Raw genomic sequence first — 53,823 nt, 5'->3', positions numbered from 1 at the left:
CGTCTTTGAAATCGAGACCCATTTCGCCGTAGCGCTCGGCCTCTTCCAGCCAGTTCGGGCGCACTTTGACTTGCAAAAACAAATGCACCTTGCGACCCAGAAACTCCGCCAATTCCTCACGCGCGGCGCGTGAAATGCGTTTGATCGTTTCGCCACGCTTACCGAGAATGATGCCCTTGTGACCGTCACGCGACACGTAGATCACCTGATCGACGCGGGCGGAACCGTCCTTGCGCTCCTCCCATTGCTCGGTCTCGACGGTGAGCTGATAGGGCAGTTCCTGATGCAGGTTGAGGGTCAGCTTCTCGCGCGTGATCTCGGCGGCGATCATCCGCATCGGCAGATCGGCGATCTGATCCTCGGGATAGAGCCACGGCCCCTCCGGCAACTCGCGGGCGAGCCATTTGCGCAGATCGTCGACACCTTTGCCCTTCTCGGCGGAGATCATGAAAGTCTCCACGAAGCTGCGGCGTTCGTTCATGTCCTTGGCCAGGGCGAGGAGTTTCTCCACGTCCACCATGTCGATCTTATTGATCGCCAAGGCGATTTTCTGTTTCGGGTTCGAATGCTCGTCGAGCGCGGCCAGAATGGCCTCGACGCCTTCGGTGATGCCTTTGTGCGCCTCGATCAGCAACACGACGACATCGGCATCCGCAGCGCCGCCCCAGGCGGCAGAGACCATGGCGCGGTCCAGCCGACGTTTGGGTTTGAAAATCCCCGGCGTGTCGACGAAGACGATCTGGCTGTCGCCTTCCATCGCAACGCCGCGAATGCGGGCGCGTGTGGTCTGCACCTTATGGGTGACAATCGATACCTTGGCCCCGACCATACGGTTCAGAAGGGTGGATTTCCCGGCATTGGGTTCGCCGATCAGGGCAACAAAGCCCGCCCGGGTGGTCTCAGCCATGTGCGGCCTCCAGTTTTTGCAAAAGCGCCTTGGCGGCGGCTTGTTCGGCTTGTCGTTTGGAATTCGCCTCGGAGCGCTCCGCCTCGCCGCTTTCCAACGTCACCTCGATGGTGAACACCGGCGCATGATCCGGGCCCTTGCGGGAGACCTCGGTGTATTTCGGCGGCTTCTGCCCCCGAGCCTGCGCCCATTCCTGAAGCGCGGTTTTCGGATCGCGGGCGTCATCCTCGACCCGGTCGATGCGTTTGCCCCAAAGCCTGCGCACCAGAGCCTTCGCCACATCGAACCCGGCATCGCGGTAGACTGCGGCGATCACCGCCTCCATGGCGTCGGCGAGCAACGCCTCTTTGCGGCGCCCGCCCGACATCATCTCGGACCGGCCCAGCTTCAACACGGCGCCAAGGTCGATCTGGCGGGCCACGTCGGCACAGGTTTCCTTGCGCACCAGCGCGTTGAACCGGGGCGCGAGCTGACCTTCGGAGGCGGATTTGTCGGCCTCGAACAAAGCCTCCGCCATGGTCAGGCCCAGAACACGGTCGCCCAGGAATTCGAGACGCTGGTTGTCGGGACGGGTCGGCGAGGAGATCGAGCTGTGGGTGAGTGCGCGCAGAAGCAGTTCGGGCTGAGAGAACTCATGCCCGAGCCGCGCCTGGAACGCCTGGATATCGGCGGAGATCTTCACTGCAGCGCCTTGAAGAAACGGTCTTTGCGCCAGGTCCAGAAATAGACCAGACGTTTACCGGCTGCGGAGAACATCACGCGGTTGACCTTGCCCAGGAGGTATTCTTCGGGGACGAAACCGACACCGCGCGCCGATGGGGCCAGACGGCTGTCGGCGGAGTTGTCACGGTTGTCGCCCATGAAGAAGTAATTGCCTGCGGGCACGGTGTAGACCGCCGTGTTGTCGAGCGAGATGTCGCGGATGTTCAGGACCGAATGCTGACGCCCGCCGGGCAGTGTTTCGATGTATTTTTCCTTGATGCAATCGCCGCCTTCGCCGGGCGTGTTTGCACAGGCCGGGAAATGACCCGCGGCCCCCTGTCTTTCATAGGTCTCGACGAACACACCATCGGGCGTCTGCGGCACTTCCTCGCCATTGAGGAAGATCACCCCATCACGAAGCTGCACCTGATCGCCCGGCAGGCCGATCAGGCGTTTGACGAAGGTGCGGTGCTCGGTCGGATGTTCGAAGACGACGATGTCGCCGCGCTCAGGCTCGGAGCCGAGGATGCGGCCGGAAATCGGGCAGAGGAAATTCACGATCTTCGGACAGGACCATTGCGAATAGCCGTAGCTCATCTTGTTGACGAAGAGGAAATCCCCGATCAACAGCGTGTCCTTCATCGAAGACGAGGGAATAAAGAAGGGCTGAAAGAAGAAGGTGCGGAAAATCCCCGCGATCAACAGCGCATAGACCACTGTTTTGACGGTTTCGGTCAGGCTGTCCTTGGCGCTGCTCATCTGCTCTTCCTTTGGGGAACGGTTTTACCTTCTGCGGGATATGAAAGGCGCACGGAGGGGAGTCAAGGCAAACGCCCGTGAAGGCGGGGTTTTCGGGGTTATTCCGCGATCGGACGGGCCTCGATCACCACAAACGCCTGCGCCCAGGGGTGATCGTCGGTGAGCGTGACATGGATGATCGCCTCGTGCCCCGGCGGCGTCATCTCGTCGAGACGCTCTTTCGCCCAGCCCGTGACCTCCATCACCGGCTGCCCGGTACGCAGGTTCTTGACCGCCATGTCCTTCCACGAGATGCCCATGGCCAGTCCGGTGCCCAGCGCCTTGGAACAGGCTTCCTTGGCGGCCCAGCGCTTGGCATAGGTGCCCGCGACATCGCGGCGGCGTTCGGCCTTGGCCTGTTCGATCTCGGTGAACACACGGTTCTTGAAGCGCTCGCCAAAGCGGTCGAGCGTCGCGGAAATGCGGTCGATATTGGCGAGATCGGAGCCGATGCCGAGGATCATTCGACGCGAACCTCTTCGGAGACGAGAAGATCGGGCGCGCTTTGATCAATCCGCACGGTGAGGGTCACGGGCAGGGCCTCCTCCCCTTCATAGCGTTCCCCCGGCAGGTCCAGCGTCAGGCCCGTCGCGGGATCGTAATGCGCATTCAGCCCCGCGAAATCGAGCGAGAGATAGCCCATGTCTTGCGCCGCAGAGATCACATGGCACTGACGTTCGCCCAGCGCCGTGTAAGGCGGGGTCAGGATCAGGAGATGAAACGCGGCGGCTGCCGGTTCGACCGTGTCGAGCAGGGCCACGCGGATCGCGCCATTGGCGAAACTGCGGCTGTTGTCTTCCCAGGGCTCGACAAGAGCCGCGCTTGAGGCGCGCCAGTCGCAAGGCGCGATCTCCGCGGCAAAGGCGGGAGAGGCGACAAGGGGAAGGAGCAGAGCGAGCCGTTTCATACCGGTCAACCTATCCTGATGGAAACGCCAGACAAACGGCAAACTCAACCCTGCGACTTTGCGCGTTTCTTCGCGTCCGCCTTGAGCCAGTTCTTAGCGCTTTGGGCAAAGAACCAACCGCTGGCATAATAGACCACAAGAAGAAGCAGGACCGACAGAACGACCAGAGGCACAATCGCCATCGGATTGCGCAACTCCGGAATCGTGAATAACAAGCCCAGAAAGACAAGCGCACCAAACGCCAGATTGACCAGCGTCGCCATCCGGGCAAAGGCACGTTTCTCTGCTTTCTCAGGCACATGCCCCTCTTTCCTGGCGAAGAAATTCCCCTCGAAAGAGGCTGCCCCGATGACGGCGGCAATCCCGGCGGCGGTGCCGCCATTGAGCCCCAGCAGGTTCTCCAGAAGCGCAAGAACAATTCCGACCAGGATGGAGAGGCCAATCAGGATTCCCGTATAACGCAACACTTTCATCTCTTTACCCTTTCGACTTAACCCGCGCGCACCTCGTCCATCAGGCGCCGCATTTCCTGAATCGCCGGGATGATACCGCGGAAAATCGCCTCGCCAATGAGGAAATGGCCGATGTTCAGTTCGGCGATTTCCGGCAGGGCAGCAATGGGTTGCACGGTGTCATAGGTCAGACCGTGACCGGCATGGACCTCAAGCCCCAGCGAATGCGCAAAGGCCGCCATGTCCGTCAGGCGCTTGAGTTCGTCGTCTCGCTCGGCAAATTTGCCCTCCGCATGAAGATCGCAATAGGCGCCGGTGTGCAGTTCGACGACGGCGGCGCCGATGCGATGCGCGGCTTCGATCTGTGGCTGGTCAGCGGCGATGAAGATCGACACGCGAGAGCCCGCATCGCGCAGAGGCGCAATGAAATGCGCCAGCCGGTTTTCCTCGCGTGCCACTTCAAGCCCGCCTTCGGTGGTGCGCTCCTCGCGCTTCTCGGGCACGAGACAGATCGCATGCGGTTTGTGACGCAGGGCAATTTTCTGCATCTCGTCGGTGGCAGCCATCTCGAGGTTCAAGGGCACCGACAGGTTCGACACCAGCGCCTCAATGTCGGTATCGGTGATGTGGCGGCGGTCTTCGCGCAAATGGGCGGTGATGCCATCGGCCCCCGCCTCTTCGGCAAGTTTCGCGGCACGCACCGGGTCCGGGTAGGCCGAGCCGCGCGCATTGCGCACGGTGGCGACGTGGTCGATGTTCATGCCAAGACGGAGTTTCCCACTCATGATCCTATTCCCAGACGGTTTGCGTGTGGCCGGACCATAGCGCGCGGGCCGGGAAAGAAAACCGACAAATGCGAATGGCTTCGATCAAGGCTTGTGCGCGGTTTTCCTGGCCTGCTTCTTGCGGCGCAGCTCTTCGAGCTTGGCCTTGAGCTTGCCGCGACGCCGCGCCTGATAGGCGGTGATCATCGGCAGGGTGACATAATAGGCCGCAAGCCCCGCAATGAGACCGGGAATGATGCCGCCCACGAGATAGGGAAAGAAGATCTCGTGCAGAAAACGGATCAGCGCGTCCCAGTTGCTGTCACGATCGGTGAAAAGCGCGAGGAAATTGCGCCAGAAATCGTCGGCGGCATCAAAAAACTTGCCGATGAAACTGCGCTCGTGATGCGGATCGAACCGGGTGCCCAAGAGGAAATGCCCCATCTTGAGCGAGATCACCCCGATCGGCACATAGGTCAGCGGGTTGCCGACGAAGGTCGCGAGCAAGGCGGCGATCACATTGCCGCGCATCAGCTTGGCCAGAAGCGCCGCGATGATGAAATGCAGACCGAAGAACGGGGTGAAGACGGTAAAGACGCCAGCGAAAACGCCCCGGGCGATTTTGTGTGGCGTGTCGGGAAGACGGTGCAGCCGGTGTTTCATGTATTGCACGGCCCGCCCCCAGCCGCGCTTCGGCCAGAGGGCTTGCGCCAGCCATTGCTGCGGCGTCAGCTTATCCCGGCGTTTGAAAACCAACGTCTCTCCCGTGGCCGCTCAGGGCCGCCTGTCCAAGTTCCTGTACCGGCGCACCCGTGCCACATCACTTTCCGCCTCGAGCGCCAGCATCACCGCATGGAGATGCTCGACGTCCCGCAGGTCCACATCGACAATCAGCCGGTAGAAATCGGGCTTGCGATCCTCGAAGCGCAGGTCCGAGATATTTGCCTTTTGCTCGCCGATCAGCGTACAGATCCGCCCGAGCACCCCGGTGTCGTTCGAGATCGTGATGTCGAGCGAAACGGTATACTCCGGCGCATGCGGCCCGGAATGCCATTGCAGGTCGATCCAGCGGTTGGTCTCGGTCTCAAGCTCCTCGAGCGAGGGGCAGTCGATGGCGTGGATCACCACGCCCTTGCCGCGATAGGTGATACCGACGATGCGTTCGCCCGGAACCGGTTGGCAACATTGCGCACGGTTGTAGCTTTCGCCCTCGGAGAGGCCCAGAACCGCACGTTTCGAATCGATGGCTGAGCTTTCGCGCACCAGCTCCGGATAGACCGTGCGCACCACGTCGGAGGCGGCAAGCTCGGCAGACCCGAGCCGGGCCAGAAGCTCTTCGGCAGAGCCCAGAGACATCTGTTTCGCAGCCGTCGCCAGAGCCTTCTCGGACGCTTTCTTGCCAACATGCTCAAACGCCACGCGGGCCAGTTCGCGGCCCAGTTTGACGAAGCGTTCGCGGTCCTCTTCGCGCAGGGACTTGCGGATCGCCGCCTTGGCGCGACCGGTCACGACGATGTCAAGCCAGGTGCCCTGCGGACGCTGGCCCTCGGCCGTGAGAATTTCCACCGACTGGCCGTTTTTCAGCCGGGTCCAGAGCGGTACACGGATGCCGTCCACCTTGGCGCCCACGCAACTGTCGCCGATGCGGGTGTGGATCGAATAGGCGTAATCCAGTGGCGTTGCACCTTTCGGCAGGGACACCACCTCGCCCTTCGGCGTGAAGGTGAAGACCTTGTCGGAATACATCTCCAGCTTGACGTGCTCGAGGAATTCGGAGTGATCCTCCGCATTCTCGAAGCGCTCTGTGAGGCTGGCCAGCCATTTCGCCGGATCGACGGCAAAGGGGTTCTGCGCCCGCACACCGTCGCGATAGGACCAGTGCGCGGCCACGCCACTTTCGGCAACTTCGTGCATCTGCCGGGTGCGGATCTGCACCTCGACACGTTTGCCGTCGCGTCCCGACACGGTGGTGTGGATCGACCGGTAACCGTTGGATTTCGGCTGGGAGATGTAATCTTTGAACCGGGTCGGCACGGCGCGCCAGCGCTGGTGGATCACACCGAGGACACGGTAGCAATCCATCTCGGATCGGGTGATGACACGGAAACCGTAAATGTCGGAGAGACGGGAGAAACTCTGTTGCTTCTCCTCCATCTTGCGCCAGATCGAATAGGGTTTCTTGGCCCGTCCGAACACGTCGGCGTCGATGTCCTCGCGCTCCAACTCGGCACGGATGTCATTGGTGATCTTGTGAATCACATCGCCGGTTTCGCGTTGCAGCGTGATGAAGCGGCGGATGATCGAGTTGCGCGCCTCCGGGTTGATGACGCGGAAAGACAGATCCTCCAACTCCTCGCGCATCCATTGCATCCCCATGCGGCCCGCCAGAGGCGCATAGATGTCCATGGTCTCGCGCGCTTTCTGGAGCTGTTTCTCCGGGCGCATCGACTTGATCGTCCGCATGTTGTGCAGACGGTCGGCGAGTTTGACGAGGATCACCCGCAGGTCCTTCGACATCGCCATGAACAGCTTGCGGAAGTTTTCCGCCTGTTTGGTCTCTGTCGAGGAGAGTTGCAGGTTGGTAAGCTTCGTCACCCCATCGACCAGCTCCGCGATCTCTTCACCGAACTTGCGCGCGACCTCCTGATAAGAGGCGCGGGTGTCTTCGATCGTGTCGTGGAGAAGTGCCGTGATGATCGTCGCATCGTCGAGCGATTGCTCGGTCAGGATGGCGGCCACGGCGACGGGATGGGTGAAATAGGGCTCCCCGGAGCGGCGGAACTGCCCCTCATGCATCTCGCGCCCGTAGGCATAGGCCTCGCGGATCAGATCGGCATTTGTCTTGGGGTTGTAGTTGCGGACCAGTGCGATCAGGTCTTCGACGTCGATCATTTTGGTCCGCGAACTCCGTGGATTGGGGCCATAGGGCCCCGCATCTTAGTTTTGACCCTGCGCTTCCATCAGCGCGCGCAGCAGTTTCTCTTCGGACATGTCGTCCTCGACCGGCTTGTCGGCCTCTTGCCCCATGAGAAGCGCCATCTGATCGTCTTCCGGCTCATCGACCTCGATCTGGGTCTGATGGCTTTCGATCATCCGCTCGCGCAGCGCGTCGGCGGATTGGGTTTCCTCGGCGATCTCGCGCAGAGCGACGACCGGGTTCTTGTCGTTGTCGCGATCCACGGTCAGCGAGGAGCCTGCGGCGATTTCGCGGGCACGGTGTGCGGCGAGCATCACGAGCTCGAAGCGGTTCGGAACCTTGTCGACGCAATCTTCAACGGTCACGCGGGCCATGGGATCTCCAATCGTTCAGACGGGGGGTGCAATTCAAAGGCTCTATTTAGGCGCTCCCCCCGCCCTTGACAAGCGCCCTTTCCACTCATTCTACCCCTATTCGGGCAGGATTTCGAGGCCTGCGAGGGGTTTCACCTCGGATTTCTCCACCTCGGGACGGGACGCGAGCATCTCCGCCACGGTTTGTCCGAGGATCGGGTGACGCCAGTCGGGCGCGAGATCGGCGAAGGGAATCAGCATGAAAGCCCGGTCCTGAATGCGCGGATGCGGCAGGATCAGTTGGTCCGGGGCGCGCACGCTCTGCTCGGCCAAAGGCAGTGTGATCCAACTGTTCACAGAAGCGATGTCGGGCAGAACCTCGTCCTCCACCGCCATCAGATCGAGATCGATCGGACGCCCGGCCCAGCGGATCTTGCGCACCCGGCCGAAGGAATGCTCAACCTCATGGAGACGGGCAAGAAGCGCCTCCGGGGCGAGGCTTGTCTCGATCTCGGCGGCGAAATTGATGTAATCCGGCCCAGCCCCTTTCGGGAAACAGGGGGTCTCGTAAATGCCGCTCACCGCCGTGATCGCAAGATCTGCGTCCTTCAAATCGCGCACAGCCGCGCGCAATGTCTCGATCGGCGCGCCGGCGGTCGACGGCAGATTCGCCCCAAACGCAATCCATGCGCGCCTTTTTGCCCAGTTGTCGGTTTGTTTACCCACCTGACCCGTTCGCCCTATATATTTAGACAAGTGTTGATTTGGCCGGTTTCATACTATTTCACTGTGCAGAAAGCCAAGAACAACTGACGTGCCGCGTCCAGCGGTCGTCCAAAAAAGACAAGATAAAAGGACCTTTAGATGTTTTACAAAGATGAACGGCTTGCCTTGTTCATCGATGGTTCGAATCTTTATGCGGCAGCGAAATCGCTTGGATTCGATATCGATTACAAACTTCTCCGACAGGAATTCATGCGTCGCGGCAAACTTCTGCGCGCTTTTTACTACACCGCCCTTCTGGAAAACGACGACTATTCGCCGATCCGTCCGCTGGTCGACTGGCTGAACTACAACGGGTTCACCATGGTCACGAAGCCCGCCAAGGAGTTCACCGACTCGATGGGTCGCCGCAAGATCAAGGGCAACATGGACATCGAGCTCGCGGTGAATGCGATGGAGCTTGCGCCCCATGTCGATCACATCGTGATCTTCTCCGGCGACGGCGATTTCCGCCCGCTGGTCGAAAGCCTGCAACGCCAGGGCGTGCGCGTCTCCGTGGTCTCCACGATCAAGACCCAGCCGCCGATGATCGCCGATGAGCTGCGCCGCCAGGCCGACAATTTCATCGAGCTGAACGATCTCAAGGATGTGATCGGGCGCCCGCCGCGCGAGCCGCGCGACGACGACAGCTACGAGAACTGATCCCGAAAGCCCCCTTCCCCGAGGGGGCTTTTGCTTTCCCGGTCGTTGCACTCGGACACGTTCGCCGCTACCTCTGAAAAAGATCAGGAGCGCGCCATGACCGATACGACCCCCATGACCGAAACCACCCCCAAGCCCCCGTTGACCCTCTACCTCGCCGCCCCGCGCGGGTTCTGCGCCGGTGTCGACCGTGCGATCAAGATCGTCGAAATGGCGATCGAGAAATGGGGTCCGCCGGTCTATGTCCGTCATGAGATCGTCCACAACAAATTCGTTGTCGACGGTCTCAAGGCCAAGGGCGCGATCTTCGTCGAGGAACTGAGCGACTGTCCCGATGACCGCCCGGTGATCTTTTCCGCCCATGGCGTGCCGAAAGCCATACCGGCAGAGGCCGCCAAGCGCGAGATGGTCTATGTCGACGCCACCTGTCCGCTGGTGTCCAAGGTCCACATCGAGGCGGAGCGCCATCACGCCGACGGGCTTCAGATGATCATGATCGGTCATGCCGGCCACCCGGAGACCATCGGCACCATGGGGCAATTGCCCGAGGGCGAGGTTCTTCTGGTCGAAACGCCCGACGATGTGCCGGGGCTTGAGGTGCGTGATCCGGAGCGGATGGCCTTTATCACCCAGACGACATTGTCGGTGGATGATACGGTCGATGTGATCGCAGCGCTACGCGCGCGCTTCCCGAATATTGTCGGCCCACACAAGGAAGACATCTGTTATGCCACAACCAACCGGCAGGCGGCGGTCAAAGCGATTGCCTCACATATCGACGCCCTTCTGGTGATCGGGGCACCCAACAGTTCGAACAGCAAACGTCTGGTCGAAGTGGGCAAGGCCAATGGCTGCGCCTATTCCCAACTTGTGCAACGCGCGCCCGACATCGACTGGCGCGCGCTCGAAGGCATTACTTCTGTCGGCATCACCGCGGGCGCTTCAGCCCCCGAGGTGCTGGTCAACGAGGTGATCGACGCCTTTCGCGACCGGTACGATGTAACTGTCGATCTGGTGGAAACCGCGCAGGAAAACGTCGAATTCAAAGTGCCCCGTGTGCTGCGGGAGCCTGCATGAGCGGGGGCGATCCGACCATTGCGATCTACGATGCCCAGGCCGGGGCCTATGCTGCTCGCAATGCCGAGCTTTTTGAATTGCCGCAGGCGCAAGCCTTCGCAAACAAACTCCCCGAAGCCGCGCGTATTCTCGATTTCGGCTGCGGACCCGGACAATATTCCGGCTGGTTCGCCAACCAGGGATTTCACGTCGATGCCTGGGACGCATCCGCAGAAATGCTGCGCCTTGCTGCACAGCATAAGGGCATTATCACCCGTCTGGCACGGCTCAACGAGCTGTCCGAGACAGGCCGTTTTGATGGCGTCTGGGCCAATTTCAGCCTGCTCCATGCCGAACGCGCCGACCTGCCCGATCTGCTCACCCGCATTCACCATGCCTTGACGCCCAGCGGTGTGTTTCACATTGCAATGAAGCTCGGCACGGGCGCGGGACCGGACAAGATCGGGCGCTATTACACCTATTATGGTGAGGCCGAACTTGAGGACCTGCTCAGTGCAGCGGGCTTCAAGATCATGGAGAAACACCTGTTTGACGGTGTGGGGCTTGACGGCACAGCCGGGCACTATATCACCCTGCTTTGTCATGGCTGAATTCTACGCATATACCGACGGAGCCTGCTCTGGAAATCCCGGCCCGGGGGGCTGGGGGGCCTTGTTGCAGGCAAAGGACGGCGACACGGTCGTCAAGGAACGCGAGCTCAAGGGCGGCGAGGCGGAGACCACGAACAACCGCATGGAGTTGCTCGCGGCGATCTCGGCGCTCGAAACCCTCGGGCGACCGACCGCGATCACCATCGTCACCGACAGCGCCTATGTGAAAAACGGTGTCACCGGCTGGATTCACGGCTGGAAGCGCAACGGTTGGAAGACTGCGGCCAAGAAACCCGTGAAGAATGTCGATCTTTGGCAACGTATTGATGAGGCGCAAAAGCGGCATGATGTGACCTGGGAATGGGTCAAGGGCCACGCCGGGCATCCCGAAAACGAGCGCGCCGATGAGTTGGCCCGCGCGGGTATGGCGCCGTTCAAAAAGGGTGCCACATGACACCTCTGGCGGCCCTCGATTACGCCTCGGTCATCGTCTTTGCGATTTCCGGCGCTTTGGCCGCCTCCCGTGCTCAACTTGATCTCGTCGGATTCGCTTTCGTCGCCTGTCTGACCGCCGTGGGCGGGGGCACATTGCGCGATGTGCTGCTCAACCGAGATGCGGTGTTCTGGATCGCCGATCCGACCTATATCGTCATCGCCTGCCTTGTCGCGGCCGTTGTGTTTTTTACCGCGCACCTCTTTGAGAGCCGACAGAAAGCGCTGCTCTGGGCCGATGCGGTGGCGCTTTCCGTCGCCGTGGTGGCGGGTGCGGGGGTCGCGCTCAAGCTCGGTCAACCACCAGTGATCGTCGCCCTGATGGGGGTTGCGACCGGATGCTTTGGCGGCATGATGCGGGACGTGGTGTGCAATGAAGTGCCGTTGATCCTCAAGCACGGTGAACTTTATGCCTCGGCGGCGCTGGCCGGTCCGCTGGCGCTGCTTCTTGCATCTCATTTTGAGTTATCGCGCTTTTTGGGCTTTGCAATCTGCGCGATTGTGACATTCATTCTGCGCGCGGGCAGCCTCGCCTGGGGCTGGTCCCTGCCCGTCTACAAATCGCGACCACCGAAGAACTGAGGCGTCACACCTTGATGTACCAGGTTGCCGCCACTGCGAGGCAACACGCGACAAGCCAGCCTCCGGGGCGGAACATCAGCCAGAGCGCAAGGCTGAACAGGATGCGCGCAATCATGCCGGGGATGGAGAGAAGCCAGATCATTTCCGGGCACTCAGCGCTTTCCACACCCAGATCAGCAGCATCGCACCCAGGATCGCGCCGACGAAACCGGCAGCCACGCCGGAGAGCATCAACAGGAAACGCAGCACCAGCCCGCCGATCAAGGCACCGAACATACCGATGACCACGGTGGTGACCAGGTCGGTTTTCAGATCCATGATGCGGGTCGCGATAAAGCCCGCAGCGGCCCCGACGATGATCAGAAAGAGAACCGGCATGAGATCAGCGCCTCCGCCAATGGGTCGGCACGATGAGCAGCGCGCCGATTGAGGAGGCGATGGCATTCAGCCCCGGAGAGCCGAATCCGATGCCGAACATCAGCCGGATGAAATAGGCCAGAAACGCGCCACCAACGCAGATGATGATTGAGGGCAGGATGCCGTTGCGGGTGAAGCCGGTCCGCTCGCTGGCATAGCCGACGATGCCCGCGATCACGATGGTGCCGATCATCACTGGAAACATGGCTTTGCCCTCACTCGAACCGGCTACCCTCCGGCAGATCCAGCCCTTTCAAAATCTCCGCCACCGGCATAGCACGTTTGCCCTCGCGCTGCGCGGTGAGAATCTCGACGGCGGCGTCACCGCAAGCGATCGTGAAGGTGCCAATCACCTCGCCGGGAGTACCCTTGCCGTCGACCAGACGCGACATATGGAATTTGATCCGCTCGCCGTTCAGCGTGGCCCATGCGCCCGGAAAGGGCGAGAGGCCACGGATTTGCCGGTCGATTTCAACCGCCGGACGGGTCCAGTCGATCTTGGCCTCGGCTTTGTCAATCTTCTTGGCGTAGGTGACGCCGTCCTCCGGCTGCGGCTCCGGGACGAGTTGAACAAGCGTGTCAAGCGCCACGGTGATCGCATCCGCGCCCATCTCCGACAGGCGGTCATGCAGGATTGCGGTGGTATCCTCCGCCGTGATCTCGGTTTCCTGCCGCAGCAAAACGGGGCCGGTGTCGAGCCCCGCCTCCATCTGCATGATGCAGACGCCGGTCTTGTCGTCGCCTTCGAGGATCGCGCGATGGATCGGTGCGGCGCCCCGCCAACGCGGCAGGAGAGAGGCATGGATGTTGAGACAGCCCCGTTTGGGCGCATCGAGAATGCTCTGCGGCAACAGCAGACCATAGGCCACGACCACGGCAATCTCGGCATTCAGCGCCGCGAAGTCGGCGACATCCGCCGGGTCTTTGAAATTCACCGGATGGCGCACCGGCAGGCCAAGCTCCTCGGCGCGGGCTTGCACCGGGGTCGGGCGATCTTTCTTGCCGCGCCCCGCCGGACGCGGCGGCTGGCAATAGACGCAGGCGATCTCATGGCCCGCCTCGACCAGCGCGTCGAGCACCGGAACCGAAAACTCGGGGCTGCCCATGAAAACGATCTTCATTTCATCGCTCCGGTTTTCTTGGCCTTTTTCAGGAACATCTGACGCTTCACCGGCTTGAGATTGTCGAAATACATCTTGCCGTTCAGGTGGTCGATCTGGTGCTGCACCGAAGTCGCCCAGAGGCCGACGAAATCGCGCTCTTCCACCTCGCCCTCCTCGTTGAGAAACCGCACGGTGACAGCGCGCGGGCGGGAGATCACGGCGGCCATGCCGGGCAGGTTCGGCGAGGCTTCCTCGTGTTCGCGCGGCTGCACGGAGGCATGGAGCACTTCGGGATTGGCAAACTTGATCGCCTTGCCGCGCTCCTCCGAACAATCGACCACGGCCAATTGTTGCATCACGCCGATCTGCGGTCCGGCAAGACCGTAGCCCGGCATCGCGTCCATGGTCTCGACCATATCGGCCCAGATCGCGCGGATCTCGTCGGTGATCGCCTCGACCGGCGGCACCTTGGTTTTCAGGCGCTTGTCGGGATAGGGCACGAAGGGGCGGATGGTCATGCGTAAATCTCCTCGAGACGGGCGCGGGTCTTGGCGTCGAGCCGGTCGAAATGCACAAGTCCGTCGAGATGGTCGTATTCGTGCTGAATAATGCGCGCCTCGGCCCCGCTCATCTCGCGCGTGTGGCGCAAACCGTCGAGATCGGTCCATGAGAGCGTGATGCGCGCGGGGCGGGTGACGGTCGCGGTGATACCGGGGATCGAAAGACAGCCCTCGTCCATTTCGCAAGTGTCCTCAGACAGGTCGGTGATCTCGGGATTGATTGCGGCGAGAGGGGATTTCTCCCCTTCCTTCCACGTCGCATCCATCACGAAAAGCCGCAGCATCGCGCCAACCTGCGGCCCTGCGAGGCCCCGGCCGGGGGCGTTATACATCGTGTCGAACATGTCGGCCACCAAGGCGCGGATGTCCGCAGTGATCTCGGCAACCGGCGCGCAGGACGTGCTCAGCCGCGCATCCGGCCAGAGCAGGATCTCGCGCAGCGCCATCAGAGACGAGCCTTCTCGCGTTTGAACTTCTGCATCTTGCGGGTGATCATCTGACGCTTCAAAGGCTTGAGATAGTCGATGAACAGAACCCCGTCGAGATGGTCGATCTCATGCTGCACACAGGTCGCCCAAAGCTCGTCGAACTCCTGTTCATGCGCCTTGCCTTCAACGTCCTGCCATTTGACGCGCACCATTTTCGGGCGTTCCACCTCGGCATATTGGCCGGGGATGGAGAGACAGCCCTCCTCATAGACGTTCCGCTCGTCGCTTTTCCACGTCACCTCGGGGTTCACCAGAACCATCGGCTCCGGCCCGGCCTTGGTGTCCTTGGCGCAATCCATCACGAGCATACGTTTGATCAGCCCGACCTGCGGCGCGGCCAGACCGATACCGGGCGCATCGTACATGGTCTCGAGCATATCGTCGGCAAACCGTGCGAGATCCTTGTCAAACTCGGTGACGGGATCGCAATGCTTTTTCAGACGCGGGTCGGGGTGAATGAGGATCGGTTTCAGTGTCATGCCCTGCATGTAATCCCTGTGCCGATGCCGCGCAACTGTGCAGCGCCGAAAACGCGCAGCCCCATCTGCAGGATTTTCGGTTTTCCTTCGGCCAAGGGGGCGATTAGGCTCGCGGACAATGATTTCAGGGAGCCTTCCATGACCAATCCGCTGTTCGACCCGATCATCAACCGCTTCGGCACCCATTGCGCCAAATGGGATATGATGGAAAAGATCTATGGCGTCCCCGCCGAGGACGGCATCGCCATGTGGGTCGCGGATATGGATTTCCACCCGCCTGCCGTGGTGCAGAAGGCACTGGAGAACATGACTGCGCATGGGGTCTATGGCTATTTCGGCGATGAGCGCGAGTATCACGCCGCCATTCAATGGTGGATGAAAAATCGCCATGGTTGGGAGATCGACCCGACGTGGATCTTCACCACGCATGGGTTGGTGAACGGCACAGCGCTCTGCATCGACGCGTTTAGCGAGCCCGGCGACGGCATCGTCCTGATGACACCCGTTTATCATGCGTTCAGCCGGGTAATCAAAGCCGCCGGGCGCGAGATCGTCGAATGCCCACTGGCACTTGAGAGCGGCAGATACGTCATGGATTTCGATGCCTGGGATGCGCAGATGACCGGCACGGAAAAGATGCTGATCCTCTGCTCGCCGCACAATCCCGGCGGGCGCGTCTGGACCCGTGTAGAGCTGGAGGGCGTGGCCGCGTTCTGCAAACGCCATGACCTCATTCTGGTCTCCGACGAAATTCACCACGATCTGGTGATGCCCGGTCACACCCACACGCCGATGGCCCTGATCGAGGGCATCGCAGACCGGCTGATCATGATGTCGGCGACGACGAAGACCTTCAACATCGCCGGGACGCATTCGGGCAATGTGATCATCGCCGACGAGACATTGCGGGCAAAATTCGGCTCCCGCATGGCGGCCCTCGGCATTTCCGCGAACTCTTTCGGCCTTGAAATGGCCACCGCCGCCTATAGCCCGGAAGGGGCCGCCTGGGTCGACGAGCTGGTCGCCTATCTCGATGGCAACCGCCAGATTTTCGATGCTGCCATCGCGGACATCCCCGGCCTGACCTCCATGCCTCTGGAAGCCACCTATCTGGCCTGGGTCGATTTTTCCGGCACCGGCATGTCGCGCGAAGAGTTCACCGCGCGGGTCGAGAAAAGCGCGCATATCGCGCCGAACCACGGGCCGACCTTCGGCAAGGGTGGCGAGCTTTACCTGCGGTTCAACCTCGCCACCCCACGCAGCCTTGTCGAGACCGCCTGTTCCCGCCTCAAGGAGGCGTTCAGCGATCTTCAGTGATCAGCGGGGCAAAAGCGCGACCGGCGCGTCATCGGGCCGGTCGTAATCCAGAGGCGGCTTGTCCGTGGCACATGTGGCGCGCTTGAACTCGAAACTCATCTCGTGATCCTCTTCCTTGGAGGCCACGATCAGCGCCTGATAGAGATGTTTCGACCCGTCGAAGACATCGACCAAGCCACGCAAATGATCGGCATTGTCCCGGTCCAGAGCAAAGCCATTGTCCCATGTTCGCAGGATCGGATAGGTCGCATCCCCGACCTTCACCCGGAGCCGCGACCGCTTTTTCAGGTCACGTTTGCGGGCAAGTTCAAGCCCCTCAAGCACCTCTTTCGGCAAAACATCGGTCATGTCATCCTCCGTGACGGTCGTTCTGCGATAAGGATGGCACGGGATTGGTTTGCGTCAAGTTAACGTTAACGGCAGTTTCGTGCCTGAGGGCCAAACGTCACCCGATTGCCGCAGATCACCCTTTCACCCGGGGCCGCAAGACATGCGGCATGGCCGGATCGTAAAGCGCAGAGTCTTTGAACTCCGCCACTTCGCCAAGCGCAGGCCCGACGAGAATCAGCGCCGTGCGCGTGATCTTTGCAGCGCGAACCTTTTCGTGGATGTCCGAAAGCGAGCCCCGGATCAGCACCTGATCCGGCCAGCCGACCCGATACGCCACCGCCACCGGACAGTCCGCACCATAGTAGGGTGCAAGCTGACGCTCGATCTCGCGCAGGTTGCGAATGCCGAGATGAATGGCCAGCGTTGCGCCGGTGCGCGCAAAATTTTCAAGCGTTTCACCTTTTGGCATCGACGTCGACTTCATCGAGACCCGCGTCAGAACGATGCTCTGCGCGATCTCCGGGATGGTTAGTTCCTGCCCCAGCGCCGCCGCCGCCGCGGCATAGGCGGGGACACCGGGAATGATCTCATAGGGAATGCCATCGGCGCGCAAACGGCGGATCTGTTCAGCAATGGCCCCGTACAGGGAAGGATCTCCACTGTGCACACGCGCAACATCAAATCCGTTTTCCTGTGCCATTTTGATTTCAGCGTGGGTTTCATCGAGCGTCATAGGGGCCGTATCAAGCACCCGCGCGCCCTCCGGCGCACAAGCCACGACCTCCAGCGGCACCAGAGACCCGGCGTAAAGACAGACCGGACATTGACCGATGATCCGCTCCGCCTTTTTCGTCAAAAGCTCCGGATCGCCCGGGCCTGCTCCGATGAAATAGACCGTCATTGCATGTCCTCCAGATGGCGGTTGCCGACGCCTTGCAAATCGCCGTCGATGCGGCGGGCATAACCGCGCGGCGTGAACATCCTTGGGCCTTCGCCAAGATGCGCCAAACGTGTGTTGGACGACCCGACCAGCACGACGGTCAGCATGTCCACCTCATCGACCTCAAGCGCATCGAGACGCCGGTAGCGGACATGTTCCGTCGAGCGCCCGAGGTTCGAAGCCAGCATGACGGGCGTGTCCGCCGGGCGGTGTTTCAACAAGATCTCTCGCGCTTCGGCCAGGATCGTGCGGCGCTTTTTCGAGACGGGATTGTAGAAGGCGATGACGAAATCGCCCTCGGCGGCAGCTTTGAGGCGGCGCAGGATGTCGTCGCGCGGGGTCAGCAAGTCCGACAGAGAGATCGCGCAGAAATCATGGCCCAAGGGCGCCCCGGCCCGCGCCGCAGCGCCTTGCAGCGCCGACACGCCCGGCGAACAGATGACCTCGACCCGCCGTGCGGCATCGGAGACACCATGCTCTTCCGGCTTGCGAGCGAGCAATTCGAAGACCAGCGCGCCCATGGCGTAAATCCCCGCATCGCCGGAGCAGACCAGCGCGACATTCTTGCCTTGCGCCGCTTGCTCAAGCGCGTAACGGCAGCGATCCTCTTCGCCGCCCAGCGGAAAATCGCTGCGGATTTTGCCGGCGGCGAGCGAACCCAGAAGATCAATATAAAGGCCATAACCGACCAGTTCTTCGGCTTCCGAGATCAATTTCGACACTTCCGGCGTGCGCCAGCTCGCCTGTCCTGGCCCGATGCCGACGACCGAAAGCCGACCTCTGGCGCGGCCTTTCAGCGTGGTGAGAGGCACCTCCGACCGGGTCAGCGCACAAGTCGTGTTCGCCGTCTTGCGCTTTTCCGCAAACAGCGTTCCACCCGCCGCCAGCGCCGCGCCTTCCGCGACGCCGTGACAGCCGACTTCGGCGAAAACGACCTCCGACGGATTGGCCAGACGGTCGGCTTGCATCTCCAGCTCCGCCGCCGTGAAAAGCCGCAAAGGCACGCCAAGCCGCGTCGCCAAAACATTCATCGCCGGTTCGTCCGCCTTCAGATCAATGGTGTTGACCGAGGCAATCGCCCCAAGCGCAACCTCTTGATCCGAAAGCATATCCGAGACGTTTTGCCAAAGCTCTTCCGGGTCGGCATTGCGCGCGCAGCCGACGCCGAGGGCGTAGCGTTGCGGATGATAGACGAGGCGTTTCGGTCCCGGCACATCCGGGGCCTCGGTCACGGACAACACCACTTTGCCGCCCTGATCTGTCAGCTCAAAAATATTTTCCCCGGAGATAGATACCCCCTCTCCGGCGAGCAGAGCCGCCATGGCAGATTTGGCGTTCTCGGGGTTTGCGAGGCGATAGCCCAAGGGCGGTTCGTCCAGTGCGATGCCAAGTGCTACGTCTCCGGCGGTGGTGATTGCGGCTTTCGCATCAAGGAGTTGCGCGATCTGTTGCGCCAGACGATTGGCTCCGCGATGGCCACCGAGGAGCGGCACGACGACGGAGCCGTCATCGGAGACGGAGATCACCGGAGGCTCGGTTGTCTTGTCGTTCAAAAGCGGCGCGACGGCGCGGATCAGGATGCCGGAAGCGCAAACGCCGATCACCGGAATACCCGCTGCGAAGAGGTCGCGCACATGGTCTAACGCATTGGGAAAGTTGATTTTTGCGCTGGTCCGACCTTCCCGGCCATGCAGCTCGGCGCCGAGAGCGTCGGCAATTTTCGCGGCGGTTGTCTCGCCAGACGCGCTCAGCGCCACGACAACAGGGGTCACAGCCATGGATCGGCCCCTTTCACGATGAGGATCATGGAAAAATACGGTGCCTTTTCAGGCGCTTGAGAGAGCGGCATGACGCATTCATCGGGCGTCGAAGCGCGTTCGATATAGATCGCCTTGTCGATCAGACCCGCCCCCTCTATCGCGGCCCGCACGGCCTTGAGATGACGTCCGAGTTTCATCACCACAAGGGTGTCACAGGGCGGTAGGATTTGCGTCGGATTTGTGTCGGACAAACGTCGGGCAAGTTCCGGCGCGGGGAGGATGGTCACCACCTCGTTGCGCGCGGCAAGCGGCAGGCCCGCGACGGCGGCGCAACTCATGACGGAGCTGACGCCGGGGACCACCTCGACCGGATAATCGGCGCGCAGACGAGCGTAAAGATACATGAAAGAGCCGTAGAAAAACGGATCGCCTTCGCAGAGCACGACCACGTCATGACCGGCCTCCAATTCGGCCCGGATGGCGACGGCCCCGAGATCATAGGCGACCTGCGCCGGAGCGCGGTCGACGGTCATGGGAATGTCCATGACGATCTCGCGCACACCGGGTACGATGTGACCCGCCGCGATGGAGCGGGCGAAAGAGCTGCCGCCCGCGAGCGTCGGATAGGCGATGACTTTCGCGCCTCCAATGAGGCGCGCCGCTTTGAGGGTCATCAACTCGGGATCGCCGGGGCCGAGACCGACGCCGTAGAGTGTTCCGGTCATTTCGTGAGGCTCCATTGCGTGACAGGCATGAAGGGCTTCCAGCCCGAGAGGCAACCGACGGGTTTGGCACGGGACACCGACAGGCGAGAAAGCTCGCCGCCAAGTTCGCTGCGCAGCGCAAGGAGCATGGCCTCACCCTCCAGCGTCACCGCATTGGCGACGAGACGCCCGTGCGGCTTGAGCGCGGCGAAGGCAATCTCGGCCACCTCACGCGTGAGGCCGCCGCCGATGAACACCGCATCGGGAGCGGGCAAATCGGCGAGGCCGTCGGGTGCTTTGGCGTCGATGAGTTTGAGCGCGGGGGCACCAAGCGCCAAGGCGTTCTGTGCCGCCAAAGCGCGACGGTCGGCACGGTGTTCAATACCGATGGCACGGGCATCGCGGGCGGCGCGCATCCATTCGATGGCGACGGAGCCGGAGCCGCAACCGATGTCCCAGAGGAGACCGCCGCGCACCGGGCCGAGTTTGGCGAGGGTCACGGCGCGGACCTCTTGCTTGGTCATGTTGCCGTCTGAGAGAAAGGCATGGTCCGGGAGGCCGAAACGAGGAAGCAGCGTTGCGCCCTCTTCCGCGATCAGATCGACGGCGAGCGTGTGGAACTCCGGCACCTCATGCGACCAGTCGGCGGCAAGGCCGTCAAAGCGCGCCTCCTCTGTTCCGCCCATATGCGCGAGTACCGTCATGCGAGAGGGCGCAAAACCACGGTCACGCAAAATTTGCGCAACTTCTGGTGGGCTTTCTGACCCTTTTGTCAAAATCAGCAATTGCTGCGATGCAGCAAGGAAGGGGATGACCTGCTCCGCCGGGCGGCCGTGAATGGTGAGGGTTTCGCAATCGGCAAGCGACCAGCCCATGCGACAGGCGGCGAGTTGGAAGGCGGAGAGCTGGGGATGATAGAGGATTTCGGAGGGGTCGAGTTCGCGACCGATCCGAGCACCGACCGAGTACCAAAGCGGATCGCCGGTGGCGAGCACGGCGACGCGGCGGCCCCGCAGGGATTTCAGATCGGAGATCAGCGCATCGAAGGGCGAGGGCCAGGCGCGGCGCTCGGCAGTGAGGGGGGCCGTCAGAGCGTGATGACGGTCCGCGCCGAAGATCACTTCGGCATCTTCGAGCACCGTGCGGGTGGCGGGGGCGAGGCTGTCGAGACCGTTGTCACCGATGCCGATGACATGAAGCCAGGGCGCGCTCATTCGCCGATCTCCGGCAGACCGACGGCAAGCGCGTTGACGGCGGCGGAGGCGATGGCCGATCCGCCGCGCCGCCCGCGGAGCGCGATGAAATCGCAACCGCGCGGGTTGGCAGCCAGTTCGGCCTTGGATTCCGCAGCGCCGACGAAACCGACGGGGAAACCAAGGATCACGGCAGGTTTCGGAAAACCCTGTTCGATCCGCTCCAGAAGGTGGAACAACGCGGTCGGGGCATTGCCGATGGCGACCACCGCGCCTTCGAGATGCGGTTCCCAGAGATCGACGGCGGCGGCGGAGCGGGTGGTGCCGATCTCTTTGGCGCGTTCCGGCACGGAGGGAGCGTTGAGCGTGACGATCACCTCGTTCTCTGCCGGGAGATAGCGCCGGATGATCCCGGCCCCGGCCATTTCGCAATCGCAGAGGATCGGCGCGCCGGATGTCAGCGCTTCGTGCCCGGCAGCATAGGCACCCGGAGAGAAGGCGAGACGGTCCGCCACCTCGACCATGCCACAGGCATGGATCAGGCGGATCGCGAGGCGCTCCATGCCGGGATCGAACCGGTCCAGCCGGGCCTCGCGCCGCACGGTCGCGAAACTCTGGGCATAGATCGCCTGCGGGTCCTTTTCATAAGGGCGCATGGCTCAGCCTTTGGGTTTGCGCGCGGATTCGGGGCCGAGCGGGTGATTGGCGTGCGGATAGACCGGGTGGTGGTGATCATGGGCATGATCGTGGTGGTGGTGACCGTGATCATGCGGATGGTCATGATGATGGTGATGGCCGTGATCGCCATGGTGGTGGTGGTGATCGTGGTGGTGGTGATCATGATGACGATCCGCCGCCTCAAGCCGACACAGACCCGTGCAGAACGTGTCGCAGAGCGCGCAATCGGCCACGTTGGAGCCCGGGGCGGAGGCGCCCTGCCCTTCGACGTGGTGATGATGGCTTTCCTGCACCGCGCCCAGCTCGGCCTCAAAACCCAGCACCTCGGTGCGGTATTTGCAGAGAACACAGGTCGGCGGCGGCACCTCGCTCAGCGCCGGATGGCCCTTGCCATAGCGCGACAGATCGGCGCTGCGCTCGGTGGGAGTGATCCGGCGCGGGGCCTCCCCCTCGACCGAAAGAACCTGCGTGCGATAGGGGCAAATGCCGCAATTCGGCACGGGGATGTCACCATCCTGTTCGAGTACCCGTTGGGCGAAGGTCTCAAGCACCTTCGGATGGTCGTTGAGATAGCCCGCCTTGACGAATTGAATGTCAGGATATTCCGCCGCCACCTGATCGGTGAAGCCGTAGATGCGGTCGATCAGGATGCCGGTGAACAGGAAATAGGGGAAGACGATGACGCGTTTGTAGCCCAGTCTGGCGACATGTTGCAGGCAGGGTTCGACCAGCGGGAAGGTGACGCCGGAATAGCCGATCTCGCACCAGCCGAACCCCATGCCCTCCCAGAGCAGACGCGCGATCTTGGCGACATTGGCATTGGCGTCCGGGTCAGAGGCGCCGCGCCCGATGACCACGAGACAGGTGTCGTGTAGGGGCATCTCGCCGAGGGTGGCATTGGCCCGATCCACGGCCTCCTGCACACGACCTGCGGCGGCGGCGATCATTTTGGGATCGACACCCAGTTCACGGCCATAGGAGACTTCGATCCCGTGTTTGGCGGCATAGGTGTTGAGCACCGTCGGGATGTCGTTTTTCGCATGCATAGCGGCGAAAAGCATACCCGGCACGGCGAGGATACGGTCGCACCCGGCCTCGCGCAGACGGTCGAGACCGTCGCGCAGCACGGGGTTGGCGAATTCGAGATAGCCGTAGTCCACGAGCCAGTCGGAGGGCAGCAAGTCGGGGAGTTTCTCTGCCAGAACGGCAAACTCGTCCACCGCGGCCTGGCTGCGAGAGCCATGGCCACAAATCATCACACCGGTTTTCATGGCATCAGGCCTCTTGCGGCTCGGCCTCGACCTCGGCGTCCGCCGCCTCGGCCTCGTCTTCTTTCTTGCCCTTGATGGCGCCCCAGATCGCGATGGCGATGGCGGCCCCGATGGCCGCACCGGCGAGCCAGTGATTGTGGCCGGCCATTTCGCCGAGATGCCCCGGATGCGCGAGCGCCGGGGTGGCGAGCAGGGTGAAGATGAGTGCTAGACTGCGGGTCATGGCATTTCCTTGTCTGTGACCCGAAATCATGGGCCGTCGTGAATTCAAGGAGGCTGGGACGTCTGACGATGCTGCGCGTGATCCCCGGTATGGGTCGATCCGCCACTGCCAACCTCTCTGGTCCCGTATCGGGACGTCGTCATGAAACCTGTATAGGCAGGGGCTGCGGCACACGCAAATGCTTTCGCAACCGCAGCGCGAACATGTGCGCTGGCGCACCATCAATGCGCTCGCAGGCCTGTTTGCACAAAAGCCCGAAGTGATTAGGTCGGTGACAGACACAAAGGAGACCGCGATGGGCTATCTGCAAGACGGCACCTGGCACGACCAGTGGTACGACACCAAATCCTCCGGTGGCCGGTTCCAGCGGACCACCACAAAGTTTCGCAACTGGATCACCCCGGACGGTGCGCCGGGGCCTTCGGGCACAGGCGGCTTCGCGGCCGAGAGCGGGCGCTATCACCTCTATGTCTCCTACGCCTGCCCCTGGGCGCACCGGACACTGATCTTTCGTGCGCTCAAAGGGCTTGAGGATCATATTTCCGTCTCCGTCGTGCATCCGGACATGCTCAAGGACGGCTGGACCTTTGACACGGATTTCGACGGGGCGACCGGCGACACGCTTTTGGGCAAGAGCTTCCTGCGCCAGATCTACATCGAGGCGGAGCCGCAGATGTCCGGTCGCGTGACCGTGCCTGTGCTCTGGGACAAGACGCGGAACACCATCGTTTCCAACGAATCCGCCGAGATCATCCGCATGTTCAATTCAGCCTTCGACGGGATCACCGGCAATACGCTCGATTTCTGGCCCGAAGATCTGCACACAGAAATCGAGACTCTGAACGCCCGCATCTACGACACCGTCAACAACGGCGTCTACAAGGCCGGGTTCGCCACCACGCAGGAAGCCTATGACGAGGCCATCGGCCCGCTGTTCGACAGTCTCGACTGGCTCGAAGGTCGTCTTGCGGAAAACCGTTACCTCACCGGGGACCGCGTGACCGAAGCAGACTGGCGTCTGTTCACAACCCTGGTGCGCTTCGACAAGGTCTATCACACGCATTTCAAATGCAATCGGCGGATGCTGAAGGATTACCCGAACCTCTGGGGCTACACACGGGAGCTTTATCAGATGCCCGGCGTGCGTGAGACGACGCATTTCGACCATATCGTGTGGCACTACTACTATAGCCACGACACGATCAACCCGAACCGCATCGTGCCGGTCACGCCGGAGCTGGACTTTGACGCCCCGCACGGGCGCGGCTGATCGCCCGATCACTCAGGACGCGGCCTTGCCGTAATGCTCCACCATGGCGGTCAGGTCCTCCGGGTCGACTTCCTTGGGCAGAAAAGCACAGGCATTGGCAACATGCTGGAAGATCGAGCCATCGGAGAAGAAACTCGAATTGGTGGTGAAGATCACGCGCGTGTCCGGGTGGCGATAATTGGCATAATCGGCGATGGCGAAGGCCGACCCATCGCCCAAAACAAGATCGAGCACGATCAGATCCGGCGCAGTGGTTTGCAGTTTTTGAATCGCCTCGTCCTGCCCCGCCACCAAGGACACGGACATGCCCTGGCGCTCCAGATGGCGTTGCCAGAGACGCCCGATCTCCGGGCTGCTTTCGACGATCAATACCTGCATGTTTCTTATTGCCCTCGGCCCCTGCCGCAAGCTGCTCCGCTCAACGCTATGTGCATGTGTGTGAATCCGCGACAACACCCTAACGAAGCATGAACGACAGGGTCAATCGGGTCCGTCGCCGCAGCACAGCGGAAAAAGCTAAGATTTTATCTTGCACTCTGCACAGGCTGCGGCAAAACACGAAGCATGACAGAGAGCACCCCCATTTCCGCACCGACCTGGATCACGATTTGCGAAGGCTGCAAGCGCCCCGACTGGGCGGAACGCGGTGAGTCGCAGACCGATGGCGCACGTCTGGCCGATGCCATCGAACGCCGTGCCGCCCCGGCCGGGATCAAAACCCGACGGGTGAGTTGCACCATGGGCTGCGAGCGGGCCTGCAACGTGATCGTGCAAGGCGACAGAAAAATCGGCTATTCCCTTGGAATATTTGACGGAACCGAAGCGGATGCCGAAGCCATCGTGGCCTATGCCCGGATGCACGCAGGCTCCGCCACCGGTCAGGTGCCGTTCCGCGACTGGCCACAGGGCGTGAAGGGACATTTCGTCTCGCGGCAACTGCCTTTGCCGACCGAAAAGGATGAAGACAGATGAGTCACCGGCGCGATCATGGTGGCGGACTGGATGCCGCGGTGGCCCGTTGGGGCGGAGAAAAATCCGGCTGGATCGACCTCTCGACAGGCATCAATCCGGCGCCTTATCCGATCGGCGACATTCCGCCAAACGCCTGGACAGCACTGCCGGATGCCGCAGCGCAGGATGCGCTGGTGCAGGCGGCGCGCGGGTTCTGGCAGGTGCATCATGGCGCCGCCGTGCTGGCCGCACCGGGCGCGTCGAGCCTGATTGCACGCCTGCCTGCGCTCTGGCCGAAAGGCAGAGTGGAGATCCAGCCGCCGACCTATAATGAACATGCCGGGGCGTTTGGGGCGCAGGGCTGGGAGGTGATGACCTCGGACCCGACGCGCAAAGCAAGTGTGGCGGTCGCGGTGCATCCGAACAACCCGGACGGGCGTCTCTGGCGGGAGGAGGAATTCACCGCCCCCGTGACGATCATCGACGAGAGTTTCTGCGACGTCATACCAGAAGAAAGCCATATCGCGCGGGTCCGGGGCGGGCGCACCATCGTGCTCAAGAGCTTTGGCAAGTTCTGGGGGCTGGCGGGGATGCGGCTCGGCTTTGCCATCGGCGCACCGGATCTGATCGACCGCCTGGCCGCTCTGATCGGGCCATGGGCGGTGTCGGGACCGGCGCTGGCCATCGGCACGGCGGCGTTGAACGATCCGGTGTGGGCGATCCGCACGCGAATCCGACTGACGCAGGATGCGGCGCGTCTCGACGAGATGATGGAAGGCAAAGGCGCGAAACTTGTGGGTGGCACGACACTGTTCCGGCTTTATGACGTGGGCGACGCCCATGCGGTACAAAATCGTCTGGCGGAACATCATGTCTGGTCGCGGCTCTTCCCCTATTCCCGGCGTTGGCTGCGGTTTGGCCTGCCGCCGTCGGATCGGTGGGGGCAATTGGAAACGGCTCTGGAGCATGCGCTGTGAGCACCGCGCTGGCGCTTTGTCTGGCCATGGTGCTGGACGCTGTGTTCGGGGAGCCGAAATGGCTTTGGGACCGGGTGCCGCACCCGGCGGTTGTGATGGGGCGGTTGATCGGCGGGGCGGATCGGCGGTTCAATTGCGGCGCGGCACGCAAGGCCAAGGGCATTCTTTTGGTGATCGTGCTGGTGATCGGGGCGGCGGCGCTGGGGCTGGTGCTGCGGCAAATTCCCTTGGTTGAAATCCTGCTCGGTGCGGTGCTTTTGGCGCAGAAATCGCTGGTCGAGCATGTGAAGGCCGTGGCGCGCGGCTTGGAGCGCTCTCTGGCGGAGGGGCGTTATGCCGTGTCGATGATCGTCGGTCGGGACACCTCAGAGCTGGACGAAGCCGCCGTGGCGCGCGGGGCCATCGAGTCGGCGGCGGAGAATTTTTCCGACGGGGTGATCGCCCCTGCGTTTTGGTTCCTCGTCGCGGGTTTGCCGGGGATTCTCGTTTATAAAGTGGTGAACACCGGTGACAGCATGATCGGCTATCGCACAGAACGGCATCGGGAGTTCGGCTGGGCTGCGGCAAGGCTCGACGATGTGCTTAATCTGATCCCCGCGCGGCTGACCGCGCTTTTGCTGTTTCCATGGGGCAAGCCCCTGTCGCTCTGGCGGGAGATCGTCACCGAGGCGCGTCGGCACCGGTCGCCCAATGCCGGGTGGCCCGAGGCCGCTTTGTCGCGCAGTCTTGGCGTCGCGCTCTCCGGTCCCCGCGCCTATCACGGCGAAATGCGCGACTATCCATGGGTCAATCCGAACGGTCGCGAGGCCACGCCCCGCGACATCGACGCCGCCTGTGCGCGGCTCTGGGCCGCTTGGGCCTTTGTCCTGATCTGCGTCGCCGTTCTGTCATTTGCGTGACGCCGCGCGCCCCGCTATCGTGCCCTCAACATGACTTTAAAAGGTAAATCCATGCGTTCTCTCGGCCTCGTGCTCGCCCTCTCCCTTGCCTCTCCCGCCTTTGCGGATGTGCCCTGCGGCGGAAATTTCTCAAGCTTTGTCAACCAGATGAAGCAGTCCGCCCTACAGCAAGGCCATTCCAAATCCGCCGTCGATCAGTTCTTTACCGCCGCGCGTCAAGACCCGGCCGTGATCAAAGCCGACCGCGCGCAGGGCGTGTTTCAGAAGAATTTCATCGACTTCTCCCGCGCGCTGATCAGCCAGAACCGGATGCAGAACGGCGCGGCCAATGCGGCGAAATACAAGAGCGTCTTCGACCGGATTGAACGAGACTATGGTGTCTCGCGCGGAGTGCTTTTGGCCTTCTGGGCGCTGGAGACGGATTTCGGCCAGGTGCAGGGCAATTTCAACACGCTGAACGCGCTGATGACACTGAGCCACGATTGCCGCCGTCCCGAGCTGTTCCAGCCGCAGGTCTTCGCCGCGCTGACCCTGTTCGAACATGGCGATTTCGATCCGGCCACGACGCAAGGCGCATGGGCCGGGGAAATCGGCATGGTACAGATGCTGCCGAAAGACATTTTGCAGAACGGTGTCGATGGCGACGGCGACGGCCATGTGCGGCTCAAAACCTCCGCGCCCGATGCGCTGATGTCCGGGGCGAAAATGCTGCGCCATCTCGGATGGCGGGCGAATGAGCCGTGGCTTCAGGAGATCGTGGTGCCTTCGAACCTCGATTGGTCGAAAACCGGGCTGAACCATAAAATGACCGTCAGCCAATGGGCCAAACTGGGCGTCCAACCGCGTTCCGGCGCGCTCGGCAACGGCAATTTGCAGGCCTCTGTGTTGCTGCCGATGGGGCGCAACGGGCCGGCCTTCCTCGCCTATCCGAATTTCGAGGTCTATTTCGAGTGGAACAAAAGCTTCGTCTATGTGACCACGGCGGCCTATTTCGCCACTCGTCTCGAAGGCGCGCCGGTCTATAACGCGGGCAATCCCGATGCGGGGCTTTCGGGCGCGCAGATGCAGCAACTGCAACAAAAGCTGACCAAAATGGGCTACGATGTTGGCGGTATCGACGGCATTCTGGGCGAGAAAACCCGCGAGGCGGTGCAGAGCGTTCAGGAGAAACTCGTCCTGCCCGCCGACGCCTGGCCGACAGCCGCGCTTTTGTCGCGCCTATAAATCAGAGGCTTTGGGGCAAACATCCGAGATGCACAGGCCCTGTGTTTTTCGCGGGGCTTGCTTTTTCTGAGTAAAATAGTTTGTTTTGCGCAAACATCTGAATAACCAGTGAAAGCGACTCGTCATGACTGCCCCCACCATCCGCCGCATGCGGCACGAGCTGAAATTTCGCGAATTGACCGTGGCCAAGGCCGAACGGCTGACCCCGCATATGATCCGCGTGACGCTCAGCGGTGCGGATCTTGCGGATTTCGCCAGCGGATCGTTTGACGATCACCTCAAGGTTTTCGTACCCGGTGCGGACGGCATGGCGAAACGCGATTACACGCCGCGCCGGTTCGACACCGAGGCGCAGGAACTGGTGATCGACTTTGCCGATCATGGCGAAGGCCCGGCGGCGAGCTGGGCGCGGTCGGCACATCCCGGCAGCGCTGTTCAGATCGGCGGCCCGCGTGGCTCGCGGGTGATCGAAGGTGAGATTGCCCATTGGGTCCTGATCGGCGATGAAACCGCGCTTCCGGCGATGGGACGCAAGCTCGAGGAACTGCCCGCAGGCGTGAAGGTGACGATGCTCGCCGCCGTGCCCGGGCCGGAGGACGAGCAGGAGATCGAGAGTGCGGCGGATGCGACGATCCACTGGCTGCACCGCCCTCTGGATCAGGCCACGGAAGCCAAGCCGTTTCTCGATGCCCTGTCGCAGATCGAACTGACAGCGAACACCTTCGTCTGGATCGCGACGGAGGCCGGGATCGCCAAACAGTTGCGCGAGGCAGTATTGGCGATGGGCCATCCTTTACCCTGGCTCAAGGCGGCGGGCTATTGGATCAATGGCGAGGCGGAGGCTTCGATCAAGGATCTCGATGCGCCTGCCGGAGGGCATGGCGGCGGCATGGGTCAGGGTATGGGGCGCGGTTAACCATGTTTATTGCATATTCCCGAGCGCGCTTTACGGTTTGGTAAGGAATCTGTTAGAGTCTGAAACAGCGAAATGAGACATTCTGTGTCATCATCCAAATGACCCGGCAGAGTTGCAGCTCCGCCGGGTCTCTCTTTTTCGGGTTACAGCCCGATCCAGAGGCGGACGATTGTCACGGCGAGCGTTGCCGCCGCAATGATCACCATCCATTTGCGAAACGAGTGTTCTTCCAGTGTCATCACCTCCTGTCACCGTAATGGATTACGGCATCGTTAGGATTAGAGACGAATTGTTGGAAAAGTCTTAAGAGTCCGCACCACCAAAGACCGCGCAACACCGAAGTTACGCAACAAGTGCCTCGGCCTTTTTCAGGTCCACAGACACAAGTTGTGACACGCCCTGTTCCTGCATGGTGACGCCGAACAGGCGGTCCATGCGGGCCATGGTCACGGCGTGGTGGGTAATGACCAAAAACCGCGTATCGGTGCGCTGGGTCATCTCGTCGAGCATGTCGCAGAACCGCGTGACGTTGGCGTCGTCCAAGGGCGCGTCGACCTCGTCCAGCACACAGATCGGCGCCGGGTTCGCCATGAACACGGCAAAGATCAGCGCGAGTGCTGTGAGCGTTTGTTCACCACCTGAGAGCAGCGAGAGGGTCGACAATTTCTTGCCCGGCGGCTGGCACATGATCTCAAGCCCGGCCTCGAGAGGATCGTCGCTTTCGACCATCATGAGCCGCGCCTCACCACCGCCGAAAAGGTGGGTGAAAAGCATGGAGAAATTGCTGTTCACCTGCTCGAAAGCCGTGAGCAAGCGCTCCCGCCCCTCGCGGTTCAAAGAGGCAATCCCCGAGCGCAGCGTCTTGATTGCCTCTTCCAGATCCTGCTTTTCTTTCAAGAGGGTATCGTGTTCCTCACGCACCTCTTTCGCATCTTCTTCGGCCCGAAGGTTCACCGCGCCAAGACTGTCGCGCAGGCGTTTCAGGCGGTTCACATCCACCTCGATCTCGGCATGCGGCGGGATTTTTTCCGGGTCGACGGCAAGCTCCTCCAAAAGCTTCGCCGGCGTGGTTTCCAACTCCTCGCGGATGCGCTCGATCGCGGCCTCGACCGTCTCTTTCGCGGCATCCCGGCGAGCCTCTGCAGCGGCACGGGTTTCGCGCGCCTCGGAGGCCAGACGCTCCGCCTCGCGCTCTGCATGGACGGCCTCCCGCAGGCTCTCCTCGGCCACTGTGAGCGCCTCGGACGCGCGTTTGCGACGGTGCTCCGCCTCCTCGATCTGCGCCATCAGGGCCTCGCGTTTTTCGGCGATTTCCTCGGGTTGCGCAGCGGCCTCGTAAAGCTCTTCCTCGGTCGCTTCCTTGCGATCCTGAAGCTCGGCAATCCGTTTGCCCGCCGTATCGAGACGGTGCCGCCAGCCGGACAGCTCCTTGGTCACTTCCTGCGACCGCCTTGTGCGGGCCTCACCTTCGCGGCGAATTTCGTCATGCGATGAGCGCTTGGTCATCATGGTGATCCGCGCCGCCTCGACGGCGAGTTTCACCTCTTCGATGTCGGAACGCGCTGCGTCGAGATCGGGCAGATCTTTCACCGCCTTTTCCGCTTCGCGCAGGCGTTGCTCCGCGCCACGGGCCTCTTCCTCATGACGCGCCACGGCGAGGCCCAGGTTTTCGACTTTACCTTCGGCCAGGGTCTTTTCGTTCTCGACCTTCGACAGGGTCCGCGCCGCTTCCGACATCGCGCGATCCGCATCGCGACGCGCCTCGCGGGCCATGCGGTCAGCCTCGGTCAGACGGGTCAGTTCGGCCTTGAGATGCTCATGCGCCTGCGAGGCCCCCTCCGCCTTGGCCTCGGCCGCAACGAGTTCCTGTTTCAGATCTTCCAGCCGGTTGAGCTGTTGCAACCGCAGCGCGGCCGCCGACGGCGCATCTTCGGCCCCCGCGCGATAGCCGTCCCAGCGCCACATGTCGCCTTCCATGGACACCAAACGCTGGCCGGGTTCGAGATCGGCCTGCAACCGCGCGCCGTCTTCCGCCCGCACCAGGCCGATCTGCGACAGACGCCGCCCCAAAACGGCAGGCGCGGTGACGTAATCTTCCAGTGGTTCAACGCCATTCGGAAGGTCCTGATCGTCCGGGTAATCCGGCAGAGTGACCCAGCCGGAGGCCTGATAGGTCTCAATCGCAGGCTGTCGCAAATCATCGGAAAGCGCGGCACCGAGCGCTTTTTCATATCCTGATTTGACCTTGACCAAATCGAGCAATTGCTTGCCGCCGATCTGATCACGGTCGAGCATTTTCGCCAAGGCGGCCACTTCGGCCTTGAGGGCCCCCACCTCGCCTTCGGCCTCAGAGCGCGCCGCACGGGCCAGAGCCTCGCGCGATTGCGCCTCGGTCCGGGCCTCGTCGGCCTCGATCAGCATCGCCTCTGCTTCTTCGGCACGGGCGACGGCTTCTTCCTGCCCGGCTTCGGCCTCTTCCAGTGCTTCAGCGGAACGCACAAGCGTCGACCGCGCCTCGTCCACGGCCCCACGGGCGCGATCCGCCTCGCCGCGCGCGCGGTCCAGCGTTTTGCGATTGTCTTCGACCAAGCGATTCGCAGACTGGTGCCGCGCCGCGAGACGGGCGACGTCTTCGGTCATCTGGGTCAGAGCGGTTTCACGATCCGCCAAAATCTGACTGGCTTCAGAAGCCTCCGCCGCCGCTTCGAGCAGGCGCGGCTCATGGCCGTCTGCGGCTTTGATCAGCTCGCGCTGCTCCCATTCGAGCCGGGCGATGGTTTCGCCCGCGTCCTTGTTGAGCTGTTCCTCCCGCGCCATATCGGCGACCAGTTGGTCGATCCGGCGCGACAGGGTTTCGATCATCTCGCGCGCGCGGCGTTCCTCATCGGAAAGCTGATCCCGGGACACGGTGAGGCGCTGCAACACAGCGGCGGCAATCGCCTCCTCCTCGCGCAGGGGCGGCAGGGCCTCCTCGAAGCTTTCCCGTTGCTTGGCAGCATCGCGGGCGAGTCGTTCGGCCTCCGACGCCTGCCGCAACCGGGTGCGCAGGATGTCTTCGGCTTCTGCGCGGGCATGATCCGCATCGCGCCAGCGACGGTAATGCAAAAGCCCCTCGGCATGGCGCAGTTCAACGCCGATCTCGCGATAGCGCGCGGCTTGGCGGGCCTGACGGGCGAGCGAGGCCAGTTGGCTCGCGAGCTGTTCGATCACGTCATCGACGCGGGCAAGGTTGGTCTCCGCCCCTTTGAGTTTCAACTCCGCCTCATGACGGCGCTGATAGAGCCCGGAAATCCCGGCGGCCTCTTCGAGGATGCGACGGCGCGCCTTGGGCTTGGCGTTGATTAGCTCGGAGATTTGCCCCTGACGCACAAGCGCGGGCGAATGCGCGCCGGTGGAGGCATCGGCGAAGAGCATGGAGACGTCGCGAGCGCGGACATCCTTGGAGTTCACCTTATAGGCGGAGCCCGCGTCGCGGGTAATGCGGCGGATGATCTCGACCGAGTCGCTGTCGTTAAATCCCGCGGGCGCGAGGCGTTCGGAGTTGTCGATCATCAGGCAGACTTCGGCGAAATTGCGCGCCGGACGGGTCGAGGCGCCAGCGAAGATCACGTCTTCCATGCCCGCACCGCGCATCGCCTTAGGGCGGTTCTCGCCCATCACCCAGCGCAGCGCCTCCAGGAGGTTCGACTTGCCACAACCGTTCGGCCCGACAACCCCCGTCAGCCCATCCGCGATCACGAGATCGGTGGGGTCCACAAAGCTTTTGAAACCGTTGAGACGCAGACGGGTGAAACGCAAAGGGGCCTCTTCCTGATTCTTTCTGAAAGAAAACTGTTCGGGAGGCACGCGCGCGAGTCAACGGGTCTACCCCGAGATATGGGGAAAACGGCGAAGTTATCCACAAAATATCGCGCATTCACGGGGCTAGGGGGACCTGACCTTCCGGCAAGGCCCCGCAAAACGCTTGACCCTGCCATGCTGCACGCGCCAAATAGGCGCGTCATGGTTCCCCGAGACAGGCGCAAAAGCGTTCGGGGAGAAATGGGAATGTGGTGCGTGTGATCCATCCCGGAGCACAAGGCCACAGCCGCCCCCGCGACTGTAAGCGGTGAGTGCCCGTCGGCATACCACTGAGGGAAACCTTGGGAAGGTGACGAGAGCGCTTCGACCCGCGAGCCAGGAGACCAGCCCTGACCACATAACTCAACCCGCCGTCGGGGATGACGGCCATGGAGGATCATTCGATGCATATCGAACCCGGTATTGTCACCGGTGCGAAGATCGCACTGTCTTATGCCACCGCTGCGGGCGCTGGCCTTTACACTCTCAAGGAAAGCATCGGCGCGCTGCGCGATCAGGGCGTGGGGTCGTTTCTTGCCCGGACCGTGATTTCGACCGCCGCCGTTTTCGTGTTCTTTCAGGTCCTGCCGCATTACCCGGTGGGCGTCTCCGAGGTACACCTGATCCTCGGCTCGACACTGTTTCTGTTGTTCGGGGCGGCACCCGCCGCGCTGGGTCTGGCACTCGGGCTTTTGGCGCAGGGCGTGTTTTTCGCCCCCTTCGATCTGCCGCAATATGGCATGAACGTCACCACGCTTCTGGTGCCTTTGTTCGGCATCAAGGCCGTTGCACAGCGCATCATCGCGCCGGATACGGCCTATGCTGATGTGTCCTACAAACAGGCGCTGGCGCTTTCGACCACCTATCAGGCGGGGATCGTGATCTGGGTCGGGTTCTGGGCGTTTTACGGTCAGGGTTTCTCGGCCGAAAGCCTTGCCGCGGTCGGCATATTCGGCGGCGCCTATATGACCGTCATCATCCTTGAGCCGCTGGTGGATCTTGCCGTTCTGGCGGGTGCGAAAGCCATCAAGGGGCTGGGCAAGACCGGTCTCGTGTCCTCGCGCACGCTGTCGGCGTGAGCCGGTGCCGGGGCTTTGGCCCCGGCGTTTTTCAAAGGATACTGATATGGCAGCGAAAATTCCTGCAACCGTCGTGACGGGCTTTCTCGGCGCGGGCAAAACGACCCTGATCCGGCACATGTTGGCGAATGCCGAGGGCAAGCGCATTGCCCTGATCATCAACGAATTCGGCGATCTCGGCATTGATGGCGACATTCTCAAGGGGTGCGGCGACGCGACCTGTACGGATGAGGATGTGATGGAGCTGTCGAACGGCTGCATCTGTTGCACCGTGGCGGATGAATTTATCCCGACGATGCAGAAACTTCTGGCGCGCGAAGACAAGCCGGATCACATCGTGATTGAGACGTCCGGTCTTGCGTTGCCCCAGCCTTTGGTGCGCGCCTTCAACTGGCCGGAGATTTCGACACAGGTCACCGTCGATGGCGTCGTGACCGTGGTCGACGGCAAGGCGGTGGACGAGGGGCAGTTCGCCCATAACGTCGCCGCCGTGGATGCGCAGCGCAAGCTGGACGAGAACCTCGACCATGAGACACCACTGTCCGAATTGTTCGAGGATCAGATCGCCTGCGCCGACATGATCGTGGTGAACAAGGCGGATCTTTTGGGCGAGGATCAGGCGGAAGCACTGGTGCGCAAGCTCAAGGATGAGGCTCGACCGGGCGTGCATGTGCTGCGCGCGACCATGGGGGCTTTGCCGGTGGATGTGCTTTTGGGACAAGGGATCGGCGCCGAGGGCGATCTTGAGGCCCGCCACGAGGTGCATCACCACCATCACGACAATCATGATGATGACGACCACCACGACGATCATCCCCATAAGCACGGCCATGACGAGTTCGAGAGCTTCGTGGTGATCCGGGCCGAGATCGAGGACCCGAAAACCTTTGCCGAACAGGTCGCGCAGGTGATCCGGGATCACGACATCCTGCGGCTCAAGGGGTTTGTCGCAGTCCGGGACAAGCCGATGCGCCTGACGCTTCAGGCCGTGGGGCCGCGCGTCGACAGCTATTTCGATCAGCCCTTCGGCACCGCGCCCCGCCTGTCACGACTTGTCGTCATCGGCGAGGCTGGCCTCGACCGCACCGCGATCGAAGCCGCGTTGAAGGCGTAAAGGGAAGGTCGTCAGTCGGCCTTCTTCTTATCCGCAGCCGCTTTCATCCGCGCCAGAAGTTCGGCTTTCGGCGTTTGCTTGCCTTTCGGCTGCTGGCGTTTGTGCTCGCCATGTTTCGGCGCGCCGGAGAGCTTTTTCGGCCCGCCCATTTTCGAATAATCCATCGGAGACCTCTTTGGAGTTTTCCGAGCAATGCCCCGAAACGCGGGGCGTGACAAGGAGAAGCGATGCATCTGCTCGCCGCCACCCCCGGTTCGATCGACGACGGCAGCGAGGCCGTGGACCTTGGACAAAGCCCCGCCGATCTGGTGGTGATCTCGGCGGCGGACACCGAGCTTGCGCTTTTGTCTGAGGCCCGTGCCGCGATGACGGAGGCGCCGACGCTGCGGCTTGCCTCGCTCCTGCATCTGCGTCACCCGATGTCGGTCGATCTGCATCTCGACACATGCGCCACCAAATCCCGGATGGTGATCGCGCGCGTGCTGGGGGGCGCGGGCTATTGGAAATACGGGCTCGAACAATATGCCGCGCGGTTGCATGAGGCGGGCGTGGCCTTTGTCGCGCTTCCGGGCGATGACAAACCGGACGCGGAGCTTGCCGCGCTTTCGACCGTTTCGACCGAGGATTATCACCGGCTCTGGTCCTATCTGACCGAGGGCGGAGCGGAGAATGCGGTCGCGTTCCTGTCCTATGCCCGCGCCATGCTCGACGGTGGCGAGAAACCCGCCCCGGCCAAGCCGCTGTTGCGGGCGGGTCTCTATTGGCCGGGCAAGGGTGTTGCCGATCTCGGTCAGCTTGAGAATCTGTGGACCGAGGGCGCGCCTGTCGTACCGCTGGTGTTTTACCGCGCGCTGGTGCAGGGCGCGGGGCTTGGCCCGATCAATGGTCTGATCGAAGCGCTGATGGCACAGGGGCTTAACCCTCTGCCGGTCTTTGTCGCTTCGCTGAAAGACCCGGTGTCGGCCGCCACATTGGAGAGCCTGTTTCAGGAGGCACCGCCGGAGGTCATCCTCAATTGCACCGCCTTTGCCGTCGGCACGCCGGAAAGCGGCGGCACGGACACGCCCCTGAGCAACCCCGCGACCAATGGCGCGCCGGTGTTTCAGGTCGTGCTGGCAGGATCGTCGCATGAGGCATGGGAGACGGGGACGAGCGGGCTGTCGGCCCGGGACATCGCGATGAACGTCGCGCTGCCCGAGGTGGATGGCCGGGTGATGACCCGCGCGGTGTCGTTCAAGGGCGAGGCCTACCGCGACGACGCCACCGAATGCACCATCGCCACCTATCGCGCGGAGGAGAGCCGGATTGGCTTTGTCGCGGAGCTTGCCGCCAACTGGGCACGCCTGCGCCACATGCCGCGCGCCAAACGCAAAGTCGCGCTGGTTTTGGCGAACTATCCGAACAAGGACGGGCGGCTGGCGAATGGTGTCGGCCTCGACACCCCCGCCGCGACGGTGAACACACTGCACCGGTTGGCGGCGGAGGGCTATGTCGTCGACGCCCCGCCCCCCGACAGCGACGGTCTGATGCAACAGATTATGCGCGGCCCGACCAACTGGCTGACGGATCGCGCGGCACGGCAGGGCGGCGTGCGGATGGCGCTTGCCGACTATCGCGCGCGCTATGAGACCCTGCCCGAGCCGGTGCGGCAAAAGATCGAGGAGAGGTGGGGCCAGCCGGAGGACGATCCTTTCGTGACCGCGGAGGGTTTTGCCCTCTCGATCCTGACCTTCGGCAATGTCGTGGTGGGCGTGCAACCCGCGCGGGGCTATAACATCGACCCGACCGAGACCTACCATTCCCCGGACCTCGCGCCGCCGCACAATTACCTCGCCTTCTACCTCTACCTGCGGCACAGTTTCGGCGCGCAGGCCGTGGCCCACATGGGCAAGCATGGCAATATGGAATGGCTGCCAGGCAAGGCTGTGGCGCTGTCGGAGACCTGCCTGCCCGAGGCAGTGTTCGGCCCGATGCCGCATCTTTACCCGTTCATCGTCAACGATCCCGGCGAAGGGACGCAGGCCAAACGCCGGGCGCAGGCCGTGATCATCGACCACCTGACGCCCCCTCTCACCCGCGCGGAAACCTATGGTCCGTTGCGCGATCTGGAGGCTTTGGTGGACGAATATTTCGAAGCCGCAGGCGTCGATCCGCGCCGCATATCGACCCTGCGCCGGGAGATTTTGAGCCTGAGTTCCGTGACCGGTCTGGACCGCGACGTCGGCATGACCGGGACGGATGAGGACGGCGATCTGGCCAAGCTCGACGCCTATCTGTGCGAACTCAAGGAGGCACAGATCCGCGACGGGCTGCACATCTTCGGCACCGCCCCCGAAGGACGTCTGGCGCGCGATCTGGCGCTTGCGCTGGTGCGGGTGCCGCGCGGCGATGGCAAGGGGCGCAATGCGTCTCTGATCCGGGCGATTGCGCTGGATTTGGGTCTGAATTTCGATCCGCTCGACTGCGATATGACACAAGCCTGCGGGGATGAACGGCCTGAATGCCTGATCCAAACCAGCGCCGACATCTGGCGGACGCATGGCGATACGGTCGAGCGGATCGAGCTTTATTCCGCACAGCTTCTGGACGAGGGATTGGACGCCCCCGGCCCCGCGTCACAGGCCGTGCTTGAGAACTTGCGGGCGGAAGTTCTGCCCATGGTCGCCGCCTGTGGCTCCGCCGAGATGGAGGCGCTGCTGACCGGTCTTGACGGGCGCTTCGTCCCGCCCGGCCCCTCCGGTGCGCCGACGCGCGGACGGCTGGATGTACTGCCGACGGGGAAGAATTTCTATTCGGTCGATGCCCGCGCCGTGCCGACACAGACCGCGTGGCAGTTGGGATGGAAATCCGCCAATCTGCTGATCGAGCGGCATTTGCAAGAGCATGGCGACTGGCCGCGCAGCCTGCTGATCACCGCATGGGGCACGGCGAACATGCGCACCGGCGGCGATGACATTGCGCAGGCTCTGGCGCTGATGGGGGTCAAACCGACATGGGATACGATGTCGCGGCGCGTCACCGGGTTCGAGATTTTGCCTGCCTCCGTGCTGGGCCGCCCGCGGGTGGATGTGACACTTCGGGTATCGGGATTTTTCCGCGATGCCTTCCCGCAACTCATTGCTCTGGTCGACAGTGCGGCGCGGGCCGTTCAGGCCCTTGATGAGCCCGAGGAGGACAACCCGGCGGCAGCACGGGCGCGGCGGGGAGAGGGCAAATCCCGTGTGTTCGGGTCGAAACCGGGGGCTTACGGTGCCGGGCTTCAGGCGATGATCGACGAGCGGATCTGGACGGACAAGGCCGATCTGGCGGCGGCCTATCTCGAATGGGGCGGCTATGCTTACGGTGCTGCGCAGGAGGGTGTCAGGGACCGCGAAGGGTTCGAGGCGCGGCTTTCAGAGGTCGAGGCCATCGTGCAGAATCAGGACAACCGCGAACACGACCTGTTGGACAGCGACGATTATTATCAGTTCGAAGGCGGGGCGGCGGCGGCAGTTGCGACACTTCAGGGCCGTGATCGCCCGATCTACCACAACGACCATTCGCGACCGGAACGCCCGGTGATCCGCACGCTCGACGAGGAGATCGGTCGGGTGGTCCGGTCTCGCGTGGTCAATCCGAAATGGATCAATGGCGTCAAACGCCACGGCTACAAGGGCGCGTTCGAAATTGCCGCGACGGTGGATTACATGTTCGCCTTCGCCGCCACGACCCATGCAGTTAAGGACCATCATTTCGATCTGGTGCACGCCGCCTTTATCGAGGACGATGACACGCGCGACTTCATCGCCGAGCACAATGCGCCCGCGTTGCGCGAGATCGCGGAGCGGCTGATCGAGGCGATGGAGCGCGGCTTGTGGCGGCCCCGGTCGAATTCGGCGCGGGGGCTCTTGGAGAGGCTTCTATGACACCGGAACGGATTGCGCCGGAGGAGGCGCGTGTGACCGAGGCGCTGGATTTGATCAGGACGGCCTTTGCCGGAATGGAGGGGCGTGTCGACCCACCGTCCTCGATGCACCGGATGACGCTTGCGAGCCTGACGGACGACGCCCGCACGAAGGAGCTTTGGGGCATTGGCGCGCCGCTCATTGCCTGCGTGATCCTGACGGAAAAGCCCGGACGGCTCTACATCGGCAAGCTGGCGGTAGCGGAAGCCATGCAGGGCAAGGGATTGGCGCGCGCTCTGATCGGGATGGCAGAAGACCGCGCGCGCATTGGGGCTGGATCGGTTGGAATTGGAGACGCGCGTGGAGTTGACGGAGAACCATGCAGTGTTCACCCGGCTCGGATTTGTCGAAACCGGGCGCAATGCACATGCGGGCTATGATCGGCCGACCTCGATCACCTTTCAGAAACCAGTGTGACGCTCATCGCCAGGGACGCGTATCGCAGGTGCCGGGCACCCAGTCCTTGGCGCCAGGACCGTCGGAGCAGTCGATCTGGCCTTTCGACATCGCCTGATCGCCGATGAACGTGCCCTTCTTGATCCTGCACCCCGTCGTCTGCATCGCCGCAGTTTCCATCTGCGTCAGGATCAGCCTGCGCGAGGGCGGCGGGAAGACCATGTTGACGCGATGCACCTCGACACAATTGCGGGTTTCTTCGGTATAGACGCGATAGCTGTTGCCGCCGATCTCCACCGGATAAAACCCCGCGCGGGAATACCCCAGAGCGGGACTGTCCGCGACACAGCCGGTGAGAAGGAACAGGGTCAGGAGCACAAAGATCGGTTTCATGCCGACAGCTTCGCCCGACATGGTTAACGAAGGATTAACGCCGGTTCGAGGGGCGCGACAACCGGAGCCTCACGCGACCCGCCGCTTATGCCATGGGTTCAGCTAAAACGACTGCTCGCCACCGCGCTTCGGGTCGAGCATATTGGACGGACCGCGTTCCAGCACCTCGACCTCATCGCCGAGAACGATGCTGCCTTCTTCTTCGACGACCAGATTCTGGCCGAAGATGATCTTACCCGTGACCGCGCGGTGAAGGCGCCCCAGCGTCGCAAGCGGTTCACGCGGATGGGTCTGCTCGCCGGTCTGCGGATCCTGGGTGATCATGACACAGCGCTCGCAGGGCTTGACCACACGAAACACCGCAGAGCCGATGCGGATCACCCGCCAGGTGTCCTCGGACCAGGGCTCGATATCGCCGGCGATCACGACATTGGGGCGAAACCGCTGCATCTCCACCGGTGCGGCCAGTTCCGCGTTCAGCTCCGCCAGAGAGGCCATCGTGGTCAAGAGCAGCGGATAGCCATCGGAGAAGGCTGTGAAATACCCCTCGCCAGCATAGGCGCGGGACACCGGACGGCGGGCCGTCTCGGGAAACCATACGAGTCGCACCTCGCGTTCGAGCGCGGAGGACAGGAAATGCGAAGCGTAATTGCCCGCATCCTCGACACCCTCGATCAGGCAGGAAAACACCTTGACCGAACTCGGCGCACCGGAGGGGAAAGGCACATCGAGACGAGCGCCTTCAAAGGAAATCGAAATGCCATAGGAGGTGCAAACCGCGCTCAGATGTGCCATGCGCGGCAATTCCCGACGCGTCGCAACGATCCCGTTCGGATAGACAACCGCCCAGCGCCGATCGCCTTCGATGCCGATCGGCTGAACCTTGACGGCGGCATGATCCGACCCGGTCAGACTCTTGACCGGATAGGTTGTGATACGCGCCAGCTTCATTGTCCCCCCGATCAACAGGTTGCCATGCGGTCAACACCTAACGCTTTGTTTGCGGAAGGGCCAGTTGCCTCAAAAGACAGGCGGGATTTCATCAATGGCGCCCTTGCATTCGGCGCATTCTCGCCGATCCATTTCGTCGCGCGGCGTTTTGACATGTGTCCAGAATATATCTTTTCCCGAAAATACATTCGACAAACGGAATATATCTCAGGAGACCCTCATGAAACCGACACGTGCAGCGGACCATTACGTCCCGACGTACTTCCTCGCCTCGCTCGGCGCCGGTGGCCTCTCTGTCACCTTCTTCATGTATCTCATGTTCTGGGTGCCCCATCCGGGCCGCCCGGTGCCGGTGTTCGAAGACATTCTCACCGCCTTTTCCACCGGTGCCCTGCCGATGAAAATCGCCATTCTGGTGGCCTGGCTCGGCATTGCCGTCTTCGTCTTTCTCAACCTCAAATACCTGATCTGGAACCTCGGCCAATATGCGGCGCTTAAGAAAACCGAACGGTTTCAGGCGCTGCGCAATTCGAATGCGGAATCGACCATGCTGGCGATGCCGCTGGCACTCGCCATGTCGGTCAACGCGCTCTTCGTGGCGGGCATGGTCTATGTGCCGGGGCTGTGGCCCGTGGTGGAATATCTCTTTCCCTTCGCGATGATCGCCTTCGGTATCATCGGCTGGATCGCGCTGTCGATCATCGGCGATTTTCTCGGGCGGGTACTCGCCAAGGGTGGTGTGTTCGATGTGACATCGCATAACTCCTTCGCCCAGATGCTGCCAGCCTTCGCACTTTCCATGGTCGGCGTGGGCTTTGCCGCTCCTGCCGCCATGTCGCATGTGCCGTGGATCGTGGCGACCGGGCTTGTGCTTTCGACCTTCTTCGCGGTCGCGGCCCTGATCTATGCGCTGGTTGCACTGACCACGGCCTTCAACTCGATGCTGCACTACGGCACGCATGAGGAATCCGGCCCGACGCTTCTGATCGTGATTCCGATCGTCACCATCCTGTCGATCCTGTTCATGCGTCAGGCACACGGGCTGCACACGTTCGAGGGCCATTCCGATCCGGCCAGCACGATGATGTTCCTCGCCCGCATGCTGTCGCTTCAGGTTGTCTTTCTAGGCCTCGGCCTCGTCGTTTTGAAACGTCAGGGCTATTTCAAGGATTTCGTCTTCGGGTCGAAAACCTCTCCCGGCTCTTATGCTTTGGTCTGTCCGGGGGTAGCGCTTTCGGTGCTGATCCAGTTTTTCGTCAACGCCGGTCTGGTGCAGGCCGGGGTGATCGAAAAATTCAGCGTGATCTATTGGGCGATCACCGCCATCGCCTTTGGCTTCCAGTTCGCCATGATCGCGCTGGTGTTCCGCCTGAATGCCCAGCATTTCAGTCGCACGCAGGCGACGCCGGTTCCGGCAGAATAAAGCCTCGCGATCTGACGGGAAGGGCGCATCCGTGAGGGGTGCGCCTTTTTCATGTCCGCTATGCCTGATTTGCCCGGCCTTGTGTGCTTGCAGCGCGCCCGCAAGCGCGTAAAACTGCCTCCGCGTCATCCGGCGCAGCAACGAGGCACGCACATGATCCTGCATTTCGGCATTCTCCTCGGGTTTCAGCTTGTCGGTGAAATCCTCGCCCGCTCTTTTTCCTTGCCCCTGCCCGGCCCGGTGATCGGCATGGTTCTTCTGGCCATCCTGCTTCTGACCCGCCCCCGTGTTGGTCCGGCAATCGAAAAAACCGCAAGCGGACTGCTGTCGCATCTCTCGCTTCTGTTCGTGCCTGCGGGGGTCGGCATCGTGCAATATCTCGACCAGATGTCCACCATCGGCCTACCTCTGGCCGCCGCCCTCGTCGGATCGACGGTGCTCTCCATCGCGGCGGGAGCGCTGACGTTCAAATTCGTCAACCAGGCGCGTGGCTACAAGGATGAGCGGCAAAATGACTGAGATCCTAGACATCTGGAGCTATCTCTCCACCAGTCCGCTTTTGTGGCTGACGCTGACGCTTCTGGCTTATCTGATCGGACTCGGCGCGTTCAACCTTTCGGGGAACCGCCCTTTCGTGAACCCGGTGCTGATCTCGATGATCCTGCTGTCGACACTGTTGGTGACCACCAAGACCAGCTACACGACCTATTTCGAAGGCGCGCAATTCGTCCACTTCCTGCTCGGGCCGGCCACGGTGGCACTCGCCGTGCCGCTTTGGAAGAACTGGCAGCGGATCAAGAAAAGCGCCCTGCCGATGTTGGCTGCTCTCGTGGTCGGCGGACTCGTTGCCATGGTCTCGGCCACCGCCATCGGCTATGCTTGCGGGCTCAGAGGCGAGGTCTTGCTGTCGCTCGTACCCAAGGCGGTGACCTCGCCAGTCGCCATCGGTGTGTCCGAGACCATCGGCGGGTTGTCGACCCTGACCGTCGCTTTGGTCCTGATCACCGGAGTGATCGGCGCTGTCGTCACGACACCCCTTCTCAACCTCATCGGAGTGCGCGACTATCGGGCACGCGGCTTTGCCACCGGTGTGGCCGCGCACGGCATCGGCACGGCGCGCGCGTTTCAGGTCGATGGCACGGCGGGCGCGTTCGCCGGGATCGGCATGGTGCTCAACGCGATTTTCACCTCGTTGATCGCACCGATCTTCGTACAACTGTTTTTCTGACCGGGAGGACACATGTCAGACCAGAACGACCTTGACCGCCACGCCGCCAAGATGGCCAAGAAAAAGGCTGCCCGCGACAAGATCATGGCCACCAAGACCGATCAGAAGGGGCTGATCATCGTCCATACCGGCAAGGGCAAGGGCAAAAGCTCCGCCGCCTTCGGGATGATTTTCCGCTGTATCGCGCATCGGATGCCTTCTGCCGTGGTGCAATTCATCAAGGGCGGCATGGACTGTGGTGAGCGCGATCTGATCACAGAACATTTCTCTGACATCTGCCAGTTTTACACGATGGGTGAGGGCTTTACCTGGGAGACGCAGGACAAGGCCCGCGACATCGAAATGGCGAAAGCTGCGTGGGAGAAGGCCAAGGAGCTGATCCGCGATCCGGAGAACCGCATGGTGTTGCTCGACGAGATCAACATCGCGCTGCGTTATGACTATCTCGATGTGCAGGAGGTGGTGGATTTCTTCACCACGGAGAAACCGCCCCTGACCCATGTCGTCCTGACCGGGCGCAACGCCAAGGAGGAGATCATCGAGATCGCCGATCTGGTGACCGAGATGGAACTGGTGAAACACCCGTTCCGCTCCGGCGTGAAAGCGCAACAGGGGGTGGAGTTCTGATGCTCAAACTTCTCGGCATCTCGGGCGCGCTGCGGGCCGCCTCGACCAATACGAAACTCATGCATGAGGCGGTGCGGCTCTTTGGGCCCTGCGAGTTCACCGAGGCCAACCTGCGCCTGCCGCTTTATGACGCCGATCTGGAAGCAGAGGGCATTCCGTCCGAGGTCATGGTGCTGGCTGAGCAGATCCGCGATGCCGATGCGGTTGTGATGTCGACGCCGGAGTATAACAAGATGATCCCCGGTCTTCTCAAGAATGCCCTCGACTGGGTGAGCCGCACCGGGGTGAAACCCTGGGAGGGCAAACCCGTCGCGATCATGTCGGCGGCGGCGGGACGCGCGGGCGGGGAGCGCTCGCAATATAGTCTTCGCTGGGCGTTGACCCCGTTCAACGCACATCTGTTGCAAGCGCCGGAGGTTCTGGTGGCCGACAGCTCGCATGCCTTCGACCCTCAGGGGCGGTTGATCAATGAGCGCACCGTGGCCGGGCTTGAAAAGCTCATGACCGCCCTGCGTGAGGCCGCGTCAAAGCCGGTTTGACAGCTCAATCAGATTGCCGTCCGGGTCGCGCAGATAGATCGACAAAAGCGGCCCGGTCGCGCCGGTGCGGCTGACCGGACCTTCCTCGACGGAAATTCCTTTGTCCGACAGATGCCGCATCCAGTCGGCCACAGGCATATCCGTCAAAAAACACAGATCGCTCGAGCCCGCCTGCACATGGGCGGCTTTCGGTTCGAATTCCTGCCCGGCCTGATGCAAGTTGATCTTTTGCGCCCCAAAGCGCAGCGCATGGCGCGTGGTGCCATCGGACGGGTGGAATTTTTCCGACTCCATGCCCAGCGCCTCGGTGTAAAACGCCACGGTCGCCGGGATGTCGGCCACGGTCAGCACGAGGTGATCGAGAGAGGTCACTTTCATAGGCTCGCCTCCACGCGGAACTCTTCCGGAACAGCGTCGCGCCCCTCCAGCACAAGGTCAATCAAAACCTGTGCGGCAAGCGGCGCCATGCCATAGCCGATCTTGAACCCCCCGTTGGCGATGAAATGTCCCGCGCGTTCGGGCCATCCCCCCAGCATCGGCGCGCGGGATTTGGCACGCGGGCGTACCCCGGCCCAGCGGCGAATCTCGGGCGCATCCCGGAGTGCAGGCACGGTGTCGCGCGCGCGTGCCAAAAGCGCGTCGGCTTGCGCGTCCGTGGCGTCGGAACTGTCGAACTCGCGCTCAGACGTAGACCCGATCGCCGTGGTGCCGTCGGCATGCGGGATGACATGCAGGCTCTCGCCGTAAAGCTGCGGCGCTTCGGGGAGCGGCAACTCCAAAAGGATCGCCTGCCCCTTCACACCATTGCCGACCTCTTTGCCGAACGCCTCATTGAGCGCGCGGAGCCCCCACCAGCCGGAGGCATGGATCACCGCGCCCTCTTCGGGGCCTTCTGTGGCGACCTCGCCCCCCAATGCCGTGATCGCGGCGGCAAGCGAGGCGCAGGCCCGCCATGGGTTGAGCCGCGCCGAAAGCGTGTCGTGAATAAGATACCCGGTCGGGCTGATCGGCGCCCAATAGCCCGTCTCGCCCTGCGTCACGACACGCCACTCGGCCTTACCCTGCCAAAGCTCTTTTGCCTGATCTTCGCGCTCGCGGGCGAGTTGCAATTGGCGCTCGTCCTTGATGGCTTGCACGCGGCCCAGATTGCCATAGCCCGAAGACACGCCCCCCGTGGCTTCGACCTCCGGCCAATGGCTGCGCGCCAGGATCAGGCTTTGGAACTGAAATTCCTTCTTGGCATTCCAGCGCTCCGGCGTGTGCGGCGCAAGCGCCCCGACGATGCCACCCGAGGAGCCATGACCGACACCGTAAGGGTCGATCACCCGCACCTTCGCGCCGCGTTTCGCCGCCTCAAAGCCGCAGGACAGACCAAAGGCGCCCGCGCCATAAATCGTGATTTCCGCTCTGCCCATCTGCGTTTTTACCCGTTGCAAGTGACCACCGCTCAAAGCATGGTCTGCCAAACCCGCCCTCTCATAAGCCATCCCATGACCAACAACCAGACCGGCCACCAGATTGGCGGCCAGACAGCCAACATCGAATGGCGCGACGGGCAAATCCCCGTTTCGACCCGGTTCGACGACCCCTATTTCTCGCTCGGCAACGGGCTTGAGGAAACGCGACATGTTTTCCTTTCGGGCAATAACCTTCCCGCGCGGCTTCGGGACGGCTTTCAGATTGCTGAACTGGGTTTTGGCACCGGGCTCAACATGCTGGCACTGGCGCTGATCTGGCATGGGCCGAGCCTGGTACGGTTTACCTCGTTCGAGGCCTTCCCGATGACCGCCCCCGATATTGCCAAGGCACTTGCGGCCTTCCCTGAGGCCGAGGCGATTGCAGAGCCATTTCTCACCGCATGGGCGGAGGGCAAACGTGCCTTTCGGTTGGGGCAGATTGAAGTCGAGGTCAAAATCGGCGATGCGCGCGAGACGCTTGCCGGGTGGGACGGTCAGGCGGATGCCTGGTTCCTTGATGGGTTTTCTCCTGCGAAAAACCCCGAACTTTGGGGTGAGGAACTGATGCGTGAGGTCGGGCGTCACACAGCACAGGGCGGCACCTTCGCGACCTATACGGCGGCCGGCCATGTGCGCCAGAAACTCAGCGACGCGGGGTTCACCGTCGAACGCACGGCAGGCTTCGGGCGCAAACGCCACATGAGCCGCGGTATGAAAGCATGACGAACCAGACCCCGGCGCTCGGCATCTGGCTGATGGTCGCCGCGACCTTCATCTTTGCGATGCAGGACGGTATCTCCCGCCATCTCGCAGGGACGTATAACGTCTTCATGATCGTGATGATCCGCTATTGGGTCTTCGCAGGGTTTGTCCTGTTACTCGCGGCCCGCAAGGGTCGGCTCACCTCTGTGCTGCGCTCGGCGCGTCCGCGCCTGCAATTCTTTCGCGGTGCGCTTCTGGCCTTTGAAATACTGATCATGGTCACCGCTTTCGTCCGCATGGGGCTGGTGGATGCGCCCGCGATCTTTGCCGCCTACCCGCTTTTGATCACCGCGCTGTCCGGGCCGGTGCTGGGTGAACATATCGGCTGGCGGCGGTGGGCCTCGGTCGCGGTCGGGTTCATCGGCGTGATGATCATCATCCAGCCGGGCAGCGGCGTGTTTTCCCTCAACGCGGTCTTCCCCATCGCAGCCGCCTTCTGTTTTGCGCTCTACGGGCTTCTCAACCGCTATGTCGCGCGCTTCGACAGCGCCGATGTCACCTTTGTCTACACCGGCATCGCGGGGGCCGTGGTCACGACACTGATCGGCGTCTGGTACTGGCAGGCGATGCTTCCCACGGACTGGCTCTGGATGGGTCTCCTGTGCGTAACCTCGATCTCTTCGCATTACCTGCTGATCAAGGCCTATGAGCTGTCCGAAGCTTCCGCGATCCAGCCCTTTGCCTATCTGCAACTGCCGTTTTCCGCCATTCTCAGGCTGTTCGTCTTTGGCGATGTGATCCGCAACAATGTGGTGATCGGCGCGGCGGTCGTCGTGGCCGCCGGTGTATTCACCTTTCTGCGTGCCCGTCAGGTGCGGGGCGCTTAACCCCTTGAGGCTTAACGGGCCGCCAGTTCCTTCGACAGATGGATCGGCCCGGTCTCCCCGTGCAGGCGCGCGCGGTAAACCGGTAGACTTTCGGCCACACGCATCACGTAATTGCGGGTCTCGCGGAAGGGCAGATGTTCGATCCAGTCAACCGGATCGACCTTGCCCGTGCGGGGATCGCCATAACGGGTGATCCAGTCGCGGGCGCGCGACGGACCGGCGTTGTAGCCCACTGCGATCAGCATGACGTTGTTGCCGAATTCCTCTTCGAGCTGCGCCAGATAGGCGGAGCCGAGGCGTGCGTTGATGATCGGATCGAAAAGCTGACCGTCAGTATAGTCCTCAACCCCCAGCTTTTCCGCCATCGCGGCCCCGGTGCGTGGCATGAGCTGCATCAGCCCGCGCGCCCCGACGTGGCTCTGCGCCATGGGGTAGAATTCGCTTTCGCGCCGGGCAATGGCCATGGCAAGCTCCGGTTCGACCGGAAGATCGGCCTTCGCAAGCGCATGCAGCGGATAATAGGCGCGATTGAGCACGATGCCCTGATCGGCGGCGAATTTCGCCACCAGAACCGCAAGGTAGGGATCGTGATCGAGCGCCAGATCGCCCAATTGCCCCAACTCCTGCGGCGAGAGGCTTTCGCCCAGATGACGCATGAAACGCGCGGATTGCGGCAAATCGCCGGCCTCTTCAAGCAACAATGCGGCCTTGAGCACCGAGGATCCCATGAAGGACGCCTGTTTGTAATCGGCAAAGCGCATCTCACCGGTCAGGGCCGGATCGAGAGAACGACCGATTTTCTCGGCGGACAGAAGCCCGTAGAACGACGTCTGAAACTGCGCGCCAAAGGCATAGGCGGCGACGGCATCATCCTTGGCCCCCATCGCCTCAAGCGCCCGGCCCTCCCAATAGCCCGCACGGCCAAGGGAAATCGGCGTGCTCACCGCCATGCGAAACCGGTTGAAATGATCGAGCGCCTTTCCCGGCTCCTTGAGATACCGCAGCGCGACATAGCCCGCGAGCCATTCGAGATCGGCATAGTCGCTTTGATCCGGGGTCAGCCCGTGACGGGCGGCGACCGTATAGGCAATCTGCTCCTTGCCGTCGCGCATCATCTGACGCGCAAGCATGCGGCGCCGGTCGCTCCAGACCTCGGGCTTGCCCAAGCCCTCGGGCGTCGATTGTTGCAGCAAAAGCGTCACCGCATCCTCGTTGCGCCCTCTGCGCACCCGCCATTCGAACCGCGCATGGGCCAGAACCGGGTGATCGGCGAGACTTGCGGGGACGGCGGAAATCGCCTCGTCCACGCCCGCCTCGTCGCGCACCAGAACGGCGGTGGCGGCGATGAGTTTGTCCCAGCCCGCGGGCAGGTTTGGCACCATCCGCTCTGCGTCCCGGAACCGGTCCCGCCAAAGCAGCATCTCGGTGCGCGCCACATGGGAAGATTTCAGGATCGAGCCATAGCGCGCCAGAAGGGCCTGCTCCTCCTCCGCCTTCAAGGCCAGCGTGTTCCAGACCAGCGCCGCTTCGGCCTGGGCATCCGCGGACTGGCCAAGCGCCTCATAGGCCGCGATCAGACGCAACGCACCCGCGCCGGTTTGCGGCGGATAGGCGGTGAGATAGTCGATCACCGCGCGCGGATCGGCATCGGCGGGGATCGCCGCCTCGCCCTTTTCCGCCAGAAGCGGCAGGCCGGGCCAATCGGCATGACGTTTCAGGAAATCGCGATATTCCGCAAACGTCCCCCGACCCGCACGCAGATACTGCCAGTCGATGATGTCCCGCCCGATGCCGCGCGCCTCTTCGCGTGCAAGGGACCAATTGCCCTCCGCCCGTGCCGCATTGGCCCGCGACAGCGCATCCGATTCGGGCGACGCCGCGGCGGACATGGCGGAAAAAGCTGCAAATACAAATACGTAAGCCGTCTTCATGGCGGACTTCTGAAACATGATCGGGTCTGGACCTTCGGGATATCTTGTGGGGACTGCTCGGTTTTTCCCAAGGATGAACGCGCGCGCGGGGGACAGCAACACAGATTCTTGTGAACCGCGCCGAAGGCGGCTAGTTTCCGCCGGAACTTTCACGGGCGACTCAGGGCAAAATGCCTTGGGGCCCTTACTGCGAAAAGGAGCGTACGATGTTCAAAGGATCCATTCCTGCACTGGTGACGCCGTTCAAGAACGGCGAGCTGGATGTCGATACGCTCAAACGTCTGGTCGAATGGCATATCGCCGAGAGCTCATCGGGCCTCGTCCCCGTCGGCACCACGGGTGAATCCCCCACGCTCAGCCATGCCGAGCACCAGAAGGTGATCGAGATCGTCGTCGACACCGTCGCCGGTCGTATTCCGGTGATCGCGGGTGCCGGGTCGAACAACACCGCCGAGGGTCTGAACCTGATCCGGCATGCCGCAAAAGTCGGTGCGGACGCCGCCCTCGTGGTGACGCCCTATTACAACAAACCGACGCAGAAAGGCCTGATCGCGCATTTCACCGCAATGCATGACTCCGCCGACCTGCCGATCGTGATCTACAACATTCCGGGCCGTTCCGTGATCGACATGACCACAGCGACCATGGCGGAGCTTGCGAAACTGCCGCGTATCGTCGGCGTCAAGGATGCCACCGGCGATCTCTCGCGCGTGGCGAAAACCCGTATCGCCTGCGGGCCGGAGTTCTGTCAGCTCTCCGGCGAGGATGCCACGGCGCTTGGGTTCAACGCCCATGGCGGTGTCGGCTGTATCTCCGTGACCGCCAACGTCGCGCCGAAGCTTTGTGCCGAGATGCAGGCCGCGACACAGGCGGGCGATTACGCAACCGCGCTCGAGATCACCGACAAGCTGATGCCGCTGCACCTGGCGATCTTCCTTGAACCCGGTGTATGCGGCGCGAAATACGCGATGTCGCTTCTGGGACTGTGCTCCGACGAGGTACGCCTGCCGCTCACGCCGCTGTCGGATGAGACCAAAGCCGCGATCAAGGCGGCGATGGAACACGCCGGGCTGCTCTGAGCCTCGACACATTCGAATCGGAAAGGGGCCCTTTGCGGCCCCTTTTCGTTACATATGTCGGCTTTCGATCTGGGTGCGCCGCACATGGCGCAGCACTTCCATCAGAAGCGCGGTCATCATGCCGATGTTCAAAAGCCCGTTGGTTGCGGCAAAACCACTGAGAAGGCGCCATTTTTCCGGCAAGAGCAAATCGCCAAACCCCAGCGTCGTGAAGGATTCGAGAGAGAAATACAGCGCCTCCTCGAAATGCACGAACAGCCCGAGAGAACGAAAGGCGATGGCCCAGATCCACACCCCCGCCGTGATCATCCAAAGCACGGCCAGCACGGCACCGAACAGCACGAGCGCCAATTTCGGACGATGCGGTTCACGGATCAGCCAAGTGTGTGCCCGTTGCAGTACCAGTTCGAGCATCAGAAACCCCAAGGCGGCCACGAAGACCGACAGGAGAATAAGGCCGCTTCCGACAAGTATTTGGAGAAACATGGGGGCTCCGGTCATATTTCGTCGTGTTTTGCCAGATTTCCCCCTGCCGGACCAGTGGACAGATCGCCGCCGAACGCCTATCTGACGTTCCACTATGGCCAAGAAAAAACAGACCCCGGAAGAAAAGAACTACAAGGTGATCGCCGAGAACCGGCGCGCGCGCTACGACTATGCCATCGAGGATGACATAGAATGCGGCATCGCGCTCACCGGTTCCGAGGTCAAATCGCTGCGCACCGGGCAATCCAACATCGCCGAAAGCTATGCCTCGGTCGACGATGGCGAGCTTTGGCTGACCAACGCCTATATCGCGCCCTATGAACAGGCGATGTTCCCGCATGAAGAACGCCGCAAGCGCAAGTTGCTGGTGTCCCGGCGCGAGTTGGCCCGGCTTTGGCAGGCCACCGGGCGTCAGGGCATGACCCTCGTGCCGCTGGTGATGTATTTCAATCATCGCGGCAAGGTGAAGATCAAACTCGGCATCGCCAAGGGCAAGAAGAACGTCGACAAGCGCGAAACCGAAGCGAAACGCGACTGGGGCCGTCAGAAGCAACGGCTTTTGCGCCACGGCGACTGAGCGGTTTTTACGCCCGCACGGCATTTTGTGTCCCGGCAAACCGCCTGTGCTCATTGCATCGCTTGCACCCGTAAGCCGGTAACGCTAAGGCAGGAACGACTGTCTTCAGGACCGAAAGAGGTCACATGCCCGAGAGCGATCCGAAAACACTGGTGTCCACCGCCTGGCTTGCCGAAAACCTCAAGGCGCCGGAGTTGCGGCTCATCGACGCCAGTTGGTACATGCCCGCAGACAACCGCGATTGCCGCGCCGAATACGAGCGCGAACACATTCCCGGTGCGCGGTTTGTCGACATCGACGAGGTGGCCGATCTGCGGTCGAGCCTGCCGCATATGTTGCCGCCGGTGGAGAAATTCATGTCCCGCATGCGCGCGCTTGGCATCGGCGACGGACATCAGGTTGTGGTCTATGACACCTCCGGCATCTTCTCCGCGCCGCGCGTCTGGTGGATGTTCAAATATTTCGGCCAGGACAATGTGGCCGTTCTGGACGGCGGCCTGCCGAAATGGAAATCCGAAGGCCGTCCGGTCACCGACATCCCGCCCGTGATCCGCGACCGCCACATGGTGGTCGAGGAACGCCCCGAGCTTGTGCGCGATGTGACCCAGGTGGCCGCCTCTTCCAAACTCGGCGATTACGTCATTATCGACGCGCGTTCGTCCCGCCGGTTCAAGGGCGAAGAGCCGGAACCGCGCCCCGGCCTTGCCTCCGGCCATATCCCGAATTCCCGCAACGTGCCGTTTCCGGAGGTTCTGAACCCCGATGGCACATTGAAATCCAATGAGGCGCTGCGCCGTATTTTCGAAAACGCGGGCGTCGATCTGAACAAACCGGCGATCACCACCTGCGGGTCGGGGGCGAGCGCCGCTATTTTGGGCCTCGCGCTCACCCGTCTCGGCGTGCCTTTCTCGCTTTACGACGGGTCCTGGGCGGAATGGGGTATGTATGGCGACCTGAAAGTCGCAACTGGAGACGCGTAATGCTGAACAACCTGAAGCCGCAACCGGCGGATAAAATCCTTCAACTGATGCAGTTCTACCGCGAAGATCCGCGCGAGACCAAGATCGACCTTGGCGTCGGCGTCTACAAGGACGCGACCGGCCACACGCCCATCATGCGCGCGATCAAGGCGGCTGAGAAACAGCTCTGGGACGAGGAAACCACCAAGAGCTACACCGCACTCTCCGGCGATCCGGCCTTTGGCGCCGCGATGAAGACCATGGTTCTTGGCGACAGCGTGGATCACGCCCGCGTTGGCGCAATCGCGACCCCCGGCGGCACCGGTGCGGTGCGTCAGGCGCTTGAGCTCGCCAAGCTCGTCGATCCGGAGACCACCGTCTGGACCTCGAACCCGACCTGGCCGAACCATGTGTCGATCATCAAGTTCATGAAGCTGAACCACGCCGAATACGCCTATTTCGACGAGGCCTCCTGCACCGTCGATTTCGATGCGATGATGGACAGCCTCAAGGCGCTGAAAGCGGGCGATGTGGTGTTGCTGCAT

The 53,823-nt window shown here is 62.2% G+C and carries 62 protein-coding genes and 1 riboswitch (2 of these 63 only partly in view); of the genes, 27 read left to right on the top strand and 35 right to left on the bottom strand.

Translation table 11 applies throughout. The annotated features are described in order from the left end of the window. From era to folK, 11 genes are all read right to left on the bottom strand, one after another. On the bottom strand, nucleotides 1-907 hold the 5' portion of the coding sequence (gene era / locus NH195_RS13800) for a GTPase Era (RefSeq protein WP_066707996.1). 8 nt of this gene lie to the left of the window's left edge; the window shows 907 of its 915 coding nt (coding positions 1-907); the start codon lies at nucleotides 905-907; its stop codon lies off the left edge, out of view. Continuing rightward, entirely contained in the window at nucleotides 900-1,589 is a 690-nt protein-coding gene (gene rnc, locus NH195_RS13795; RefSeq protein ID WP_066707994.1) for a ribonuclease III, read from the bottom strand. The genes era and rnc overlap by 8 nt, the downstream gene beginning before the upstream one ends. Next, nucleotides 1,586-2,368, bottom strand: a complete 783-nt coding sequence (gene lepB / locus NH195_RS13790; protein WP_066707992.1) for a signal peptidase I — start codon at nucleotides 2,366-2,368, stop codon at nucleotides 1,586-1,588. The genes rnc and lepB overlap by 4 nt, the downstream gene beginning before the upstream one ends. Nucleotides 2,369-2,466: 98 nt before the next feature. Continuing rightward, nucleotides 2,467-2,871, bottom strand: coding sequence for a holo-ACP synthase (acpS, locus tag NH195_RS13785; protein ID WP_066707988.1), 405 nt, complete (start codon nucleotides 2,869-2,871; stop codon nucleotides 2,467-2,469). Continuing rightward, complete coding sequence (locus tag NH195_RS13780) at nucleotides 2,868-3,314, bottom strand: hypothetical protein (protein ID WP_066707985.1); 447 nt, start codon at nucleotides 3,312-3,314, stop codon at nucleotides 2,868-2,870. Before NH195_RS13780 ends, acpS begins: the two co-directional genes overlap by 4 nt. Nucleotides 3,315-3,358: 44 nt before the next feature. After that, nucleotides 3,359-3,787: an ABZJ_00895 family protein gene (locus tag NH195_RS13775; RefSeq protein WP_066707982.1), complete on the bottom strand. Its 429-nt coding sequence runs from the start codon at nucleotides 3,785-3,787 to the stop codon at nucleotides 3,359-3,361. 17 nt (nucleotides 3,788-3,804) lie between these two features. Beyond that, complete coding sequence (locus NH195_RS13770; protein ID WP_066707979.1) at nucleotides 3,805-4,551, bottom strand: pyridoxine 5'-phosphate synthase; 747 nt, start codon at nucleotides 4,549-4,551, stop codon at nucleotides 3,805-3,807. A gap of 84 nt (nucleotides 4,552-4,635) precedes the next feature. After that, nucleotides 4,636-5,286, bottom strand: a complete 651-nt coding sequence (locus tag NH195_RS13765; RefSeq protein ID WP_066707976.1) for a DUF2062 domain-containing protein — start codon at nucleotides 5,284-5,286, stop codon at nucleotides 4,636-4,638. 18 nt (nucleotides 5,287-5,304) lie between these two features. Continuing rightward, on the bottom strand, nucleotides 5,305-7,422 hold the full coding sequence (locus NH195_RS13760; protein ID WP_066707973.1) for a RelA/SpoT family protein: 2,118 nt from the start codon (nucleotides 7,420-7,422) through the stop codon (nucleotides 5,305-5,307). Nucleotides 7,423-7,467: 45 nt separating this feature from the next. Next, on the bottom strand, nucleotides 7,468-7,821 hold the full coding sequence (gene rpoZ / locus NH195_RS13755) for a DNA-directed RNA polymerase subunit omega (protein WP_066707970.1): 354 nt from the start codon (nucleotides 7,819-7,821) through the stop codon (nucleotides 7,468-7,470). A 96-nt stretch (nucleotides 7,822-7,917) separates the two neighbouring features. Then, on the bottom strand, nucleotides 7,918-8,526 hold the full coding sequence (gene folK, locus NH195_RS13750) for a 2-amino-4-hydroxy-6-hydroxymethyldihydropteridine diphosphokinase (RefSeq protein ID WP_066707967.1): 609 nt from the start codon (nucleotides 8,524-8,526) through the stop codon (nucleotides 7,918-7,920). 138 nt (nucleotides 8,527-8,664) lie between these two features. On the opposite strand from folK, the gene NH195_RS13745 reads away from it, so the two are divergent. The 5 genes from NH195_RS13745 to NH195_RS13725 all read left to right on the top strand — a co-directional run bounded on the left by NH195_RS13745 (nucleotide 8,665) and on the right by NH195_RS13725 (nucleotide 11,966). Beyond that, entirely contained in the window at nucleotides 8,665-9,225 is a 561-nt protein-coding gene (locus NH195_RS13745; RefSeq protein ID WP_066707965.1) for a LabA-like NYN domain-containing protein, read from the top strand. 96 nt (nucleotides 9,226-9,321) lie between these two features. Next, on the top strand, nucleotides 9,322-10,302 hold the full coding sequence (gene ispH / locus NH195_RS13740) for a 4-hydroxy-3-methylbut-2-enyl diphosphate reductase (RefSeq protein ID WP_238379762.1): 981 nt from the start codon (nucleotides 9,322-9,324) through the stop codon (nucleotides 10,300-10,302). Next, the gene (locus NH195_RS13735; RefSeq protein ID WP_066707963.1) at nucleotides 10,299-10,892 is read left to right on the top strand and encodes a class I SAM-dependent DNA methyltransferase; all 594 of its coding nucleotides are present in this window, start codon (nucleotides 10,299-10,301) and stop codon (nucleotides 10,890-10,892) included. Before ispH ends, NH195_RS13735 begins: the two co-directional genes overlap by 4 nt. Beyond that, the gene (gene rnhA / locus NH195_RS13730) at nucleotides 10,885-11,346 is read left to right on the top strand and encodes a ribonuclease HI (protein ID WP_066707956.1); all 462 of its coding nucleotides are present in this window, start codon (nucleotides 10,885-10,887) and stop codon (nucleotides 11,344-11,346) included. The genes NH195_RS13735 and rnhA overlap by 8 nt, the downstream gene beginning before the upstream one ends. Continuing rightward, nucleotides 11,343-11,966, top strand: coding sequence for a trimeric intracellular cation channel family protein (locus NH195_RS13725; RefSeq protein WP_066707952.1), 624 nt, complete (start codon nucleotides 11,343-11,345; stop codon nucleotides 11,964-11,966). Before rnhA ends, NH195_RS13725 begins: the two co-directional genes overlap by 4 nt. A gap of 4 nt (nucleotides 11,967-11,970) precedes the next feature. On the opposite strand, the gene NH195_RS21245 is transcribed toward NH195_RS13725, so the two are convergent. The 7 genes from NH195_RS21245 to def (NH195_RS13695) are packed head-to-tail and all read right to left on the bottom strand — an operon-like array spanning nucleotide 11,971 to nucleotide 15,013. Then, nucleotides 11,971-12,108: a hypothetical protein gene (locus NH195_RS21245; RefSeq protein ID WP_155846179.1), complete on the bottom strand. Its 138-nt coding sequence runs from the start codon at nucleotides 12,106-12,108 to the stop codon at nucleotides 11,971-11,973. Beyond that, nucleotides 12,105-12,344 (bottom strand): GlsB/YeaQ/YmgE family stress response membrane protein, encoded by a 240-nt coding sequence (locus tag NH195_RS13720; protein WP_066707948.1) that lies wholly within the window; start codon nucleotides 12,342-12,344, stop codon nucleotides 12,105-12,107. The genes NH195_RS21245 and NH195_RS13720 overlap by 4 nt, the downstream gene beginning before the upstream one ends. Nucleotides 12,345-12,348: 4 nt before the next feature. Further along, nucleotides 12,349-12,588: a hypothetical protein gene (locus NH195_RS13715; protein ID WP_066707945.1), complete on the bottom strand. Its 240-nt coding sequence runs from the start codon at nucleotides 12,586-12,588 to the stop codon at nucleotides 12,349-12,351. 10 nt (nucleotides 12,589-12,598) lie between these two features. Then, nucleotides 12,599-13,504: a methionyl-tRNA formyltransferase gene (fmt, locus tag NH195_RS13710; protein ID WP_066707942.1), complete on the bottom strand. Its 906-nt coding sequence runs from the start codon at nucleotides 13,502-13,504 to the stop codon at nucleotides 12,599-12,601. Next, a complete protein-coding gene (gene def / locus NH195_RS13705) occupies nucleotides 13,501-14,004 on the bottom strand; it encodes a peptide deformylase (protein ID WP_066707939.1) in 504 nt (167 codons plus the stop codon). The genes fmt and def (NH195_RS13705) overlap by 4 nt, the downstream gene beginning before the upstream one ends. Beyond that, nucleotides 14,001-14,492, bottom strand: coding sequence for a peptide deformylase (def, locus tag NH195_RS13700; RefSeq protein WP_066707936.1), 492 nt, complete (start codon nucleotides 14,490-14,492; stop codon nucleotides 14,001-14,003). Before def (NH195_RS13700) ends, def (NH195_RS13705) begins: the two co-directional genes overlap by 4 nt. Then, nucleotides 14,492-15,013 carry a peptide deformylase gene (def, locus tag NH195_RS13695; protein WP_066708059.1) on the bottom strand — a complete coding sequence of 174 codons (522 nt, stop codon included), beginning with the start codon at nucleotides 15,011-15,013 and terminating at the stop codon, nucleotides 14,492-14,494. Before def (NH195_RS13695) ends, def (NH195_RS13700) begins: the two co-directional genes overlap by 1 nt. Nucleotides 15,014-15,151: 138 nt before the next feature. On the opposite strand from def (NH195_RS13695), the gene NH195_RS13690 reads away from it, so the two are divergent. Next, nucleotides 15,152-16,330 (top strand): MalY/PatB family protein, encoded by a 1,179-nt coding sequence (locus NH195_RS13690; RefSeq protein ID WP_066707933.1) that lies wholly within the window; start codon nucleotides 15,152-15,154, stop codon nucleotides 16,328-16,330. On the opposite strand, the gene NH195_RS13685 is transcribed toward NH195_RS13690, so the two are convergent. From NH195_RS13685 to NH195_RS13650, 8 genes are all read right to left on the bottom strand, one after another. After that, the gene (locus NH195_RS13685) at nucleotides 16,331-16,678 is read right to left on the bottom strand and encodes a hypothetical protein (protein ID WP_066707930.1); all 348 of its coding nucleotides are present in this window, start codon (nucleotides 16,676-16,678) and stop codon (nucleotides 16,331-16,333) included. It abuts the gene before it with no gap. Nucleotides 16,679-16,793: 115 nt separating this feature from the next. Next, nucleotides 16,794-17,561, bottom strand: a complete 768-nt coding sequence (gene cobM / locus NH195_RS13680; RefSeq protein ID WP_066707927.1) for a precorrin-4 C(11)-methyltransferase — start codon at nucleotides 17,559-17,561, stop codon at nucleotides 16,794-16,796. Next, nucleotides 17,558-19,378 carry a precorrin-3B C(17)-methyltransferase gene (gene cobJ, locus NH195_RS13675; protein ID WP_066707925.1) on the bottom strand — a complete coding sequence of 607 codons (1,821 nt, stop codon included), beginning with the start codon at nucleotides 19,376-19,378 and terminating at the stop codon, nucleotides 17,558-17,560. The genes cobM and cobJ overlap by 4 nt, the downstream gene beginning before the upstream one ends. Beyond that, on the bottom strand, nucleotides 19,369-20,085 hold the full coding sequence (gene cobI, locus NH195_RS13670; RefSeq protein WP_066707923.1) for a precorrin-2 C(20)-methyltransferase: 717 nt from the start codon (nucleotides 20,083-20,085) through the stop codon (nucleotides 19,369-19,371). Before cobI ends, cobJ begins: the two co-directional genes overlap by 10 nt. After that, nucleotides 20,082-21,278, bottom strand: a complete 1,197-nt coding sequence (locus NH195_RS13665; RefSeq protein ID WP_066707920.1) for a bifunctional cobalt-precorrin-7 (C(5))-methyltransferase/cobalt-precorrin-6B (C(15))-methyltransferase — start codon at nucleotides 21,276-21,278, stop codon at nucleotides 20,082-20,084. Before NH195_RS13665 ends, cobI begins: the two co-directional genes overlap by 4 nt. Next, a complete protein-coding gene (locus NH195_RS13660) occupies nucleotides 21,275-21,913 on the bottom strand; it encodes a precorrin-8X methylmutase (RefSeq protein WP_066707919.1) in 639 nt (212 codons plus the stop codon). Before NH195_RS13660 ends, NH195_RS13665 begins: the two co-directional genes overlap by 4 nt. Before the next feature lie 3 nt (nucleotides 21,914-21,916). Further along, a complete protein-coding gene (locus tag NH195_RS13655) occupies nucleotides 21,917-23,206 on the bottom strand; it encodes a sirohydrochlorin chelatase (protein WP_066707918.1) in 1,290 nt (429 codons plus the stop codon). 4 nt (nucleotides 23,207-23,210) lie between these two features. Then, nucleotides 23,211-23,429: a DUF6732 family protein gene (locus NH195_RS13650; protein WP_066707911.1), complete on the bottom strand. Its 219-nt coding sequence runs from the start codon at nucleotides 23,427-23,429 to the stop codon at nucleotides 23,211-23,213. A 295-nt stretch (nucleotides 23,430-23,724) separates the two neighbouring features. Here NH195_RS13650 and NH195_RS13645 point away from each other — a divergent pair, with 295 nt between their 5' ends. After that, nucleotides 23,725-24,699, top strand: a complete 975-nt coding sequence (locus NH195_RS13645; RefSeq protein WP_066708056.1) for a glutathione S-transferase family protein — start codon at nucleotides 23,725-23,727, stop codon at nucleotides 24,697-24,699. A gap of 12 nt (nucleotides 24,700-24,711) precedes the next feature. On the opposite strand, the gene NH195_RS13640 is transcribed toward NH195_RS13645, so the two are convergent. Continuing rightward, nucleotides 24,712-25,077, bottom strand: coding sequence for a response regulator transcription factor (locus tag NH195_RS13640; protein WP_066707909.1), 366 nt, complete (start codon nucleotides 25,075-25,077; stop codon nucleotides 24,712-24,714). A gap of 186 nt (nucleotides 25,078-25,263) precedes the next feature. Here NH195_RS13640 and NH195_RS13635 point away from each other — a divergent pair, with 186 nt between their 5' ends. From NH195_RS13635 to NH195_RS13615, 5 genes are all read left to right on the top strand, one after another. Beyond that, entirely contained in the window at nucleotides 25,264-25,671 is a 408-nt protein-coding gene (locus NH195_RS13635) for a DUF1636 family protein (RefSeq protein ID WP_066707903.1), read from the top strand. Beyond that, nucleotides 25,668-26,627, top strand: coding sequence for a threonine-phosphate decarboxylase (locus NH195_RS13630; protein ID WP_066707900.1), 960 nt, complete (start codon nucleotides 25,668-25,670; stop codon nucleotides 26,625-26,627). Before NH195_RS13635 ends, NH195_RS13630 begins: the two co-directional genes overlap by 4 nt. Then, complete coding sequence (gene cbiB / locus NH195_RS13625; RefSeq protein WP_066707898.1) at nucleotides 26,624-27,526, top strand: adenosylcobinamide-phosphate synthase CbiB; 903 nt, start codon at nucleotides 26,624-26,626, stop codon at nucleotides 27,524-27,526. Before NH195_RS13630 ends, cbiB begins: the two co-directional genes overlap by 4 nt. A 51-nt stretch (nucleotides 27,527-27,577) precedes the next feature. After that, on the top strand, nucleotides 27,578-28,750 hold the full coding sequence (locus tag NH195_RS13620) for a lytic murein transglycosylase (protein WP_066707895.1): 1,173 nt from the start codon (nucleotides 27,578-27,580) through the stop codon (nucleotides 28,748-28,750). Between the two features lie 124 nt (nucleotides 28,751-28,874). Then, nucleotides 28,875-29,666 carry a siderophore-interacting protein gene (locus NH195_RS13615; RefSeq protein WP_066707894.1) on the top strand — a complete coding sequence of 264 codons (792 nt, stop codon included), beginning with the start codon at nucleotides 28,875-28,877 and terminating at the stop codon, nucleotides 29,664-29,666. 342 nt (nucleotides 29,667-30,008) lie between these two features. Here NH195_RS13615 and smc read toward each other — a convergent pair whose 3' ends face one another. Further along, nucleotides 30,009-33,464, bottom strand: a complete 3,456-nt coding sequence (gene smc / locus NH195_RS13610) for a chromosome segregation protein SMC (RefSeq protein WP_066707893.1) — start codon at nucleotides 33,462-33,464, stop codon at nucleotides 30,009-30,011. 188 nt (nucleotides 33,465-33,652) lie between these two features. Then, nucleotides 33,653-33,873, top strand: a riboswitch (cobalamin riboswitch). Nucleotides 33,874-33,910: 37 nt separating this feature from the next. Between smc and NH195_RS13605 the strand changes: the two genes are divergently transcribed. Together NH195_RS13605 and cobW are read left to right on the top strand one after the other, a co-directional pair. Further along, nucleotides 33,911-34,585 carry an energy-coupling factor ABC transporter permease gene (locus NH195_RS13605; protein WP_066708053.1) on the top strand — a complete coding sequence of 225 codons (675 nt, stop codon included), beginning with the start codon at nucleotides 33,911-33,913 and terminating at the stop codon, nucleotides 34,583-34,585. Between the two features lie 46 nt (nucleotides 34,586-34,631). Then, a complete protein-coding gene (cobW, locus tag NH195_RS13600) occupies nucleotides 34,632-35,699 on the top strand; it encodes a cobalamin biosynthesis protein CobW (RefSeq protein ID WP_066707891.1) in 1,068 nt (355 codons plus the stop codon). An 11-nt stretch (nucleotides 35,700-35,710) separates the two neighbouring features. Here cobW and NH195_RS21555 read toward each other — a convergent pair whose 3' ends face one another. Further along, the gene (locus NH195_RS21555; RefSeq protein WP_198403431.1) at nucleotides 35,711-35,863 is read right to left on the bottom strand and encodes a hypothetical protein; all 153 of its coding nucleotides are present in this window, start codon (nucleotides 35,861-35,863) and stop codon (nucleotides 35,711-35,713) included. A 63-nt stretch (nucleotides 35,864-35,926) separates the two neighbouring features. On the opposite strand from NH195_RS21555, the gene cobN reads away from it, so the two are divergent. Both cobN and NH195_RS13590 read left to right on the top strand, forming a co-directional pair. After that, nucleotides 35,927-39,604, top strand: a complete 3,678-nt coding sequence (gene cobN / locus NH195_RS13595) for a cobaltochelatase subunit CobN (protein WP_066707889.1) — start codon at nucleotides 35,927-35,929, stop codon at nucleotides 39,602-39,604. Further along, on the top strand, nucleotides 39,601-40,023 hold the full coding sequence (locus NH195_RS13590) for a GNAT family N-acetyltransferase (protein ID WP_338012211.1): 423 nt from the start codon (nucleotides 39,601-39,603) through the stop codon (nucleotides 40,021-40,023). Before cobN ends, NH195_RS13590 begins: the two co-directional genes overlap by 4 nt. Before the next feature lie 40 nt (nucleotides 40,024-40,063). Here the strand turns inward: NH195_RS13590 and NH195_RS13585 are convergent, their stop codons facing one another. Together NH195_RS13585 and NH195_RS13580 are read right to left on the bottom strand one after the other, a co-directional pair. Further along, nucleotides 40,064-40,432, bottom strand: a complete 369-nt coding sequence (locus tag NH195_RS13585; protein WP_155846178.1) for a hypothetical protein — start codon at nucleotides 40,430-40,432, stop codon at nucleotides 40,064-40,066. Nucleotides 40,433-40,534: 102 nt separating this feature from the next. After that, the gene (locus NH195_RS13580) at nucleotides 40,535-41,383 is read right to left on the bottom strand and encodes an MOSC domain-containing protein (RefSeq protein ID WP_066707883.1); all 849 of its coding nucleotides are present in this window, start codon (nucleotides 41,381-41,383) and stop codon (nucleotides 40,535-40,537) included. A gap of 220 nt (nucleotides 41,384-41,603) precedes the next feature. Between NH195_RS13580 and NH195_RS13575 the strand changes: the two genes are divergently transcribed. The 5 genes from NH195_RS13575 to NH195_RS13555 all read left to right on the top strand — a co-directional run bounded on the left by NH195_RS13575 (nucleotide 41,604) and on the right by NH195_RS13555 (nucleotide 45,200). Further along, on the top strand, nucleotides 41,604-42,806 hold the full coding sequence (locus NH195_RS13575) for a TsoY family (seleno)protein (RefSeq protein ID WP_066707875.1): 1,203 nt from the start codon (nucleotides 41,604-41,606) through the stop codon (nucleotides 42,804-42,806). Between the two features lie 153 nt (nucleotides 42,807-42,959). After that, nucleotides 42,960-43,325: a CidA/LrgA family protein gene (locus NH195_RS13570; RefSeq protein WP_066707873.1), complete on the top strand. Its 366-nt coding sequence runs from the start codon at nucleotides 42,960-42,962 to the stop codon at nucleotides 43,323-43,325. Then, complete coding sequence (locus tag NH195_RS13565) at nucleotides 43,318-44,034, top strand: LrgB family protein (protein ID WP_066707871.1); 717 nt, start codon at nucleotides 43,318-43,320, stop codon at nucleotides 44,032-44,034. The genes NH195_RS13570 and NH195_RS13565 overlap by 8 nt, the downstream gene beginning before the upstream one ends. Nucleotides 44,035-44,046: 12 nt before the next feature. After that, nucleotides 44,047-44,661, top strand: coding sequence for a cob(I)yrinic acid a,c-diamide adenosyltransferase (gene cobO, locus NH195_RS13560; protein WP_066707869.1), 615 nt, complete (start codon nucleotides 44,047-44,049; stop codon nucleotides 44,659-44,661). Further along, on the top strand, nucleotides 44,661-45,200 hold the full coding sequence (locus NH195_RS13555; protein WP_066707867.1) for an NADPH-dependent FMN reductase: 540 nt from the start codon (nucleotides 44,661-44,663) through the stop codon (nucleotides 45,198-45,200). The genes cobO and NH195_RS13555 overlap by 1 nt, the downstream gene beginning before the upstream one ends. On the opposite strand, the gene NH195_RS13550 is transcribed toward NH195_RS13555, so the two are convergent. Both NH195_RS13550 and NH195_RS13545 read right to left on the bottom strand, forming a co-directional pair. Beyond that, on the bottom strand, nucleotides 45,186-45,578 hold the full coding sequence (locus NH195_RS13550; RefSeq protein ID WP_066707864.1) for a VOC family protein: 393 nt from the start codon (nucleotides 45,576-45,578) through the stop codon (nucleotides 45,186-45,188). The genes NH195_RS13555 and NH195_RS13550 overlap by 15 nt on opposite strands. After that, a complete protein-coding gene (locus tag NH195_RS13545; RefSeq protein ID WP_066707861.1) occupies nucleotides 45,575-46,615 on the bottom strand; it encodes an NAD(P)/FAD-dependent oxidoreductase in 1,041 nt (346 codons plus the stop codon). Before NH195_RS13545 ends, NH195_RS13550 begins: the two co-directional genes overlap by 4 nt. A 75-nt stretch (nucleotides 46,616-46,690) precedes the next feature. Between NH195_RS13545 and mnmC2 the strand changes: the two genes are divergently transcribed. Next, nucleotides 46,691-47,380 (top strand): tRNA (5-methylaminomethyl-2-thiouridine)(34)-methyltransferase MnmC2, encoded by a 690-nt coding sequence (gene mnmC2 / locus NH195_RS13540; protein WP_066707858.1) that lies wholly within the window; start codon nucleotides 46,691-46,693, stop codon nucleotides 47,378-47,380. Next, the gene (locus NH195_RS13535) at nucleotides 47,377-48,246 is read left to right on the top strand and encodes a DMT family transporter (RefSeq protein WP_066707855.1); all 870 of its coding nucleotides are present in this window, start codon (nucleotides 47,377-47,379) and stop codon (nucleotides 48,244-48,246) included. The genes mnmC2 and NH195_RS13535 overlap by 4 nt, the downstream gene beginning before the upstream one ends. An 11-nt stretch (nucleotides 48,247-48,257) precedes the next feature. Here the strand turns inward: NH195_RS13535 and NH195_RS13530 are convergent, their stop codons facing one another. Further along, a complete protein-coding gene (locus NH195_RS13530) occupies nucleotides 48,258-50,195 on the bottom strand; it encodes a lytic transglycosylase domain-containing protein (protein WP_066707853.1) in 1,938 nt (645 codons plus the stop codon). Between the two features lie 188 nt (nucleotides 50,196-50,383). Here NH195_RS13530 and dapA point away from each other — a divergent pair, with 188 nt between their 5' ends. Next, entirely contained in the window at nucleotides 50,384-51,256 is an 873-nt protein-coding gene (gene dapA, locus NH195_RS13525) for a 4-hydroxy-tetrahydrodipicolinate synthase (protein ID WP_066707850.1), read from the top strand. Between the two features lie 48 nt (nucleotides 51,257-51,304). Here dapA and NH195_RS13520 read toward each other — a convergent pair whose 3' ends face one another. Further along, a complete protein-coding gene (locus NH195_RS13520) occupies nucleotides 51,305-51,742 on the bottom strand; it encodes an ion channel (protein WP_066707846.1) in 438 nt (145 codons plus the stop codon). Nucleotides 51,743-51,836: 94 nt separating this feature from the next. On the opposite strand from NH195_RS13520, the gene smpB reads away from it, so the two are divergent. The 3 genes from smpB to NH195_RS13505 form a co-directional block, all read left to right on the top strand. Continuing rightward, nucleotides 51,837-52,319, top strand: coding sequence for an SsrA-binding protein SmpB (smpB, locus tag NH195_RS13515; protein WP_066707837.1), 483 nt, complete (start codon nucleotides 51,837-51,839; stop codon nucleotides 52,317-52,319). 125 nt (nucleotides 52,320-52,444) lie between these two features. Then, entirely contained in the window at nucleotides 52,445-53,299 is an 855-nt protein-coding gene (gene sseA / locus NH195_RS13510; RefSeq protein WP_066707835.1) for a 3-mercaptopyruvate sulfurtransferase, read from the top strand. Next, nucleotides 53,299-53,823 carry the start of an amino acid aminotransferase gene (locus tag NH195_RS13505; protein ID WP_066707833.1) on the top strand. It continues 660 nt past the right edge of the window, so 525 of the gene's 1,185 nt are visible here — the first part of the coding sequence; its start codon is at nucleotides 53,299-53,301; its stop codon lies beyond the right edge, outside the window. The genes sseA and NH195_RS13505 overlap by 1 nt, the downstream gene beginning before the upstream one ends.

Source organism: Celeribacter ethanolicus (genome assembly GCF_001550095.1).
In the GTDB taxonomy this organism is placed as follows: Bacteria; Pseudomonadota; Alphaproteobacteria; order Rhodobacterales; family Rhodobacteraceae; genus Celeribacter; species Celeribacter ethanolicus.
The sequence above is the reverse complement of the archived record's forward strand: the minus strand, read 5'-3'. Positions and strand labels throughout refer to the sequence as shown.

Excerpts from the sequence above, each read along its gene's own strand:
- lepB (WP_066707992.1), bottom strand. The coding sequence starts at position 2,368 with ATGAGCAGCGCCAAGGACAGCCTGACCGAAACCGTCAAAACAGTGGTC.
- acpS (WP_066707988.1), bottom strand. The coding sequence starts at position 2,871 with ATGATCCTCGGCATCGGCTCCGATCTCGCCAATATCGACCGCATTTCC.
- NH195_RS13780 (WP_066707985.1), bottom strand. The coding sequence starts at position 3,314 with ATGAAACGGCTCGCTCTGCTCCTTCCCCTTGTCGCCTCTCCCGCCTTT.
- NH195_RS13775 (WP_066707982.1), bottom strand. The coding sequence starts at position 3,787 with ATGAAAGTGTTGCGTTATACGGGAATCCTGATTGGCCTCTCCATCCTG.
- NH195_RS13770 (WP_066707979.1), bottom strand. The coding sequence starts at position 4,551 with ATGAGTGGGAAACTCCGTCTTGGCATGAACATCGACCACGTCGCCACC.
- NH195_RS13760 (WP_066707973.1), bottom strand. The coding sequence starts at position 7,422 with ATGATCGACGTCGAAGACCTGATCGCACTGGTCCGCAACTACAACCCC.
- rpoZ (WP_066707970.1), bottom strand. The coding sequence starts at position 7,821 with ATGGCCCGCGTGACCGTTGAAGATTGCGTCGACAAGGTTCCGAACCGC.
- NH195_RS13745 (WP_066707965.1), top strand. The coding sequence starts at position 8,665 with ATGTTTTACAAAGATGAACGGCTTGCCTTGTTCATCGATGGTTCGAAT.
- ispH (WP_238379762.1), top strand. The coding sequence starts at position 9,322 with ATGACCGATACGACCCCCATGACCGAAACCACCCCCAAGCCCCCGTTG.
- NH195_RS13735 (WP_066707963.1), top strand. The coding sequence starts at position 10,299 with ATGAGCGGGGGCGATCCGACCATTGCGATCTACGATGCCCAGGCCGGG.
- rnhA (WP_066707956.1), top strand. The coding sequence starts at position 10,885 with ATGGCTGAATTCTACGCATATACCGACGGAGCCTGCTCTGGAAATCCC.
- NH195_RS13725 (WP_066707952.1), top strand. The coding sequence starts at position 11,343 with ATGACACCTCTGGCGGCCCTCGATTACGCCTCGGTCATCGTCTTTGCG.
- NH195_RS21245 (WP_155846179.1), bottom strand. The coding sequence starts at position 12,108 with ATGATCTGGCTTCTCTCCATCCCCGGCATGATTGCGCGCATCCTGTTC.
- NH195_RS13720 (WP_066707948.1), bottom strand. The coding sequence starts at position 12,344 with ATGCCGGTTCTCTTTCTGATCATCGTCGGGGCCGCTGCGGGCTTTATC.
- NH195_RS13715 (WP_066707945.1), bottom strand. The coding sequence starts at position 12,588 with ATGTTTCCAGTGATGATCGGCACCATCGTGATCGCGGGCATCGTCGGC.
- fmt (WP_066707942.1), bottom strand. The coding sequence starts at position 13,504 with ATGAAGATCGTTTTCATGGGCAGCCCCGAGTTTTCGGTTCCGGTGCTC.
- def (WP_066707939.1), bottom strand. The coding sequence starts at position 14,004 with ATGACCATCCGCCCCTTCGTGCCCTATCCCGACAAGCGCCTGAAAACC.
- def (WP_066707936.1), bottom strand. The coding sequence starts at position 14,492 with ATGGCGCTGCGCGAGATCCTGCTCTGGCCGGATGCGCGGCTGAGCACG.
- def (WP_066708059.1), bottom strand. The coding sequence starts at position 15,013 with ATGACACTGAAACCGATCCTCATTCACCCCGACCCGCGTCTGAAAAAG.
- NH195_RS13690 (WP_066707933.1), top strand. The coding sequence starts at position 15,152 with ATGACCAATCCGCTGTTCGACCCGATCATCAACCGCTTCGGCACCCAT.
- NH195_RS13685 (WP_066707930.1), bottom strand. The coding sequence starts at position 16,678 with ATGACCGATGTTTTGCCGAAAGAGGTGCTTGAGGGGCTTGAACTTGCC.
- cobM (WP_066707927.1), bottom strand. The coding sequence starts at position 17,561 with ATGACGGTCTATTTCATCGGAGCAGGCCCGGGCGATCCGGAGCTTTTG.
- cobJ (WP_066707925.1), bottom strand. The coding sequence starts at position 19,378 with ATGGCTGTGACCCCTGTTGTCGTGGCGCTGAGCGCGTCTGGCGAGACA.
- cobI (WP_066707923.1), bottom strand. The coding sequence starts at position 20,085 with ATGACCGGAACACTCTACGGCGTCGGTCTCGGCCCCGGCGATCCCGAG.
- NH195_RS13665 (WP_066707920.1), bottom strand. The coding sequence starts at position 21,278 with ATGAGCGCGCCCTGGCTTCATGTCATCGGCATCGGTGACAACGGTCTC.
- NH195_RS13660 (WP_066707919.1), bottom strand. The coding sequence starts at position 21,913 with ATGCGCCCTTATGAAAAGGACCCGCAGGCGATCTATGCCCAGAGTTTC.
- NH195_RS13655 (WP_066707918.1), bottom strand. The coding sequence starts at position 23,206 with ATGAAAACCGGTGTGATGATTTGTGGCCATGGCTCTCGCAGCCAGGCC.
- NH195_RS13650 (WP_066707911.1), bottom strand. The coding sequence starts at position 23,429 with ATGACCCGCAGTCTAGCACTCATCTTCACCCTGCTCGCCACCCCGGCG.
- NH195_RS13645 (WP_066708056.1), top strand. The coding sequence starts at position 23,725 with ATGGGCTATCTGCAAGACGGCACCTGGCACGACCAGTGGTACGACACC.
- NH195_RS13640 (WP_066707909.1), bottom strand. The coding sequence starts at position 25,077 with ATGCAGGTATTGATCGTCGAAAGCAGCCCGGAGATCGGGCGTCTCTGG.
- NH195_RS13635 (WP_066707903.1), top strand. The coding sequence starts at position 25,264 with ATGACAGAGAGCACCCCCATTTCCGCACCGACCTGGATCACGATTTGC.
- NH195_RS13630 (WP_066707900.1), top strand. The coding sequence starts at position 25,668 with ATGAGTCACCGGCGCGATCATGGTGGCGGACTGGATGCCGCGGTGGCC.
- NH195_RS13620 (WP_066707895.1), top strand. The coding sequence starts at position 27,578 with ATGCGTTCTCTCGGCCTCGTGCTCGCCCTCTCCCTTGCCTCTCCCGCC.
- NH195_RS13615 (WP_066707894.1), top strand. The coding sequence starts at position 28,875 with ATGACTGCCCCCACCATCCGCCGCATGCGGCACGAGCTGAAATTTCGC.
- NH195_RS13605 (WP_066708053.1), top strand. The coding sequence starts at position 33,911 with ATGCATATCGAACCCGGTATTGTCACCGGTGCGAAGATCGCACTGTCT.
- cobW (WP_066707891.1), top strand. The coding sequence starts at position 34,632 with ATGGCAGCGAAAATTCCTGCAACCGTCGTGACGGGCTTTCTCGGCGCG.
- NH195_RS21555 (WP_198403431.1), bottom strand. The coding sequence starts at position 35,863 with ATGGATTATTCGAAAATGGGCGGGCCGAAAAAGCTCTCCGGCGCGCCG.
- cobN (WP_066707889.1), top strand. The coding sequence starts at position 35,927 with ATGCATCTGCTCGCCGCCACCCCCGGTTCGATCGACGACGGCAGCGAG.
- NH195_RS13590 (WP_338012211.1), top strand. The coding sequence starts at position 39,601 with ATGACACCGGAACGGATTGCGCCGGAGGAGGCGCGTGTGACCGAGGCG.
- NH195_RS13585 (WP_155846178.1), bottom strand. The coding sequence starts at position 40,432 with ATGAAACCGATCTTTGTGCTCCTGACCCTGTTCCTTCTCACCGGCTGT.
- NH195_RS13580 (WP_066707883.1), bottom strand. The coding sequence starts at position 41,383 with ATGAAGCTGGCGCGTATCACAACCTATCCGGTCAAGAGTCTGACCGGG.
- NH195_RS13575 (WP_066707875.1), top strand. The coding sequence starts at position 41,604 with ATGAAACCGACACGTGCAGCGGACCATTACGTCCCGACGTACTTCCTC.
- NH195_RS13570 (WP_066707873.1), top strand. The coding sequence starts at position 42,960 with ATGATCCTGCATTTCGGCATTCTCCTCGGGTTTCAGCTTGTCGGTGAA.
- NH195_RS13565 (WP_066707871.1), top strand. The coding sequence starts at position 43,318 with ATGACTGAGATCCTAGACATCTGGAGCTATCTCTCCACCAGTCCGCTT.
- cobO (WP_066707869.1), top strand. The coding sequence starts at position 44,047 with ATGTCAGACCAGAACGACCTTGACCGCCACGCCGCCAAGATGGCCAAG.
- NH195_RS13555 (WP_066707867.1), top strand. The coding sequence starts at position 44,661 with ATGCTCAAACTTCTCGGCATCTCGGGCGCGCTGCGGGCCGCCTCGACC.
- NH195_RS13550 (WP_066707864.1), bottom strand. The coding sequence starts at position 45,578 with ATGAAAGTGACCTCTCTCGATCACCTCGTGCTGACCGTGGCCGACATC.
- NH195_RS13545 (WP_066707861.1), bottom strand. The coding sequence starts at position 46,615 with ATGGGCAGAGCGGAAATCACGATTTATGGCGCGGGCGCCTTTGGTCTG.
- mnmC2 (WP_066707858.1), top strand. The coding sequence starts at position 46,691 with ATGACCAACAACCAGACCGGCCACCAGATTGGCGGCCAGACAGCCAAC.
- NH195_RS13535 (WP_066707855.1), top strand. The coding sequence starts at position 47,377 with ATGACGAACCAGACCCCGGCGCTCGGCATCTGGCTGATGGTCGCCGCG.
- NH195_RS13530 (WP_066707853.1), bottom strand. The coding sequence starts at position 50,195 with ATGTTTCAGAAGTCCGCCATGAAGACGGCTTACGTATTTGTATTTGCA.
- dapA (WP_066707850.1), top strand. The coding sequence starts at position 50,384 with ATGTTCAAAGGATCCATTCCTGCACTGGTGACGCCGTTCAAGAACGGC.
- NH195_RS13520 (WP_066707846.1), bottom strand. The coding sequence starts at position 51,742 with ATGTTTCTCCAAATACTTGTCGGAAGCGGCCTTATTCTCCTGTCGGTC.
- smpB (WP_066707837.1), top strand. The coding sequence starts at position 51,837 with ATGGCCAAGAAAAAACAGACCCCGGAAGAAAAGAACTACAAGGTGATC.
- sseA (WP_066707835.1), top strand. The coding sequence starts at position 52,445 with ATGCCCGAGAGCGATCCGAAAACACTGGTGTCCACCGCCTGGCTTGCC.